General features: G+C 71.6%; 51 protein-coding genes (2 of these 51 cut by a window edge). 9 read left to right on the plus strand and 42 right to left on the minus strand.

The window, feature by feature from the left end; genetic code table 11:
- Positions 1–181: the 5' portion of a translation elongation factor Ts gene (tsf, locus tag OG406_RS12475; protein ID WP_081219673.1), read on the minus strand. 656 nt of this gene lie to the left of the window's left edge; 181 of the gene's 837 nt are visible here — the first part of the coding sequence; its start codon is at positions 179–181; its stop codon lies beyond the left edge, outside the window.
- A gap of 96 nt (positions 182–277) precedes the next feature.
- Complete coding sequence (gene rpsB, locus OG406_RS12480; RefSeq protein WP_164374900.1) at positions 278–1,216, minus strand: 30S ribosomal protein S2; 939 nt, start codon at positions 1,214–1,216, stop codon at positions 278–280.
- 269 nt (positions 1,217–1,485) lie between these two features.
- Between rpsB and OG406_RS12485 the strand changes: the two genes are divergently transcribed.
- Complete coding sequence (locus OG406_RS12485; protein WP_443067077.1) at positions 1,486–2,361, plus strand: peptidoglycan DD-metalloendopeptidase family protein; 876 nt, start codon at positions 1,486–1,488, stop codon at positions 2,359–2,361.
- A 103-nt stretch (positions 2,362–2,464) separates the two neighbouring features.
- On the opposite strand, the gene OG406_RS12490 is transcribed toward OG406_RS12485, so the two are convergent.
- The 18 genes from OG406_RS12490 to proS form a co-directional block, all read right to left on the minus strand.
- Complete coding sequence (locus OG406_RS12490; protein ID WP_081219671.1) at positions 2,465–3,022, minus strand: TetR/AcrR family transcriptional regulator; 558 nt, start codon at positions 3,020–3,022, stop codon at positions 2,465–2,467.
- 141 nt (positions 3,023–3,163) lie between these two features.
- Positions 3,164–4,006: an RNA polymerase sigma factor WhiG gene (gene whiG, locus OG406_RS12495; protein WP_081219670.1), complete on the minus strand. Its 843-nt coding sequence runs from the start codon at positions 4,004–4,006 to the stop codon at positions 3,164–3,166.
- Between the two features lie 270 nt (positions 4,007–4,276).
- A complete protein-coding gene (dprA, locus tag OG406_RS12500) occupies positions 4,277–5,425 on the minus strand; it encodes a DNA-processing protein DprA (protein WP_164374903.1) in 1,149 nt (382 codons plus the stop codon).
- Complete coding sequence (locus OG406_RS12505) at positions 5,422–7,047, minus strand: YifB family Mg chelatase-like AAA ATPase (protein WP_266616927.1); 1,626 nt, start codon at positions 7,045–7,047, stop codon at positions 5,422–5,424. The genes dprA and OG406_RS12505 overlap by 4 nt, the downstream gene beginning before the upstream one ends.
- A 1-nt stretch (position 7,048) precedes the next feature.
- Positions 7,049–7,444, minus strand: a complete 396-nt coding sequence (locus OG406_RS12510; protein WP_329185757.1) for a YraN family protein — start codon at positions 7,442–7,444, stop codon at positions 7,049–7,051.
- Positions 7,445–7,644: 200 nt separating this feature from the next.
- A complete protein-coding gene (locus OG406_RS12515; protein ID WP_003965949.1) occupies positions 7,645–7,953 on the minus strand; it encodes a DUF2469 domain-containing protein in 309 nt (102 codons plus the stop codon).
- A gap of 55 nt (positions 7,954–8,008) precedes the next feature.
- On the minus strand, positions 8,009–8,533 hold the full coding sequence (locus OG406_RS12520; protein WP_266616924.1) for an NUDIX hydrolase: 525 nt from the start codon (positions 8,531–8,533) through the stop codon (positions 8,009–8,011).
- Positions 8,523–9,296 (minus strand): signal peptidase I, encoded by a 774-nt coding sequence (gene lepB, locus OG406_RS12525; RefSeq protein WP_267048647.1) that lies wholly within the window; start codon positions 9,294–9,296, stop codon positions 8,523–8,525. Before lepB (OG406_RS12525) ends, OG406_RS12520 begins: the two co-directional genes overlap by 11 nt.
- A gap of 217 nt (positions 9,297–9,513) precedes the next feature.
- A complete protein-coding gene (gene lepB, locus OG406_RS12530) occupies positions 9,514–10,368 on the minus strand; it encodes a signal peptidase I (RefSeq protein ID WP_164374908.1) in 855 nt (284 codons plus the stop codon).
- Positions 10,325–11,431: a signal peptidase I gene (lepB, locus tag OG406_RS12535; RefSeq protein ID WP_164374909.1), complete on the minus strand. Its 1,107-nt coding sequence runs from the start codon at positions 11,429–11,431 to the stop codon at positions 10,325–10,327. The genes lepB (OG406_RS12530) and lepB (OG406_RS12535) overlap by 44 nt, the downstream gene beginning before the upstream one ends.
- A complete protein-coding gene (lepB, locus tag OG406_RS12540; RefSeq protein WP_266846554.1) occupies positions 11,424–12,140 on the minus strand; it encodes a signal peptidase I in 717 nt (238 codons plus the stop codon). Before lepB (OG406_RS12540) ends, lepB (OG406_RS12535) begins: the two co-directional genes overlap by 8 nt.
- Before the next feature lie 80 nt (positions 12,141–12,220).
- Complete coding sequence (rplS, locus tag OG406_RS12545) at positions 12,221–12,571, minus strand: 50S ribosomal protein L19 (protein ID WP_081219662.1); 351 nt, start codon at positions 12,569–12,571, stop codon at positions 12,221–12,223.
- Positions 12,572–12,702: 131 nt separating this feature from the next.
- The gene (gene trmD, locus OG406_RS12550; protein WP_329185762.1) at positions 12,703–13,524 is read right to left on the minus strand and encodes a tRNA (guanosine(37)-N1)-methyltransferase TrmD; all 822 of its coding nucleotides are present in this window, start codon (positions 13,522–13,524) and stop codon (positions 12,703–12,705) included.
- A complete protein-coding gene (gene rimM / locus OG406_RS12555; RefSeq protein ID WP_164374912.1) occupies positions 13,524–14,117 on the minus strand; it encodes a ribosome maturation factor RimM in 594 nt (197 codons plus the stop codon). The genes trmD and rimM overlap by 1 nt, the downstream gene beginning before the upstream one ends.
- A 118-nt stretch (positions 14,118–14,235) precedes the next feature.
- Complete coding sequence (locus tag OG406_RS12560) at positions 14,236–14,475, minus strand: RNA-binding protein (protein ID WP_003973401.1); 240 nt, start codon at positions 14,473–14,475, stop codon at positions 14,236–14,238.
- 2 nt (positions 14,476–14,477) lie between these two features.
- A complete protein-coding gene (gene rpsP, locus OG406_RS12565; RefSeq protein WP_081219659.1) occupies positions 14,478–14,897 on the minus strand; it encodes a 30S ribosomal protein S16 in 420 nt (139 codons plus the stop codon).
- A gap of 412 nt (positions 14,898–15,309) precedes the next feature.
- The gene (locus OG406_RS12570) at positions 15,310–15,906 is read right to left on the minus strand and encodes a hypothetical protein (protein ID WP_081219658.1); all 597 of its coding nucleotides are present in this window, start codon (positions 15,904–15,906) and stop codon (positions 15,310–15,312) included.
- 251 nt (positions 15,907–16,157) lie between these two features.
- Positions 16,158–17,573: a proline--tRNA ligase gene (proS, locus tag OG406_RS12575; protein WP_329185764.1), complete on the minus strand. Its 1,416-nt coding sequence runs from the start codon at positions 17,571–17,573 to the stop codon at positions 16,158–16,160.
- Positions 17,574–17,772: 199 nt separating this feature from the next.
- Here proS and OG406_RS12580 point away from each other — a divergent pair, with 199 nt between their 5' ends.
- Positions 17,773–18,630 carry an SAM-dependent methyltransferase gene (locus OG406_RS12580; RefSeq protein WP_164374914.1) on the plus strand — a complete coding sequence of 286 codons (858 nt, stop codon included), beginning with the start codon at positions 17,773–17,775 and terminating at the stop codon, positions 18,628–18,630.
- A 21-nt stretch (positions 18,631–18,651) separates the two neighbouring features.
- Here the strand turns inward: OG406_RS12580 and ftsH are convergent, their stop codons facing one another.
- From ftsH to nsdA, 6 genes are all read right to left on the minus strand, one after another.
- Positions 18,652–20,586 (minus strand): ATP-dependent zinc metalloprotease FtsH, encoded by a 1,935-nt coding sequence (ftsH, locus tag OG406_RS12585; protein WP_267048645.1) that lies wholly within the window; start codon positions 20,584–20,586, stop codon positions 18,652–18,654.
- 154 nt (positions 20,587–20,740) lie between these two features.
- The gene (ffh, locus tag OG406_RS12590) at positions 20,741–22,294 is read right to left on the minus strand and encodes a signal recognition particle protein (RefSeq protein WP_081219654.1); all 1,554 of its coding nucleotides are present in this window, start codon (positions 22,292–22,294) and stop codon (positions 20,741–20,743) included.
- Between the two features lie 552 nt (positions 22,295–22,846).
- Positions 22,847–25,303 (minus strand): [protein-PII] uridylyltransferase, encoded by a 2,457-nt coding sequence (locus OG406_RS12595; protein ID WP_327408848.1) that lies wholly within the window; start codon positions 25,301–25,303, stop codon positions 22,847–22,849.
- 55 nt (positions 25,304–25,358) lie between these two features.
- A complete protein-coding gene (locus OG406_RS12600; protein WP_081219652.1) occupies positions 25,359–25,697 on the minus strand; it encodes a P-II family nitrogen regulator in 339 nt (112 codons plus the stop codon).
- Entirely contained in the window at positions 25,694–27,034 is a 1,341-nt protein-coding gene (locus OG406_RS12605; protein ID WP_164374917.1) for an ammonium transporter, read from the minus strand. Before OG406_RS12605 ends, OG406_RS12600 begins: the two co-directional genes overlap by 4 nt.
- A gap of 415 nt (positions 27,035–27,449) precedes the next feature.
- The gene (nsdA, locus tag OG406_RS12610; RefSeq protein WP_266616904.1) at positions 27,450–28,925 is read right to left on the minus strand and encodes a transcriptional repressor NsdA; all 1,476 of its coding nucleotides are present in this window, start codon (positions 28,923–28,925) and stop codon (positions 27,450–27,452) included.
- A 445-nt stretch (positions 28,926–29,370) separates the two neighbouring features.
- Here nsdA and OG406_RS12615 point away from each other — a divergent pair, with 445 nt between their 5' ends.
- Positions 29,371–30,033, plus strand: coding sequence for a bifunctional DNA primase/polymerase (locus OG406_RS12615; RefSeq protein ID WP_329185766.1), 663 nt, complete (start codon positions 29,371–29,373; stop codon positions 30,031–30,033).
- 145 nt (positions 30,034–30,178) lie between these two features.
- Here the strand turns inward: OG406_RS12615 and ftsY are convergent, their stop codons facing one another.
- On the minus strand, positions 30,179–31,381 hold the full coding sequence (gene ftsY / locus OG406_RS12620; protein WP_164374920.1) for a signal recognition particle-docking protein FtsY: 1,203 nt from the start codon (positions 31,379–31,381) through the stop codon (positions 30,179–30,181).
- 203 nt (positions 31,382–31,584) lie between these two features.
- On the opposite strand from ftsY, the gene OG406_RS12625 reads away from it, so the two are divergent.
- The gene (locus tag OG406_RS12625) at positions 31,585–32,553 is read left to right on the plus strand and encodes an LLM class flavin-dependent oxidoreductase (protein WP_164374921.1); all 969 of its coding nucleotides are present in this window, start codon (positions 31,585–31,587) and stop codon (positions 32,551–32,553) included.
- A 131-nt stretch (positions 32,554–32,684) separates the two neighbouring features.
- Here OG406_RS12625 and OG406_RS12630 read toward each other — a convergent pair whose 3' ends face one another.
- The 4 genes from OG406_RS12630 to OG406_RS12645 form a co-directional block, all read right to left on the minus strand.
- Positions 32,685–34,103 carry a sugar porter family MFS transporter gene (locus OG406_RS12630; RefSeq protein ID WP_164374922.1) on the minus strand — a complete coding sequence of 473 codons (1,419 nt, stop codon included), beginning with the start codon at positions 34,101–34,103 and terminating at the stop codon, positions 32,685–32,687.
- Positions 34,104–34,571: 468 nt separating this feature from the next.
- Positions 34,572–38,147 (minus strand): chromosome segregation protein SMC, encoded by a 3,576-nt coding sequence (gene smc / locus OG406_RS12635; RefSeq protein ID WP_267048642.1) that lies wholly within the window; start codon positions 38,145–38,147, stop codon positions 34,572–34,574.
- 224 nt (positions 38,148–38,371) lie between these two features.
- Positions 38,372–38,575: a hypothetical protein gene (locus OG406_RS12640; protein WP_028802434.1), complete on the minus strand. Its 204-nt coding sequence runs from the start codon at positions 38,573–38,575 to the stop codon at positions 38,372–38,374.
- Positions 38,576–38,956: 381 nt separating this feature from the next.
- Entirely contained in the window at positions 38,957–39,238 is a 282-nt protein-coding gene (locus OG406_RS12645) for an acylphosphatase (protein WP_164374924.1), read from the minus strand.
- A 154-nt stretch (positions 39,239–39,392) separates the two neighbouring features.
- Here OG406_RS12645 and OG406_RS12650 point away from each other — a divergent pair, with 154 nt between their 5' ends.
- Entirely contained in the window at positions 39,393–40,355 is a 963-nt protein-coding gene (locus OG406_RS12650) for a CAP domain-containing protein (protein WP_164374925.1), read from the plus strand.
- A gap of 98 nt (positions 40,356–40,453) precedes the next feature.
- Here OG406_RS12650 and OG406_RS12655 read toward each other — a convergent pair whose 3' ends face one another.
- Entirely contained in the window at positions 40,454–41,050 is a 597-nt protein-coding gene (locus tag OG406_RS12655) for a flavodoxin family protein (RefSeq protein ID WP_329185772.1), read from the minus strand.
- Between the two features lie 129 nt (positions 41,051–41,179).
- Here OG406_RS12655 and OG406_RS12660 point away from each other — a divergent pair, with 129 nt between their 5' ends.
- Complete coding sequence (locus tag OG406_RS12660) at positions 41,180–41,614, plus strand: winged helix-turn-helix transcriptional regulator (protein WP_203661532.1); 435 nt, start codon at positions 41,180–41,182, stop codon at positions 41,612–41,614.
- Between the two features lie 28 nt (positions 41,615–41,642).
- Here the strand turns inward: OG406_RS12660 and mutM are convergent, their stop codons facing one another.
- The 8 genes from mutM to recG all read right to left on the minus strand — a co-directional run bounded on the left by mutM (position 41,643) and on the right by recG (position 49,138).
- On the minus strand, positions 41,643–42,509 hold the full coding sequence (gene mutM / locus OG406_RS12665) for a bifunctional DNA-formamidopyrimidine glycosylase/DNA-(apurinic or apyrimidinic site) lyase (protein ID WP_266616892.1): 867 nt from the start codon (positions 42,507–42,509) through the stop codon (positions 41,643–41,645).
- Positions 42,510–42,692: 183 nt separating this feature from the next.
- A complete protein-coding gene (rnc, locus tag OG406_RS12670; protein WP_081219639.1) occupies positions 42,693–43,550 on the minus strand; it encodes a ribonuclease III in 858 nt (285 codons plus the stop codon).
- A gap of 19 nt (positions 43,551–43,569) precedes the next feature.
- Positions 43,570–43,743, minus strand: a complete 174-nt coding sequence (rpmF, locus tag OG406_RS12675) for a 50S ribosomal protein L32 (RefSeq protein WP_006139588.1) — start codon at positions 43,741–43,743, stop codon at positions 43,570–43,572.
- Between the two features lie 2 nt (positions 43,744–43,745).
- Complete coding sequence (locus tag OG406_RS12680) at positions 43,746–44,390, minus strand: YceD family protein (protein WP_164374929.1); 645 nt, start codon at positions 44,388–44,390, stop codon at positions 43,746–43,748.
- Positions 44,391–44,565: 175 nt separating this feature from the next.
- Positions 44,566–45,660, minus strand: a complete 1,095-nt coding sequence (locus OG406_RS12685) for an ATP synthase F0 subunit B (RefSeq protein ID WP_327408857.1) — start codon at positions 45,658–45,660, stop codon at positions 44,566–44,568.
- 99 nt (positions 45,661–45,759) lie between these two features.
- On the minus strand, positions 45,760–46,239 hold the full coding sequence (gene coaD, locus OG406_RS12690) for a pantetheine-phosphate adenylyltransferase (RefSeq protein WP_277625251.1): 480 nt from the start codon (positions 46,237–46,239) through the stop codon (positions 45,760–45,762).
- A gap of 26 nt (positions 46,240–46,265) precedes the next feature.
- Complete coding sequence (rsmD, locus tag OG406_RS12695) at positions 46,266–46,892, minus strand: 16S rRNA (guanine(966)-N(2))-methyltransferase RsmD (RefSeq protein ID WP_329190774.1); 627 nt, start codon at positions 46,890–46,892, stop codon at positions 46,266–46,268.
- Positions 46,893–46,921: 29 nt separating this feature from the next.
- Positions 46,922–49,138 (minus strand): ATP-dependent DNA helicase RecG, encoded by a 2,217-nt coding sequence (gene recG, locus OG406_RS12700; protein WP_164374935.1) that lies wholly within the window; start codon positions 49,136–49,138, stop codon positions 46,922–46,924.
- 162 nt (positions 49,139–49,300) lie between these two features.
- Here recG and OG406_RS12705 point away from each other — a divergent pair, with 162 nt between their 5' ends.
- Both OG406_RS12705 and OG406_RS12710 read left to right on the plus strand, forming a co-directional pair.
- A complete protein-coding gene (locus OG406_RS12705; RefSeq protein ID WP_329185778.1) occupies positions 49,301–51,139 on the plus strand; it encodes an HSP90 family protein in 1,839 nt (612 codons plus the stop codon).
- Entirely contained in the window at positions 51,136–54,183 is a 3,048-nt protein-coding gene (locus OG406_RS12710) for a tetratricopeptide repeat protein (RefSeq protein ID WP_329185780.1), read from the plus strand. Before OG406_RS12705 ends, OG406_RS12710 begins: the two co-directional genes overlap by 4 nt.
- Before the next feature lie 69 nt (positions 54,184–54,252).
- On the opposite strand, the gene OG406_RS12715 is transcribed toward OG406_RS12710, so the two are convergent.
- Positions 54,253–55,188, minus strand: coding sequence for a LysR family transcriptional regulator (locus OG406_RS12715; RefSeq protein WP_329185782.1), 936 nt, complete (start codon positions 55,186–55,188; stop codon positions 54,253–54,255).
- Positions 55,189–55,274: 86 nt separating this feature from the next.
- On the opposite strand from OG406_RS12715, the gene OG406_RS12720 reads away from it, so the two are divergent.
- The gene (locus tag OG406_RS12720) at positions 55,275–56,204 is read left to right on the plus strand and encodes a DMT family transporter (protein WP_329185783.1); all 930 of its coding nucleotides are present in this window, start codon (positions 55,275–55,277) and stop codon (positions 56,202–56,204) included.
- Between the two features lie 27 nt (positions 56,205–56,231).
- Here OG406_RS12720 and OG406_RS12725 read toward each other — a convergent pair whose 3' ends face one another.
- Positions 56,232–57,325: the 3' portion of a DAK2 domain-containing protein gene (locus OG406_RS12725; RefSeq protein ID WP_329185784.1), read on the minus strand. The gene runs 598 nt beyond the window's last position; the window shows 1,094 of its 1,692 coding nt (coding positions 599–1,692); the start codon falls outside the window, past its right edge; the stop codon is at positions 56,232–56,234.

The raw sequence follows: 57,325 nt of genomic DNA on the forward strand, positions 1-57,325 counted from the left end.
CGCCGTTCTCGGCGGAGCGGCCCTCGCGCTTGGCGACGCCCTTCTGGCCCTTGATGCGCAGGGCCTCGACGGCCTTGTCGACGCTGCCGTCGGCCTCGTCCAGTGCCTTCTTGCAGTCCATCATGCCGGCGCCGGTGAGCTCACGGAGCTTCTTGACGTCGGCGGCGGTGTAGTTCGCCATGATTCCTGGAATCTCTCTCGAAGTCTGAAGATCTACGGGACGAACGGCGGGGGCTTTGTGGGCCCCCGCCGTTCACACACCCGAAGGGCTGAGGGGTCAGGCCTGCTCGGCGTCCGCGGCGGGGGCCTCGGCAGCGGGGGCCTCGGCGTCGGCAGCGGGGGCCTCGACAGCCTCGGCCTCGGCGGCGGGGGCGTCGGCCTGCTCGGCGTCGGCGACCTTCTCCGTCTCGGCGGAGGTCTGGACCTCGGGCTCGTCGGCCTTCTTCTCGCCCTCGAGCAGGTCGCGCTCCCACGCGGCCAGCGGCTCGCCGGCGGCCTTGTCACCCTCGGCGGCCTTGCCGGCGCCGGAGCGGGAGATGAGGCCCTCGGCGACGGCGTCGGCGATCACGCGGGTGAGCAGGGTGACGGAGCGGATCGCGTCGTCGTTGCCCGGGATCTTGTAGTCGACCTCGTCGGGGTCACAGTTGGTGTCGAGGATGGCGACGACCGGGATGTTGAGCTTCCGGGCCTCGCCGACCGCGATGTGCTCCTTCTTGGTGTCCACGATCCAGACGGCGCTGGGCACCTTCTGCATCTCGCGGATACCACCGAGGGTCTTCTCCAGCTTGGCCTTCTCGCGCGAGAGCACGAGAAGCTCCTTCTTGGTGAGACCCGAGGCCGCGACGTCGTCGAAGTCGATCTGCTCGAGCTCCTTGAGGCGCTGCAGACGCTTGTAGACGGTCGAGAAGTTGGTGAGCATGCCGCCCAGCCAGCGCTGGTTGACGTAGGGCATGCCGACGCGGGTGGCCTGCTCCGCGATGGCTTCCTGCGCCTGCTTCTTCGTGCCGACGAACATGACCGTGCCGCCGTGGGCGACGGTCTCCTTGACGAACTCGTAGGCGCGGTCGATGTACGACAGCGACTGGAGCAGGTCGATGATGTAGATGCCGTTGCGCTCCGTGAAGATGAAGCGCTTCATCTTCGGGTTCCAACGACGGGTCTGGTGACCGAAGTGGACGCCGCTTTCCAGCAGCTCCCGCATCGTGACGACGGCCATGGCCGTTCTCCTAGGTTTTCTCGGTTGTACCGCGTGTGCCGGACGGCACTCGCTCCTGACGCCCGCGATGCGCCGTGCCACAAAGGACCGAGAGGCGCTGACACCGGTACTGAAGACCAGATGTCGGGGCGTGCGAAGTCGACTCGGTGACCCGAATCGCCACCAGAAGTGTACGGGACCCGAGAGGGGCCGGGTGACGCCGCTGTCCACAACCGGCCGGTACTCCACAGATCCCGGCCATGATCCGCTCGGTGCGGGACGGTTTCCGCATGCGACTGAACCGATGCGTGCGTACCCGGCCGGGTCTTCTCCTCTGCCTGACCCTGACCGTCCTGGGCGCCCTGACCCCCGCCGCCCCGGCGTCGACGCCCGTCCGCGCCCCGGCGACCGGGCCCCTGTCCGTGGCCTTCACCTCCTCGGCGGCCCTGCCCCGCGGAGGCGGGCCCGCACCACCGTTTCAGGCCACCCGCCCGCTCGCCGTCGGCACGCCCCCCTCCGGAGGCGATGGGTCCGCCGGGTCCGGCGACGGGCCCCGTGCCGATCCCGGCCGCCTGCCGGAGGCCGAACCGGCGGACCCGTCCGACGCCGACGCCGGGTTCCCGTCAGGAGGGGGCCCCGGCACCCCGGCGCCCACCGGACCCGCCACGCCTCCCGTGGCCGATCCGGCCGATCCGGCTGTCCCGGCACTCGCCCGCTCCTGGCCGGTAGGGGTCCGTCCCCCGGTCGTACGGGGCTGGGAGCCGCCGGCGACGGCCTACTCGCGGGGCCATCGCGGCGTCGACCTCGGAGCCGTCCCCGGCGCTCCGGTGCGGGCCGTCGCCCCGGGCAGGGTGTCCTTCGCCGGCCGGGTAGCGGGCCGAGGGGTCGTCTCGGTGGAGCTGTCGGGCACCGGGTCCCCTCCGCTGCGCACGACGTACGGGCCGGTGCGGGCGTCGGTGCATCAGGGCGACGAGGTCCTCGCGGGCACGGTGCTCGGGACGGTGGAGGCGACGCGCGACGCGCACTGCGGGCCGACGTCCTGTCTGCACTGGGGCCTGCTCAGAGGCGCGGTCTACCTGAACCCGCTGTCCCTGCTGCCGCCCTGGCTGCTGGGCCTCGGCCCGTCCCGCCTGCTGCCGCTCGACGGACCGCCACCGAAGCACTGACGCCGGGCGAAGACGACACCTGGCGCGGGTCGGTGCGGACACCAGCCGGGTCGTCGAAAGGCTCGGCCGCGGCCGCGAACGGCCCGCAGCGCCATGGCGACGGTCAGCCGCGAACGCCCCGCAGGGCCATCGCGACGGCCGCCTCGGTGATCGCGGTGGGGTCCTCGGCGGCGCCGAGCTCGATGCGGCGCACGGCGGCGTCGACCACACCCTGCAGCAGCATCGCGGCGAGCCGCGGCTCGGCGTGGCCCATGGCGGCCAGCGCTTCGCCGATCATCGTGACCAGCCCGCCGTGCGCGGCCCGGATCTTCTCCCGGGCGCCCGCGTCGAGTTCACTGGCGGAGATGGCGACCACGGCGCGGTGCCGCCGGTCCCCGACCAGGGCGAGCTGCCGGCGCACATACGCCTCGACCTTGCCCTCGGGGCCCTCTGCGGCGGCCATCGCGTCGGAGACCTCGGCGGCCCAGACAGGGAAGTCGACCACGCAGAGTTCTTCCACGACGGCGGCCCGGGAGCGGAAGTACTCGTACACGGAGGACCGCGCGAGGCCCGTGCGCTCGGCGAGAGCAGGGAAGGTCAGCGCCTCCGTCCCGCCCTCGGACAACAGGGAGCGCGCCGCGTCCAGCAGGGCGGCTCGCTGCATCGACCGGTGCTCGGCCACGGAGGCCGCTCGAATCCTTGGCACGTCAACCACTGTACGGACGCTCCGCCGCGTACGGGAGCCACTCCACCCACCCGGCCGTGTGGCAGACGGTCCGGGGGCACGGGAGACAGGCTGCGCCGATCCGGACGAACGGCCTGGTCAGCGCCCGAAACTGGCCAGCTTTGCGCGCAGCTGGAGTACGGATTTGGTGTGGATCTGGCTGACCCGGCTCTCCGTCACGCCGAGTACGTTGCCGATCTCGGCGAGTGTCAGCCCCTCGTAGTAGTAGAGCGTGACGACGGTCTTCTCCCGGTCGGGGAGGGTGTTGATCGCCCGCGCCAGGAGCCTGCGCAGTTCCCGGTCCTCGGCGACCTCGACCGGGTTGTCGGCGGCGGTGTCCTCCAGGGTGTCCATCAGGCTCAGCCGGTCGCCGCCCTCGCCGCCGGCGTGCAGCAGTTCCTCCAGGGCGACCACGTTGGCCAGCGACAACTGGCTGAACACCGCGTGCAGTTCCTCCACCGCGATGCCCAGTTCGGAGGCCACCTCGGTCTCCGAGGGGGTCCGTCTCAGCCGGGCCTCCAGCGTGGCGTAGGCGCGCTCGACGTTGCGCGCCTTCTGCCGGACCGACCGCGGGATCCAGTCGAGGGCGCGCAGTTCGTCGATCATGGCGCCGCGGATCCGGGTGATCGCATACGTCTCGAACTTGATCTCGCGCTCGATGTCGAACTTCTCGATCGCGTCGATCAGCCCGAACACCCCGGACGAGACGAAGTCGGCCTGCTCGACATTGGCCGGCAGGCCCACGCTGACCCGTCCCGCGACGTACTTCACCAGCGGCGAGTAGTGCAGGATCAGCTGCTCGCGCAGCCGCTCGTCACCGGTCGACTTGTACGACCGCCACAGCTCGTCGAGTGTCGAGGGAGCGGGCGGGCGCACGCTGCCGCCGTCGCGGGCGGCTCGCGGGATCGCCGTCCGGTCGGACCCGGAGGTGTGCTGGGGCATTCGTCGCCTTGTGCCGTTCTGCCGTGAACTGGGAGTGCCTGGGTGTCTGTCGGCTTCATACCGAGATGGTGTGCCTGCGTCGGATCCTCGTGAGCGTAGCGTGACTGGACAGTCGCAGTGCGCGAAGGGAGGGCTGTCACCCGGACGCGGAGGGGGTCCGGGAGGCGGCACCCGGCATCTCACCGGTCGCGCTGCGTGACCGTCGGGATCCGCCAACTGCGGTAATCCGCAGGGGCGTCGGCGTTCCCCCGGACGGCCGAACACGCTCGGTCAGCGACCCTCCCGATCATCAGGGACGGAGGTAGACGCCTGGCGTGTCAACTTCCAGCCGTCGCCGTGTCGTTCGACGAATCCAAGTGCTCGGAGTTCGTACAGTCTCCCGACCGCGTCGTCCGTGGTGGTGGCCGCTCCGCGCGCGATCTCGTCGACGGCCGCGGGTCGCCGCGCCGGCAGCGCGGCCAGGACGCGCTGGGCGCCCGGGGGCAGGAGGTCGTGCGGCAGCACGGGTCCGCGCCGGTCCGGGGCCAGCTCGCCCATGTCACCGACCAGTTCGGCGACTTCCGCGGCGTCCGTGACCAGGACCGCTTCTCCGCGCAGCAGTTCGTGCACCCCCGCGGAGAGCGAGCTGGTGGCCGGGCCCGGCACTCCCATGGTGAACCGCCCCAGCCGCTGTGCCGCGCGGGCGGTGACGAGCGCTCCGCTGCGATACGCCGCCTCGACGACCACGGTGCCCCGGGTGAGCGCCGCGATGACGCGGTTCCGGAGGATGAATCTGCTGGGCGTGGGATGGTCGCCGGGCGGCAACTCGCCGATCACGAGCCCCTGTTCCGCGATCCTGGAGATCAACTGGGTATGGCCGCGCGGGTAGGGCCGGTCGACCCCGCAGGCGAGGACGGCGACGGTGGCGCCGCCCGCGCCGAGGGCGCCTCGGTGCGCGGCGCCGTCCACCCCGTACGCCCCGCCGGACACCACGACCCAGCCCCGCTCAGCGAGGCCGGCGCCGAGGGTGGCCGCCATGTGCGCGCCGTACTCGGTGCAGGCCCGGGCGCCGACGACGGCGACCGACCGCAGCGCCCATATCCGCAGGCTGGACAGCCCCCGGACCCACAGCCCGAGGGGCCGTCCGTCCCCCAGGTCGTCCAGTTGCGCCGGCCATTCGGAGTCGCCGGGGCAGACGAACCGCACTCCGGCCTCCCGCGCCCGGCCGAGGTCGCCCTCAGGGTCGGCCCGCTCGGCCCTGGCCCGCAGTCCCGCCCAGCGTGAGTCGGTCATCCCGCGCGGCTGACCCTCGCCACCGGACAGCCACCTCACGGCTTCCCGCGCCCCGACCTCCCGGACCCACCGTCCACAGACCTCGTCGCCGGGTTCGACGACCCGGGAGAGCGTGACGCGGGCCCTGCGCTCGCCGTCGTCCGTCATACCGGTGCGCCGATCGCCATCGGCACCCCGCGCGGAACCCCGGTGCGCAGCTGGAGGGCGAGGGCCACGTCACCGGCGTCGGGGCGGTCGTGTCCCGACAGGTCCGCGACCGTCCAGGCGACGCGGAGCACCCGGTCCAGGCCCCGGGCCGTGAGCAGTCCGCGCTCCAGGCTCCGCTCGGCGTCGTCCATCGCGCCCGGCACCGCCTGCCACCGGCTGCGCAGCTCACGCCCCGGGACCTCGCTGTTGGTGTGCCAGGGCGTCCCGGTGAGACGGGCTGCGGTCCGCTCGCGGGCGGCGCGCACCCGCTCGGCGACGATCCTGGTGGCCTCGCCCTGGGCGCCCCGCGCGGTGAGTTCCGACCGGGTGACGGGCTCCACCTCGACGCGCAGGTCGACCCGGTCGAGCAGGGGTCCGGACAGCCGTGCCTGGTAACGGCGGATGGCCGAGGGCGGGCATTCGCAGAAGTCGTTCGTCACGCTGAAGCGGCCGCAGGGGCACGGGTTGGCGGCCAGCACCATCAGGAACTTCGCGGGAAACCGCACGACGCCGGCGCTGCGCGCGATCACCACGTGTCCCGCTTCCAGCGGCTGGCGCAGGGCGTCGAGGACGAAGCCGCTGAACTCCGGCGCCTCGTCCAGGAAGAGGATTCCGCGATGGGCCAGGGACACCGCGCCGGGTCGCGCGAGGCCTTTGCCGCCGCCGACGAGGGACTGCATGGTCGCGGAGTGGTGCGGCGCGCAGTAGGGGGCGATGTCGACCATCGGTTTGCCGGGCGGGAGCAGGCCGGCCACGGAGTGGATCGCGGTCACCTCCAGGGACTCCTGCCGGGACAGCCGCGGCATGAGGGACGGCATCCGTTCGGCGAGCATCGTCTTGCCCGCCCCGGGCGGACCCTGCAGGAAGACATGGTGCCCTCCGGCCGCCGCCACCTCCATCGCCGTGCGGGCCGACAACTGGCCGACGACGTCGGCGAGATCGTGCCCCTGGTCGTGTTCCGGGACGGCGATGCCGCACAGGCCGGTGGCCTCCCCCGTGCCCGGGACGCGCAGGCCCGCCAGCAGCGGATCGGGGCGGCCCTGCTCGTCGGGGTTCTCCTCGGGCACCGGTTCGTCGGCGAGCACCGCGATCAGCTGGCGCAGGCTGCGGACGCCGAGCACCGAGACCCCGGGGACCAGCGACGCCTCGGCCGCGGCGCACTCGGGGACCACCACCTGCTCGTATCCCGCGTCCGCCGCCGCCAGCACCGCCGGGAGGATCCCGCGGACCGGCCGCACCCTGCCGTCGAGCCCGAGCTCCCCGATCATCACGATGTCGGCGAGCACCCGGGGATCGATCCGCTCGGCGGCTCCCAGCACCGCGCACGCGACGGCGAGGTCGAATCCCGAACCCCCCTTCGGCACGGAGGCCGGGCTGAGCCCCACCGTCAGTTTCTTCTGCGGCCAGGCGGCGCCGGAGTTCACGACCGCGGCCCTGACCCGGTCCCGGCTCTCCGTCAGGCTCTTGTCGGGGAGCCCCACCAGGGTGAACGCCGCGACCCCCGGCTCCAGGTCCGCCTGGACCTCGACGACGACGCCCTCCACGCCCACCAGGGCCACCGAACACGTCCGCGCGAAGCCCATCTCAGGCCACCCCCCGCGCGTGCTCGACCACGGGCGCGCCGCGGTCGGGGAGGACGATGCCGATCAGGTCGATGCGGACTCCACCCGGTGGGGCTCCTCCGTGTTCCTGGAGCCAGCGCTCGGCGAGGCCCCGCAGCCGACCGGCCTTGGCCGGTGTCACGGCCGCCATCGGGTGCTGGAACGTGCCGGCCCTGCGGGTCTTGACCTCGCAGAGGACGAGCGCGTCGCCGTCCCGCGCCACGATGTCGATCTCGCCCGTCCTGCCGGACCGCCAGTTGCGCGCCAGGACCGTCATACCGGCCTCGGTCAGCCGTCGTGCGGCCAGATCCTCGCCGTACCTGCCCAGTGCGTTGCGTGCGTCGTTGTGTGCGTTGTCCCGTGCCTCGGTCGTCTTCATGTCGGCACCACCTCCGGCCTCCACACTGAGGCCGCGCCGCGCGGCTTGTGGATCTTGGTGGACAGCCGCGCGACTGTGGACATGCCCGTCACCCACACGAGTCACTGCGGAGAAACACGAAGGCCGGGAACCCCTCGGTCCCCGGCCTCGCCGGCCCACTGTCCGGCCGGACCTCAGTCGGCCGCCCGGCCGCCTTCGAGTCAGCCGCCCGGCAGCTCCAGATCGCTCTTGTTCAGCTCCTCGATGTTCACGTCCTTGAATGTGAGGACGCGCACCTGCTTCACGAAGCGAGCGGGCCGGTACATGTCCCACACCCAGGCATCCGCCATGGACACCTCGAAAAACACCTCACCCTGGACCGAGTGCACCTGCATCTCGTAGTCGTTGGTGAGGTAGAAGCGCCGTTCGGTCTCGATCACATATTTGAACAGACCGACGACGTCGCGGTACTCCCGATAGAGCTTCAGCTCCATCTCGGTCTCGTACTTCTCGAGGTCCTCGGCGCTCATGGCATGTTCCCCTTCAGCCGTGCGTCCCCCTATTGTGCGCCAGCCCCGGGAACCCCTAGACGATTTCCGTGTCGAGGATCTCGGGCGTGGCCGGGGGACCCTCGTCGAGCACCCTGCGGAGCAGCCCGGCGAGCTTGGTCGGATACACCGTCTCATGTGCCTCGGTCAGTTCCCGGCACGTCCACCAGCGCGCTCCGGCGACGCTGCGCCGTTCCAGGTCGGTCAGTGCGGTGGCCGCCGTGGCCGTCTGGGTCGTACGGGCCAGGAAGTACCACTCGTCCTGGTGCCAGCGCTGCCCGGCGAACGAGAAGGCGCAGATCCGTTGCCACAGCACCGGGCCCAGCTCGACCTCCGTGATACCGGTCTCCTCCAGGAGTTCCCGCAGCGCGGCCTGCTCCCGGGTCTCGTCCCCCTCCAGACCGCCGCCCGGGGTGAACCACCAGTCGTCCGAGGGATCGTCCGGCTCGTGCCCGTGCAGGAGAAGGACACGGTCCTGCGGATCGAGCAGGACGACCCGGGCGACCCTGCGCAGACCGCCCTCGGGCGTCTCCTCGCGGTCGTCCGTCGGCTCAGCGGACACCGGCGGGCTCCGTCTTCGTGCGGGATCGGCCGGCCCGCTTGGCGATGGGCCCGTAGGCGGCGCCGCCCAGCACGAGCACGGCACCGGCGATCACCGCGGCGACGATCGTGCGGAGCGGGCCCGGCTGGGACAGGGCACCGAGGGGCTCGAAACCGCTGGGGCGTTCGAGCATGCCGTTCATGGGCCAGGCGACGGCGTCGACCCGCGCGGACACGGCACCGCGCGCCACGGTGCCGCCGGCGGCGTCCGTCAGATGCGCGGTGGAGTCGAGGGAGCCCTGCCGCTCGTCGCCGAGCAGGAACAGGCGGCCCTTGGGGACCTTCACGGTGGGGAAGTTGGTGATCTCGGCGAGGCTGCCCTCGGGCAGATACGGCTCGTCGATCTGCTTTCCGTTGACGGTCAGCTTGCCCTTGGTGCAGCAGGAGACCGTGTCACCGCCGACGGCGACCACGCGCTTGACCACGGACGCGTTGGTGACCCACGCCTTGTCCTTGAAGACGACGACGTCACCGCGGCGGACGTCGCTTCCGTCGATGCGCTGCGCGAGGACCCGGTCGCCCACGTTGATCGTCGGCGCCATCGAGCTGGTGGGCACCGTGTACGGCAGGTAGACCACCGCTCCCCAGGCGAACCCACCGAGGAACAGCACCAGGCCCAGCGCGACGGCCAGCCCGGACAACCGCTGTCCGACCTTGCTGCCCGCCTGGTCCCTGGCCACGCCACCGCTGCGCGGGGCCGTACGTGTTGCGCTCTCGCCACCCATGGGACCGCACCCTACCCGGGGGTACGGTCCGCGGTCAGCCCATGGTTCGGACAACGATCACGGGCCCGGGCGCCATGTGGAAGACCTGTGCGGATCGGCGGTGCGCGGGGTGTTCACGGGACGCGTGCCGGTCGTCGGTCCCGCCGGAACGGGCAGGGGCCGGTCGCTCCGGATACTCCGGGGCGACCGGCCCCGAAGACCGGGGACGACCAGGTCGTCAGTCGTCCTTGGACGCCTTGCGCCTGCGGCGCACCAGCACGAGCGGCACCGCGCCGACGAGCGCGACGGCGCCGGGCGCCGTGACCGCGGCGGCCGCCTTGGCGTTCAGGCCGGACTGGTCGAAGGTGTCCGGGACCGGAAGGGTGCCCCAGCGGTTGATCGGCCAGGCCTTGACGATGGCACGGCCGACGACGTCGTCCACCGGGACCATGCCGTGGTGCTTGTCGGCCTGGTTGTAGCGGGAGTCCCGCGAGTTCTGGCGGTGGTCGCCCATCACCCAGATCATGCCCTTGGGGACCTTGACCTTGAACTGGCCGCCCTCGTCGTCCTGGCTGCACGGGGTGTTCCCCGCGTAGACGAACGAGGAGTCGTTCAGTGCCTTGCCGTTGACCTTCAGGGGGCCGGTGCCCTTGCACTCGACGGTGTCGCCGCCGACGCCGATGACGCGCTTGATCAGGTCCTTCTCCTCGGCGGACGGCATCAGGCCGATCCAGCTCAGGAAGGTCTGCAGGGCGTTCGGGTCGGCGGTGGGCTCGCCCGCCAGCCAGTTGTCGGGGTCGTGGAAGACGACGACCTCGCCGCGCTCCGGCTCGGAACCGAACCACGGGGTCAGCTTGTCGACCAGGACGCGGTCACCCTGCTGGAGGGTGTTCTGCATCGAGTCCGAGGGGATCGAGAACGCCTGCACCAGGAACGTCTTGATGAGGAGCGCGAGCACCAGGGCGATGCCGATCAGGATCGGCAGCTCCTTCCAGAAGGAGCGCTGCTTTCTGGCGTTCGGGTCCTGCTCGGAACGCCCGGTCGAGGCGTCACCGCCCTCGGAACCACTGCCCGAACCCGACCCGTCCTCCACGCCGGGGGCAGCCGCATCGTCGGGCCGCTCCGGCTGCCCTTCGGGACCATCGTGTCCGGACCGTGCGCCGACCGCCACATCCCCCACATCCACTCCTCACTCCGTGCCGCCGCCCGCGCCGTATTCGGCGCAGGCCCACCACTCCCATAACGAGCGGGAGTTCCGCAGGGCTCGGGAGCGGGATCAATCCGTCTGGATCCGCAGGGGCCACCCTATGCGACAGCGCCGAGGCGGCGGTCGACGCTCCAGGCGCGTCGGCCACGGTCGAAAACGTGCTCGGCTCGCGCAGTCGGGTCCAGTGGCCGATGGGCCATCCGATGATCATGGCCCGGCCCACGATCGACTTCTCGGAGACGGTACCGCTGAACTTGTCGGTCCGGTGGTAACGGGAGTCCGCGGAGTTGCCCCGGTGGTCGCCGAGGACGAACAGGCGCCCCTCGGGCACCTTGACCTCGAAGGCGAAGTCGGACGGCTTGTCGCCCGCGAAGATGTACGGCTCCGTCAGCGGGGTGCCGTTGACCGTCACACGGCCCTGCGCGTCACAGCACTTGACGGTGTCGCCACCGACGCCGACGACCCGCTTGATGAGGTCCTTCTCGTTGTCGGACGGCAGCAGGCCGATGAAGGTCAGCCCCTGCTTGAACTGCTTGACGACCACGGGGTCGTCCTTCTTCTTGGTCTCCTCGGCGGTGAGCCACCCACCGGGGTCCTTGAAGACGACGACGTCACCGCGCGAGGGCTCGGAGCCGAACCACGGGGTGAACTTGTCGACCAGGACACGGTCGCCGATCTGGATCGTGTTCTCCATGGAACCCGACGGGATCACGAAGGCCTGGACGAGAAAGGTCTTGAGGACCAGGGCGATGAGGACGGCGACGCCGACGAGGAGGGGTATCTCCTTGGCCGCGGAGCGCCGTCTGCGCCGCTTGATCTTCCGCGCGAGCTTGCGCCGCTCCACCCTGCTGGGACGGGCGGCTCCTCCGGAGGCCCGCCGGGTGCCGGTCGGCAGCAGGTTCTCCATGGCGCTCGTGGGGGCTCCGCGAGGCCGTCCGCGGTTACCCATGGGCACCGCCGGCGGCGGGCACGCGCGCGTAGGCGTCGGGTCGGCTCAGCCGGGTCCAGTGGCCCGCGGGCCAGGCGATGAAGTCGGCCCGGCCGATCACGTCACCGACGGGGATCATGCCGCCGCCGGGCGAGCCCAGATGGTCGCGGGAGTCGCTGGAGCGGCTGCGGTGGTCACCGAGGACGAAGAGCGATCCGTCGGGCACGCGGACGTCGAAGGGCACGTCCGAGGGGCTGTCGCCCCGGTGGAGAAACGCCGACTCGTCGACCGACCGGTCGTTCACCTCGAGTCTCCCCTCCCTGTCGCAGCAGACCACGTGGTCTCCCCCTACCCCCACAACGCGCTTGACGTAGTCTGCGCTCCCGAAATAACCGGTGCCGTCGAACACGACGACGTCGCCCCGCCGCGGTTCGGAACCGAAACGGTACGCCAACTTATTTACGAGAACGCGGTCCCCGATCCTCAATCCGGACTCCATCGAGCCGCTGGGAATCTGGAACGGCTGCATCACGAAGCGGCTGAGCAGGAGCAGGAAGACGAGGCAGACCAGCACCGTCAGGGTGATCCACCCGCCCGGGAGCCACTCGGCGGCCCGGCCCGCCAACGCGAAACGCGACCGTCCCTCCGGCCGCTCCGTGTCCGAGATCTCCTCGGAGGCGGAAGGGCGGGAGGAGCGGTCGCGCTCCACGTGCTGTGCTTCGGTGTCCATCGGGGCCAGATGCTATCCGGCCTCCATGAGACGCCTTCTTACCGGCTCGGTCGCCGACGCGTCACGTCGACGGCACGGGCTCAGCGGTCGCGCTTCTCCTTGATCTTCGCGGCCTTGCCGCGCAGGTCACGGAGGTAGTACAGCTTGGCGCGACGCACGTCACCACGGGTGACGACCTCGATCTTCTCGACGATCGGGGTGTGCACCGGGAAGGTGCGCTCGACGCCGACGGAGAACGAGACCTTGCGGACCGAGAAGGTCTCCCGGACACCGGCGCCCTGGCGGCGGATGACTACGCCCTTGAACTGCTGCACACGGGAGCGGTTGCCCTCGATGACGCGGACGTGGACGTTGACGGTGTCACCCGGGCGGAACGCCGGGATGTCGGTGCGCAGCGACGCGCTGTCGACGTTGTCGAGCAGGTGAGTCATGTGTGTCTGCTTTCTTCGTCAATGCCACAGGTCATCGACGGGAGAGGATTCCGAGATGATGCTGCCTCGTCGGGACGGGCGTCGTGTCCCCCTGTGGCAGGGGCGCACGCCGGACGACAAAGAGCAGCGGCCTATTCTTCCACGACCTCCGGGCTGCGCCCAAATCGGCCGTCGGGACCCGGCCGCCAGCCCAGGATCGAGAGCATCTCGCGGTCCTTCTTGTCGAAGGTGGACGGGTCGCAGCGCTCGATGAGGTCGGGCCGGTTCGCCGTCGTACGGCGCAGGGCCCCGTCGCGGCGCCAGCGGGCGATCTTCCCGTGGTGACCGCTGACCAGCACGTCGGGGATCTCGCGGCCGCGCCACTCGGGGGGCTTGGTGTACACCGGCCCCTCCAGGAGGTTGGCCATGGCGCCGGGGGCGAAGGAGTCGTCCCGGTGCGACTCGGCGTTGCCGAGCACACCCGGCAGCAGCCGGGCCACGGCCTCGGTGACGACGAGCACGGCCGCCTCCCCGCCGGCGAGCACGTAGTCGCCGATGGAGACCTCGTAGACAGGCATCCGGGTCGCGTACTCGTCGATGACGCGGCGGTCGATGCCCTCGTAGCGCGCGGGCGTGAAGACCAGCCAGGGGCGCTCGGAGAGCTCGACGGCGAGTTCCTGGGTGAAGGGGCGTCCGCTGGGCGTGGGGACGACGAGCACGGGCCCGTGGGAGCCGGTCTCGTAGCCGTCCGCGAGGGCGGAGTCCAGCGCGTCGCCCCACGGCTCGGTCTTCATGACCATGCCGGGGCCGCCGCCGTACGGGGTGTCGTCGACCGTGTTGTGGCGGTCGTACGTCCAGTCCCGGAGGTCGTGCACGTGGACGTTCAACTGCCCACGCGCGCGTGCCTTGCCGACGAGGGAGACGTTCAGGGGCTCCAGGTACTCGGGGAAGATCGTGACGACGTCGAGCCGCATCAGGCGCCCGCCCCCGCGGAGTCCTCGCCGTCGGTGGCGTCACCCTCGTCGTCCTCGGCGTCGCGGGAGGAGACGATCTCCGCGCGGTCGTCGATCAGACCGGGCGGCGGGTCGATGACGGCCCGCTGCTCCTCCAGGTCGATCTCGACGACGATCTCCTCGACGAACGGGATCAGCACCTCGGTGCCGTCCTCCCGCTCGACCACGAACAGGTCCTGCGAGGGCAGGTGCGAGATCTCGGTGATCCGGCCGACCGCGGCACCGTCCGTGGTGAACACGTCCAGATCCATCAGCTGGTGGTCGTAGTACTCCTCCGGGTCCTCCGGAGTCTCGTCCGGGTCGACCTCGGCGATCAGCAGGGTGTTGCGCAGCGCCTCGGCGCCGGTCCGGTCGCGTACGCCGGCGAAGCGCAGCAGGAGACGGCCGCTGTGGACGCGGCCCGTCTCGATGGTCAGCGGTCCGGTGGAGGCCGGATCGGTGAGCAGGACGGCACCGGGTCCGAGCCGGAGCTCCGGCTCGTCGGTGCGGACCTCCACGGTGACCTCGCCCTTGATGCCGTGGGCGCGGCCGACGCGAGCGACTACCAGCTGCACTGTGCTTGATCTCCTGTCGTGTACCGACGGCAATGCCTCGGATGAGGGTGCGCAGACGACTGCGGGCCGGGGACGGCTCGTAAGCCCTCCCCGGCCCGAGCCGGTGCTGCGTGCTACGTCAGCGGACGTGGTCCACGTCGACGAGGTCGACACGGACACCGCGGCCGCCGATGGCACCCACGACGGTTCGCAGGGCGCGCGCGGTGCGGCCGTTGCGGCCGATCACCTTGCCGAGGTCGTCGGGGTGCACCCGAACCTCGAGAACGCGTCCGCGGCGCAGGTTGCGCGAGGCGACCTGCACGTCGTCGGGGTTGTCGACGATGCCCTTCACGAGGTGCTCGAGAGCCTCCTCGAGCATGCTCAGGCCTCGGTCGACTCGGACTCGGCCGGAGCCTCGTCCTTCTTCTCAGCCTTCTTCTTCTGGGTGATGGCCTCACCCTTGCCCGTGTCGTCGCCACCGAGGGCGTCGAACAGCGGGCGCGCGGCCTTCGGCTCGGCCACGAGCAGCGGAGCCGGGGCCGGCAGGCCCTTGAACTTCTGCCAGTCGCCGGTCAGCTTCAGGATGGCGAGGACGGGCTCGGTCGGCTGCGCGCCGACACTCAGCCAGTACTGCGCGCGGTCCGTGTCGACCTCGATGCGCGAGGGGTTCTGGACCGGGTGGTACAGGCCGATCTCCTCGATGGCCCGGCCGTCACGGCGGGTACGGGAGTCGGCGACGACGATGCGGTAGTGAGGCGAACGGATCTTGCCCAGACGCTTCAGCTTGATCTTGACTGCCACGGAAGTGGTGTCTCCTGGTCTTGACGGGGTTGGACACGACGAGATGGCCGCGTGGGGTTGCGGTACCCGAGTGTCCGATGGACGCGTCAGCCGGAGGAGAGAGGGGTCCTGTGCGGCTGTCGAGTACAGCTAGCCATTCTGCCACATCCCGCGGATCCCCCCGACCGAGGGTGAGCCGGCCCACACCTGACGGGCACCCGGCGGTCCCGGATGCCCGTCAGGTGACGCCGGCCCGGGTCGGTCCGGGCGCTTGTCGCCGGTCCGCGGCGGTCGTCGGCTGCTGTCGGGACGGTGTCACCCGCGCGCAGGCGTGCCTCCTGAAATCCCGCACCGTCCTGCGACGGAGCGGGAGGCACGACTGCCCGCAGGCGTGTGCTGCCGGCACCCACGAGATGCCGGTGTCGCACCCGGATCAGCCGGCTGCCGCGCCGACCACCTCCGGAATCCGGAAGGGCTTGCCGCACCCCCCGCACACGATCGGCGCCTGCGCGAGGACCGACGGGACGACGCGGACGTTGCGCCCGCAGTCGCAGACGGCCTTGACGCGGACGCCTCCCCCGGAGGAACCGTGCCGGGCGGCGGGGCCGCGGAACGAGCGGGCGGTGTCGGCGGCGGTGGCGGCCGTGTGGGCCTTCAACGCGCGCTGGAGCCGCTCGATCGTCGGGCGGTAACGGCGCTTGGCCTCGGGGTTGAGCGTGACCAGCGAGAAGCCGCTGCTGGGATGCGGTTCCTCGGGGTGGTCGAGGCCCAACTCCTCGGCGATCGCGAGGAATCTGCGGTTGTGATACCGGCCGGCGCGCGAGGTGTCGCGGACTCCGCGCGCGGCGGCGATGCCGTGGACTGCTTCGTGAAGCAGTCGCTCGAAGGAGAGTTCGTGTCCGCAGGCGGACGACGACTCCCCGATCAGGGACTCTGGCGCGGCAAGATCGGGCAGCTCGGAGTGGTGCCGCTGAATGTCGGCCCACGCCCCTGCCAGCTCTGCGGCGAGAACAGGTGGTGTCGTGCTCACGTAATGACAACGAGCGTGGGTGCCTCTGTGTTCCTATTCCGGGGCATCCCAAATAATTTGCACGTACCCGTCAGTTGCCGCTGATGCGTCCTGACGAGGGCGGGTGCGCTGATCTGCGGAGAAGCATCACAGCTCATACCAAGGCGGTACGTAGGGTCATGTACGCCCCGGCACGTAGAGGGTGTCCGCGTGCCGGGGTGGCTGTGGTCGGCAGATGCGCAAGAGGTGTTTCGGTCGCGCTCGCGGCCGGCTCAGTAGGCGCGGGCGACGACGGCGACGTTACCGGGTGCGTCGTCGGTGTCGGGCACCGACCCGTCCTCGGCGACCAGACACCGTACGGTCACGGCGTGCTCGGCGAGCCTGGCCTCGCCCTCCGTGCCGAGGTCCGCCCACGGGATGCGGGCCCAGCCGCCCGCGACGGCGGCCTCCACGGCCTCCTCGATCGTCGCCACCTCGGACGTGCGCGACTCGCGGCGCTCGCGCGACTGCCTCAGCAGCAGCGCCTGGTCCTCCTCCAGGACACCGGGGAGCAGGCCGGCGAGCGCGTCGACGGCGACGGGTTCCTTGCCCCCGGGGATGCGGCGGGCCAGCATCACGGTGCCGCTCTCCAGGTCACGGGGGCCGACCTCGACGCGTACCGGGACACCCTTGAGCTCCCAGTCGACGGCGCGTCGCCCGAAAGGCGTGTCCGTGCGGTCGTCGACCTGGACGCGCACGCCCGCGGCCTTGAGCCGGTCGCCGATCTCGCGGACCTTGGCCAGAACCGCCTCATCGCCCTTGATCGCGAGGACGACGACCTGGACGGGGGCGAGGCGCGGCGGCACCCGCAACCCGTTGTCGTCGCCGTGCGACATGATCAGGCCACCCACCATGCGGGTCGAGGACCCCCAGGAGGTCTGCCAGACGAGTTCCTGCTTGCCGTCCTTGGACAGGTACTGGGTGTTGAAGGCCTTCGCGAAGTTCTGTCCCAGCTCGTGGCTGGTGCCCATCTGGAGGGCCTTGCCGTCGCCCATCATGCCTTCGAGCGTGAGGGTGTTGATCGCGCCCGCGAACCGTTCGCTCGCCGTCTTGCGGCCGAGGACGACGTCGATGCCGAGGACGTTGGTCATGAAGTCGGCGTACACCTCCTTGTGGATGTACGCGGCGTAGTCCCGGGCGTCCTCGTAGGTGGCGTGGGCGGTGTGGCCCTCCTGCCAGAGGAACTCGGTCGTCCGCAGGAACACCCGCGGGCGCATCTCCCAACGGACCACGTTCGCCCACTGGTTGATCAGCAGCGGCAGGTCGCGGTAGCTCTGCACCCACTTGGAGAAGTACTCGTTGATGATCGTCTCGGACGTCGGGCGGACGACGACCGGCTCCTCCAGCTCCTTGCCGCCGCCGTGCGTGACGACCGCGAGCTCGGGCGCGAAGCCCTCGACGTGCTCCGCCTCCCGGGTCAGGTACGACTGCGGGATGAACAGCGGGAAGTACGCGTTCTGGGCACCCGCCTCCTTGATGCGGGCGTCCATCTCCTGCTGCATCCGCTCCCACAGCCCGTACCCGTACGGCCTGATGACCATGGTGCCGCGGACCGGCCCGTTGTCGGCCAGTTCGGCCTTGTTGATCAGGTCCTGGTACCAGCGCGGGAAGTCGTCCGCCTGGGGCGTGAGAACGGGTGCCTTTGCCATGCGGCGATGGTACGGGTCCACGTTGCCGGGATGTGAATTCTCGTGACGTTCGCGGCCGGGGAGCAAACGGGCCCCCGCAACCCCTGGACGACACGACGAGGGCGGAGTTACCTGACATACGGGGGGAGTGCGGGCCTACTGCGCGGGGGCGAAGGAATCGGGGCCCGGCGGCAACTCTCGGCTGATTGGGGCACTTTCGATGACACCGACACTCGTGCGGCAGCACCTTCCTCACGCGGGCCCACCGCCCCGCACGGACCGTGCTGCACGCGCGCGTGACTGGGCCGAGATCCAGGAGCGGATGCTGGTGCCGCTCTACGAGGCCGTCCACGAACGACTCGAAGTGAGCGGCAGGACACGGCTGCTCGGGCTCGGCTGCGGGGCGGGACTGGCCCTGCTGATGGCACGCTCCCGCGGCGCCGCGGTCACGGGGGTCGACTCCGCGTCACCCGAACGGCTGGCCCTGGCGCGGGAGCGTCTGCTGTCCGGGGACCGGATCGCGCGGGCGCACACCGGGACCCGGCTGGTGGCCGGTCCGCCCGGCGACGCGGCCGTCGAGGGAGGTCCGCCGTACAGCCTGGTGACCTCCTTCGAGCCGATCGGCTGTGTGGCCGGCGACTCCGAGGGGCTCGCCTCACTGCTCTCCGCGGCGGCGCCGCTGGCCGGGCGCGGGACACCCGTGGTGCTCGTCGGGTGGGGACCGCCGGAACGGTGCAGCACCTCGGCCGTGCTGCGGGTGGCCCGCAAGCTCGCCGATCCGCTGCGCACCGCGCCCGGCTGGCGGGCCGCGCGGCGGGACGACCTGGAGGACGTCGCCCAGCGGGCCGGGCTACGGCCCGACGGCTCGGGCCGGGTGGCGTGCCCGTTCGGGTACGCGGACGTCGACAGTGCCGTGCGGGGACTGCTGTCCACGGGGCTGTTCGACGCGGCGGTCGACGCGACCGACCAGGCCCAGGTCGACAAGGAGGTCGCGGAGGCTCTGCATCCGTATCTGCGCGGGGACGGGACGGTCTGGATGCCGAACGTGTTCCGGTACCTGATCGCGCGGACGGTCTGAGCGGCCGCGGGCCGGTCCCCGTCAGGCGTCCTTCGCCATCCGGGGTACGCCGGCGATCCGGTAGGCCTCCGCCTCGTCCAGCGTCTCGTTCGCGAGGAGCGCCTCGGCCAGGGCGTCCAGTTGCCCCCGGTGTTCGCGGAGTTTGCCGCAGGCCTCCTCGTAGCACTCGTCGACGATACGGCGCATCTCGTGGTCGATGGAGTCGAGGGTGCTCGGTGCGGCCGCGAGGCCGTAGGCCTGCTGGGCGTCGTCGGGCAGTGCGGACATCCGGCCGACGCGTTCGCTCATGCCCCAGCGCGCGACCATGCCGCGGGCGAGCCTGGTCACCTGTTCGAGGTCGTTCTCCGAGCCGGTGGTGATGACGTCGTACACGACGTGCTCGGCGGCCATGCCGCCGAGGGCGCCGATGATCCGGCCGCGCAGGTACTCCTCGGTGTACGAGTAACGGTCCGCGTCCGGGGTCGAGAGGGTGACGCCGAGGGCCCGGCCGCGCGGGACGATGGTGATCTTGCGGACCGGGTCGGCGCCCGGGTGCAGCATGCCGAGCAGGGCGTGGCCGCTCTCGTGGTACGCGGTGCGGCGGCGTTCGTCGTAGGGCATGACGAGCGGGCGTTCGGCACCGAGCTGGACCTTTTCGAGCGCTTCGGAGAGGTCGCCCTGGGTCACCTGGTCCTGCTCGTGCTTGACGGCGAGGAGGGCCGCCTCGTTGGCGAGGTTGGCGAGATCGGCGCCGGTCATGCCCGGGGTCGTCCGGGCGACCTGCTCCAGGTCCACGTCGGGGGCCAGCGGGATCTCGCGGGTGTGGATCTCCAGGATCGCCGCCCTGCCGTCGCGGTCGGGCGGCGAGACGCTGACGACCCGGTCGAAGCGGCCGGGGCGGGTGAGGGCGGGGTCCAGGATGTCCGCGCGGTTGGTGGCGGCGATGACGATGACGCCCTCCGAGCCGCTGAAGCCGTCCATCTCGGTGAGGATCTGGTTGAGGGTCTGCTCGCGCTCGTCGTGACCGCCCATCCCGGAGCCGCCCGCGCGGGACCGTCCGATGGTGTCGATCTCGTCGATGAAGATGATGGACGGGGCCACCTTGCGGGCCTCGGCGAACAGTTCCCGGACGCGCGAGGCGCCGACGCCGACGATCATCTCGATGAACTCGGAAGCGGACGCCGAGAAGAACGGGACGCCCGCCTCCCCGGCGACGGCGCGCGCGAGCAGGGTCTTTCCCGTGCCGGGCGGGCCCGCGAGGAGCACACCGCGCGGCATCTTGGCACCCATCCTCCGGTAGGCGTCGGGGTTCTTGAGGAAGTCCACGACGTCGTTGAGCTCACCCGCGACCTCGTCGATCCCGGCCACGTCGGCGAACGTCGTGCGTTTGCCACCGGGCACCAGTTCGACCGGCTTCGGGGGTGCCTTGCGGCCGAGCATGCCGCCGGCGCCGCCCATCCCGGAGCTGAGCCGCCGGGCGATGAAGATCCACAGGACGACGAGCAGCAGCATCGGGGCGAGCGAGATCAGCACGTTGGAGAGCAGGCTGCGCTGCTGGACCACGGGCGAGGCGGTCACCGTGACGTCGTGCCGCTCCAGGTTCTCCCAGAGCTTGTCGTCCGCGAAGACCGGGCGCTGCGTCTTGAACTTCGTGTACTTCCCGTCGCCGTCGGGCTTGTCCTGGGACTTCTTGAGCTGCCCCTGGATCGCGTCGCCCTTGGAGTAGATCTTGGTGACGTTGCCGTCGCCCACCTGCTTGCTGAACTCGGTGTACGAGATCGTCGGCTCGTCGCCCTCGTTGAAGAAGGACAGCACCAGGTTGGCGATCAGGAACACGACGAGAGCGGCCAGGGCGAGGCTCCACCAGCCGCCGGGCATCTTCCGTCTGCCGGAGGGCGGCGGTGTCGGCTCGGGCGGCGTGCCCTCGGTACGCCACGGCTTCTCAGGTGCCTTGCGCGGCGGAACGGGGTTGCTCATATCCGGACGTTACGACACAAGACGAACGGCGGCACCCGCGCTCGTACCGCCGGAACACCGCTGCGCGGGGCCTCCGGGTACGCCGCTGGGGGCGCCCCTCGGAGAGGGACGCCCCCAGGGGGTGTCGTGCGAGCGGGTCCGCGCGGGGCGGACGTCAGCCCATGAACTTCTTGAACTCGTCCGGCAGCTCGAAGTCCTCCTGGGCACCCTGCTGCGGGAGGCCGAAGGCATTGCCCCCCTGGGCGCCGGCCTCGCGGCGGGCGGCCTCCTCTTCCTCCTGCAGCTTGCGCTTCATCGGGTTGCCGGAGCGCTGCTTGCCCTTGGCCTGCTTCTGCTTCTTCTTGGTGCGGCCGGGGCCGCCACCCATGCCCGGCATCCCCGGCATGCCCGGCATACCGCCGCCCTGGGCCATGCGGGACATCATCTTGCGGGCCTCGAAGAACCGCTCGACCAGGCCCTTGACCGCGCTGACCTCGACACCGGAACCCTTGGCGATACGGGCGCGGCGCGAGCCGTTGATGATCGTCGGCTCCTGGCGCTCGGCCGGGGTCATCGACTTGATGATGGCGGCCGTGCGGTCGACGTCGCGCTCGTCGAGGTTGTTGATCTGGTCCTTGATCTGGCCCATGCCGGGGAGCATGCCGAGCAGCTTGCTGATGCTGCCCATCTTCCGGACCTGCTCCATCTGGGCCAGGAAGTCGTCCAGGGTGAAGTCCTGGCCCTTCTTGGACGCCAGCTTGGAGGCCATCTTCTCGGCCTCTTCTTGGCTGAACGTCTTCTCCGCCTGCTCGATCAGGGTGAGCAGGTCACCCATGTCGAGGATGCGGGAGGCCATCCGGTCCGGGTGGAAGGCGTCGAAGTCGTCGAGCTTCTCGCCGTTCGACGCGAACATGATCGGCTTGCCGGTGACCGAGGCGATCGACAGGGCCGCACCACCGCGGGCGTCACCGTCGAGCTTGGAGAGCACCACGCCGTCGAAGCCGACGCCGTCACGGAAGGACTCGGCGGTGTTGACCGCGTCCTGGCCGATCATCGCGTCGACGACGAAGAGGATCTCGTCGGGGCTGACGGCGTCGCGGATGTCCGCGGCCTGCTGCATCAGCTCCTGGTCGATGCCGAGACGACCGGCGGTGTCCACGATCACGATGTCGTGGACCTTGGTCTTCGCGAACTCCATGGAGTCCTTGGCGACCTTGACCGGGTCGCCCACGCCGTTGCCCGGCTCGGGGGCGTACACGGCGACGCCCGCGCGCTCGGCGACCACGCTGAGCTGGTTCACCGCGTTCGGGCGCTGGAGGTCTGCGGCGACGAGGAGCGGGGAGTGCCCCTGGTCCTTGAGCCACTTGCCGAGCTTTCCGGCGAGGGTGGTCTTACCGGCGCCCTGGAGACCCGCGAGCATGATCACGGTGGGCGGGTTCTTGGCGAACCGCAGGCGGCGGGTCTCGCCGCCCAGGATCGTGACGAGCTCGTCGTTCACGATCTTCAGGACCTGCTGGGCCGGGTTCAGCGCCTTGGAGACCTCGGCACCGAGCGCGCGCTCCTTGACGTTCTTGATGAAGGTCCGCACGACCGGGAGGGCCACGTCGGCTTCGAGGAGCGCGATACGGATCTCGCGTGCGGTGGCGTCGATGTCGGCTTCGGACAGTCGGCCCTTGCCCCGCAGGTTCTTGAACGTCGCTGAGAGGCGATCGGAGAGAGTATCGAACACGGCGCTCGTCGGTCCTCAGGGGTCGGGGGCGAAGGGAATCGCCCTCCAGGGTATCTGGCCGCGTGCGGTGGGGTCTCCACCGCGTTCATACGAGAGACCTACGGCACCTCGTACCGGGGGTACGCGGCGGCCGGACGGCACCTCGTAACGGAGCTACGAGGGCGGGGTCCCCGTCACCCCCCACCGGGGATGCGGGACATCCGGCGGGCACGGCGCGGCACCCTGCCGCCGCTCGCACAGGTCGGTCGGAACCCGGGGGCCCCGCCCCTCGTACCCCGGGTGTACGGGACACCCGGCGCCTCACCGGAGCGACGCTCGGCCCCCGGCGCCGGGCGGGGGCGGCACTCTGTACCGGGGTGTGCCGGATCTCGGCGCCCGGCGCCCGGCGAGACCAGTGCCCGGCGGTCGGGCGTGGCAGCGCCGGTGCCCGGAGCCCGGGCGAACGGCGCGGCGGAACGCAGGACCACCCCTCCTCCGGTCCCCCGGACCGGGTGCACAACCGGGGACCGGTCGCCGGCGAGAACCCCAGCCGACGGAGGGCGGCCCGTCCGCTCACTCCCGCAGCGCCTCCTCCAGGGCGCGCGCCACCGACACCGCCTCCTCCGACGGCAGGGGCGCGCCCTGGGTACCGGTCACGTAGAAGGCGTCCACGGCGTTCGCGCCGAGCGTGGAGACGTGCATGCTCCGCACCCGGACGTGCGCCTTCTCCAGGGCCCGCCCGATGCGGTGCAGGAGCCCGGGGGCGTCGTGGGCGCGGACCTCGATGACGGTCGCGTGCCGTGAGGCGGCGGGGGCGACCGTCACGCGCGCGGGCGGGGCGACCGTGCCGCGGCGGCGCGGGTAGGCGGCGTCGCGCTCGGCGAGCCGCCCGGCGATGTCGAGGGAGCCGTCCAGGGCGCGGACGAGGTCGGCGCGCAGCCGGGCGGCCTGCGGCAGGGAGCCGTACTCGGCGGCGACCCGCCAGTTGAGCAGCAGGACCGATCCCGCGACCTCGTCGGGCAGGTCCAGGGCGCGCAGTTCGGCGGTGCGCACGGTCAGCCGGTGCATGGCGAGGACGCCGGCGACCGCAGGGAGCACGCCGGGCTGGTCGGGGACGGCGATGAGCAGCTCGACGCCGAGCGGCTCGGGGTCGTCCGGCACGCCCTCGGTCTCGGGGTCGACCGGCTCGGTCTGGGCGCGCAGCGCGAGGACGGGTCCGCCGGTGCGGAAGGCCTCGATCGCGAGCCGTTCCTGTTCGGCCGTGGGCGCTGCGGCCTCGGGCTCCTCGGGGGCGTCACCGGCGAGCACGGCCGCGACCCGCTTGACCAGGTCGGCGACGAGGGAACCGCGCCAGGAGGACCACGCGGCGGGGCCGGTGGCCAGCGCGTCCGACTCGGTGAGCGCGTGGAGCAGTTCGAGGGTGCCCTGGGATCCGACGGCCTCGGCGACCGAGCGGACGGTGGCGGGGTCCTCCAGGTCACGACGGGTCGCGGTGTCGATCAGCAGCAGGTGGTGGCGTACGAGGGTGGCGAGCACGGCGACGTCCGCGCGGTCGAAGCCGATGCGGGTGGCCACGTCTCGGGCGATGATCTCGCCGGCCACGGAGTGGTCGCCGGGCCAGCCCTTGCCGATGTCGTGCAGCAGGGCGGCCACGAGGAGCAGGTCGGGGCGGCCGACGCGGCGGGTCAGTTCGGAGGCGCGGACGGCGGTCTCGATGAGGTGGCGGTCGACGGTCCAGATGTGGACGGCGTTGCGCTGGGGCCGGCAGCGGACCCGCTCCCAGTCGGGCAGCAGCCGGGTGATCAGGCCTTCGGCCTCCAGCGCCTCCCAGACCTCGACGGTCGGGCGGCCCGAGCCGAGCAGGGTGACGAGCTGCTCGCGCGCCTCGGCGGGCCAGGGCGAGGGCAGCGGGCGCGCCGCGGCTGCCATGCGCCGGACGGCGTGCAGGGACAGCGGGAGACCGGCCTGGGCGGCAGCGGCGGCGGCACGCAGGGGAAGGACCGGGTCGCGCTCGGGCCGGGCGGCCCGTGCGAGCACGACCTCGCCGTCCATCTCGACCACGCCCTCGGCGAGCGGTGAGCGTTCGGCGGCGGGCTTGGGGCCGCCGCCCAGCATGGCGCGCAGCCGGGGCCGCACGGCACGGGACCGCAGCACGCGCCCCACCTCGCGCCAGGTGACGTCACTGGCGTACGAGACGACGCGGGCGGCCTCGTACACCTGGCGGAGCAGGGTGTCGGCGTCGAGGAGGCCGAGCTCGGCGGCCACCTGGTCCTGCTCCTGGAGGGCGAGGCGGTCGGTGGCGCGGCCGGTGGTGAGGTGCAGGGCGTCCCGGACGTCGAGGAGCCGGCGGCGGGCTTCGGAGAGTCCCTCGCGGGGCGCGTCGGCGAGCCAGGAGGCGGCGACGGCGCGCAGCGCGGTGGCGTCGCGGAGTCCGCCGCGCGCTTCCTTGAGGTCCGGTTCGAGGAGGTACTGCAGCTCGCCCTGGCGTTCGGCGCGCTCGGCGCACAGTTCCTGGAGCTCGGGGAGGCGCTTGGGTGCCTGGTTGCGCCAGTCGGCGAGGATCGCCGTGCGCAGTCCGGCGGTGAGGCCGAGGTCTCCGGCGAGGTGGCGGGCGTCGAGGAGGCCGAGCTGGACCTTGAGGTCCTCGCCCGCGGTCTTGCGGGCCTCGGCCGGGGTGCGGACGGAGTGGTCGAGGGCGAGGCCGAGGTCCCAGACGGGGTACCAGATGCGGTCGGCGAGGGCGGCGACCCCGCCGGAGTCCCCGCCGTCGTGCAGGAGCAGCAGGTCGAGGTCGCTGCGCGGGGAGAGCTCGCCGCGGCCGTAGCCGCCGACGGCGACGAGGGAGACCCCGCGCATGCCCTCGGCCCCGGCGGTGAACAGGCCGGTCAGCCAGTCGTCCGTGAGTTCGGCGAGGGCCGCACGGCGCGGCGGCCCGGACCGCGCCCCCTCCTGGAGGAGACGCAGCCGGGCCGCCGCGTAGCCGCTGGGTCCCGAGTCCTCTGCTTCCGTACGTGTGTCGGTACTCGTCACCCAGCGACTCCTGTCTTTCTTCTTCCTTCGTGCAGGCCGGTCGGAGTGCGACCGGTCAGAGCGCGTCCGGGCCGCGCTCCCCGGTCCGGACCCGGACCGCCGACTCGACCGGAACGGACCAGACCTTGCCGTCACCGATCTTGCCGGTGCGGGCCGCCTTCACCACGACGTCGATGAGCTGTTCGGCGTCGTCGTCCTCGGCCAGCACCTCGATACGGATCTTGGGCACGAGGTCCACGGTGTACTCGGCACCGCGGTAGACCTCGGTGTGTCCCCGCTGCCGACCGTAGCCGCTCGCTTCGGTGACCGTCAGTCCGTGAACCCCGAAGGCCTGCAGGGCCTCCTTGATCTCGTCGAGCCGGTGAGGCTTCACGACGGCGGTGATGAGCTTCATGCGTCCACCTTCTTGGCGTCCGTGTCGGCCGTGGCCGGCGCGGAGGTCCGGGCAGCGGAGCCGCCGCCGGCACCGCTGAAGTCGTATGCGGTCTCGGCGTGCTCGGCCTGGTCGATGCCGGTGATCTCCTCGTCCTCGGTGACCCGCATACCGATGGTCTTGTCGATGAGGAAGGCGAGGATGGCGGAGGCGACGAGGGAGTAGCCGAGGACGGCGAAGACGCCGGCGCACTGCTTCCAGAACTGGGTGAGCCCGCCGCCGTAGAAGAGACCCTCGACCGTGGACTGGCCGTGGCCGCTGGCGAAGAAGCCGATGAGCAGGGAGCCGATGACACCGCCGACGAGGTGGACGCCGACGACGTCGAGCGAGTCGTCGTAGCCGAACCGGTACTTCAGGCCCACGGCCATGGCGCACAGGACACCGGCGATGGCGCCGACCGCGATGGCGCCGAGCGGGGAGACCGCACCGCCGGACGGGGTGATGGCGACCAGACCGGCGACCGCGCCGGAGGCGGCGCCCAGCGTGGTGAACGCGCCGTGCCGGATCTTCTCGTAGATGAGCCAGGCGAGCATGGCGGCGGCGGTGGCGACCTGCGTGTTGACGAACATCAGCGCGCCGACGCCGTCGTCGTTGCCGAGCCAGGAGCCGGCGTTGAACCCGAACCAGCCGAACCACAGCAGGCCGGAGCCGAGCATCACCAGCGGGAGGCTGTGCGGGCGCATCGGGTCCTTCTTGAACCCGACGCGCTTGCCGATGACGAGGATCACGCCGAGCGCCGCGGCACCCGCGTTGATGTGGACCGCCGTACCACCGGCGAAGTCGATCACGCCGAGGTCGAAGGCCCAGCCGCCGGTGCCCCAGACCCAGTGGGCGACCGGGAAGTACACGACCGTCGCCCACAGGGCGATGAACAGGGACCACGCGGTGAACTTGACGCGGTCGGCGAGCGCGCCGCTTATCAGCGCGGGCGTGATGATCGCGAACATGAGCTGGAAGACCATGAAGACGAAGACCGGGATGGTGTAGCCCGGCCACAGCTCCGTCAGGCCGATGTTGCTGAGGCCGACCCAGTCGGAGGTCCAGCCGATGAACGACCCCTTGTCCGTGCCGAAGGCGAGGGAGAAGCCGTACAGCACCCACAGGATGGTGACGATCCCCATGCTGATGAAGCTCATCATCAGCATGTTGAGGGTGCTCTTGACGCGGACCATGCCTCCGTAGAAGAAGGCGAGGCCGGGCGTCATGATCAGCACCAGGGCGGAACAGATGAGCATGAACCCTGTGTTGGCTGCAGACAGCTTTGGCGCCTCTGCGGCAAGGGTGATGGCTGGTGCCATCGGCGTCTCCTCGTCGTTGGTACGGCCCCGTGCGGGCGAAGCCTGAGTGGGCGTGAGGGGTGGGCCGGTTATGCGCCATGAGATTGGCGCAGCGCGGTTTCCGTCGACGGCCCTCGATGTTTCGCACCAGTGACGAAGGCACTCCGCGTGTTACGCGTTCATGAACTGCCGGATTGTGTTCGCGTCGATCGTTATCGTGACGCAATCTTCGGCGGTGGCGGTCGCGACCCGCTGTGGAGGCGCCCACGGGGCTCCCGGCGGGGTCCGCGGGACGGTGCGCCGGACGGGCCGGGCGGAACGCGGGACCGGCCACGGCGGGCCGTCCGATGACCTGGCATGGGGGAGCCGAGTCGGGCGTTTCGGGACGGCCGGCCATGGCCGGGGCACGGGGTGGGGCCGCCTCGGCGGCCCGGGGTCAGACCGCCTCTGCGGTCTCGGGCAGGTCGACGGCCAGCTGGGCGGTGAGGTCGATGACCTCGGCCAGCTCCCCGAAGTCACGGACCGCGGTGTCGACCGTCTTTCGGATACGAGTGTTGACGCGCTCGGAGCGGACCTTCTTGCCGATCCTGAGGGCTTCCAGCGCCAGCTCCGCACTCCGCTCGGGCTCCCGCTGGAGCAGGTGCACGGTGGCCATGCCGATGAGGTTGAGTGCGTACGAACGCTGGTGCTCGGGGTCCTTGCCGAAACGGTCGACCGCCTCCTGCATCAGCGGCTCGGCCATGGAGGCGTACGTGGGGCTGCGGCCCGCGACGTAGGCGAGGTCACGGTAGGAGTGCGAGTTCTCGCCGTACAGCTCGGCCTTGGAGAAGAAGCGGATCCAGTCGGGATCCGGGTCGTCCCACTCGTGCACGTCGGAGAAGGTGTCCTCGGCCATCCGCACGGCCCGCTTGCACTTGCCGGGCTGGCCCATGTTGGCGTACGCGCGGGCCTCCATCGCATACAGCATCGACTGGGTGCGCGGGCTCGCGCAGTCGCGGCTGCCGTACTGCGCGAGGTGGATCAGCTCCAACGCGTCGTCGGGCCGCCCCAGATGGATCATCTGGCGGCTCATGCTGGAGAGGATGTACGAGCCGAGGGGCTTGTCGCCCGCTTCCTTCGAGGCGTGCAGGGCGAGCACGAAGTACTTCTGGGCGGTGGGCTGGAGGCCCACGTCGTAGCTCATCCAGCCCGCCAGTTCGGCGAGTTCGGCGGCGACCTTGAACAGGCGCTTGGTGGTGGCGGCGGGCTGCGGCTCCTGCAACAGGTCCGTCACCTCGTGGAGCTGGCCGACGACGGCCTTGCGGCGCAGGCCGCCGCCGCACTGGGCGTCCCACTGACGGAACATCACCGTGGTGGACTCCAGGAGGTCCAGCTCCGGCTTGGAGAGCCGGCCGCCGCGACGGGCCGAGGCCGGCGGCTCGGGCTCCTCCTGCTGGGCCAGCGACGTGGGCACGAGCCAGCGCTGCATGGGCTCGATCAGGGCCGGACCGGCGGCGAGGGCGAGCGAGCTGCCGAGGAAGCCACGGCGCGCCAGCATCAGGTCGCTGCGCGAGTATTCGCTGATCTGCGCGACGGTCTGCGGGCCCGTCCAGGGCAGGTCGACCCCCGACACGGACGGCGCCTGGTGGGCGGCGCGCAGACCGAGGTCCTCGACGGCGACGACACAGCCGAACCGCTCGGAGAACAGCTCGGACAGGATGCGCGGGATCGGCTCGCGCGGGTTCTCCCCGTCCAGCCAGCGGCGCACCCGCGAGGTGTCCGTGGAGATGTGATTGGCACCCAACTGGCGTGCCCGGCGGTTCACTTGACGCGCCAGCTCACCCTTGGACCAGCCACTGCGCACGAACCACGAGCCGAGCAGCTCGTTGGGGCGCTTCTCAGCGTTCGTCCCGCCTCCGCCGTTGCCGCCCACTGGAACGCCCCCATCCCTGAACCAACTTGTCGCCGCTGTGCGCCAAGCCCTATCAGAATGCCGGTAAATACGGCCGCCCGTCCGCCAGTTCTCACCCTTCGAACGGGAAGCCGACTTGCCCTTGGCATACCCACGAGTGCGACGTCCCCAGGTCTCGTGCACACAAAGTAATCCTACGATCACCCCTCCAGCCATGGCGATCCGTGAAACGCCACCATTCGCCACCCCTTCGAATGAACTCTGTGCGCGCTGATCGCGATTCACTTGACACAGCATCACCGGGGATGGGCGGAACGGTGTACGCCGGGGCGCACGCAGTCGATCGCACCACCCGGTGCGCAACAGAGCGCCGCCTGGACCCCGCGGCAGCGGGCAGCTGGAAGCAGAGCGTGACAGTCCGGCTCCGTCACGTAACCACTGGTGCGTCGGACCCGTTGGAGGGGGCATGGGCTTCACGATCGGCAGCAGTCGGACGATGCGCGACATCCGGACCGGGACACGACGCCGCGGCCGCTCGTCGGAGTGCACCGCCGTCGCCGAGTACACCGGACTGTGGGGCTGGGACGTGGTCCCGGGCGCCCGGGCCGCGGCGGGCGCGTGCTCGTGCGGCAGGACCGACTGCACGGCGCCCGGAGCGCACCCCCTGGACTTCGCTCCGACGATCCGGGCCGGCGCCACGCTCGACGAGGCGACCGGCACCTGGACCGGGTTCCCGGGCGCCGCGGTGATGCTCCCGGTCGGCCGCGCGTTCGACGTGATCGAGGTGGCGGAGGCCGCCGGGCGCCGCGCGCTCGTCCGCCTGGAGCGGATGGGTCTCCCGCTCGGCCCGGTCGCGGCCACGCCGGACGGCCGCGCCCACTTCTTCGTCTCCCCCGGCTCCGCCGCCGAACTCCCCCGCCTGCTGTACCGGATGGGCTGGGACGACGCCTCCCTCGACCTGCACGGCCTCGGTCGTGGCACGTTCGTCACCGCCCCGCCCTCCGACCGGGCCGGTCTCGGCCCGGTCCGCTGGCTGCGCGCCCCCGCGCTCGACTCGGCGACGAACCCGCCCCAGGCCCGCCTGCTGCTGGGCACGCTGGCCTACGTGGCGCACCGGTCGCGGGTCTGAACGACCCGGGACCGCCCTCTCACCCCGCCCCCTGCCGCACGGCGAACGGCGACGACAGCACCACCCGTACGACGAAGCGCCCGTCCCCCGAGTACGTCTCGGGAGGCGGGCGCTTCTTCGGGCACCTACGCGTTCGCGCGGGTGGTCACTCTCCGATAAGGGCGTCAACGAACGCCTCCGGCTCGAACGGCGCCAGGTCGTCCGCGCCCTCGCCGAGCCCCACCAGCTTCACGGGCACGCCCAGCTCACGCTGGACCGCGATGACGATGCCGCCCTTCGCCGTGCCGTCGAGCTTGGTCAGCACGATGCCGGTGATGTCGACGACCTCGGCGAACACGCGCGCCTGGATGAGACCGTTCTGCCCGGTGGTGGCGTCGAGGACGAGGAGCACCTCGTCGAGCGGGGCGTGCTTCTCGACGACGCGCTTGACCTTGCCCAGCTCGTCCATCAGACCGGTCTTGGTGTGCAGCCGGCCCGCGGTGTCGATGAGGACGACGTCCGCGCCCTCCTCGATGCCCTCCTTGACCGCGTCGAACGCGATCGAGGCGGGGTCGCCGCCCTCGGGGCCGCGCACGGTGCGGGCGCCGACGCGCTCGCCCCACGTCTGGAGCTGATCGGCGGCGGCGGCACGGAAGGTGTCGGCGGCCCCCAGCACGACGTTCTTGCCGTCGGCGACGAGTACGCGCGCGAGCTTGCCGGTGGTGGTGGTCTTGCCGGTGCCGTTGACACCGACGACCATCACGATGCCGGGGGTGTCCAGGTTCGAGTCGGTCTTGACCTCGCGGTCGAACTCCGGGACGAGCAGCTGGAGCAGCTCCTCGCGCAGCAGGCCGCGCAGTTCGTCCGGGGTGCGCGTGCCGAGCACCTTGACGCGCTCGCGCAGCCGGTCGACCAGTTCCTGGGTGGGCTGCACGCCGACGTCGGCGGTCAGCAGCGTGTCCTCGATCTCCTCCCAGGTGTCCTCGTCGAGGTGCTCGCGCGAGAGCAGCGTGAGCAGCCCCTTGCCGAGCGCGTTCTGCGAGCGGGAGAGCCGGCCGCGCAGGCGCACCAGGCGGCCGGCGGTGGGTTCCGGGATCTCGATCGCGGGGGCGGTCGGAGGCTCCTCCACGACGACCGGCGCATCGGCCGAGCGGTCGGGGAGATCCACTTCCTCTATCGTGCGGCGCGACTCGTCGCGCGGCGTCTCGGCCTCGTCGCCGACGTGCGGTTCGGCCGGCGGGGCGGTGATGTCGGGGGCGGACGGGGGCGGCGGGGGCAGCTGCTTGCGCTTGCGGCTGCCGACGACGAGCCCACCGAGCGCGCCGATCACGACCACGGCGATGACTACAGCAAGGATGACGGTTTCCATAACGTCCCCCAGTATCAGCCATCGCCCGCGCGGGAGGGATTTTCCCCCGCGCAGAGGAACTCTTGTAGTTTCGTACGAGGATCGGGGGCGGGGTGGCGGACGGGAGCCGCACCTCGCCCGTGCCGGATTCCGGGTTCCGCCGCTATGGCCACCTGACGCACCGTCAGCTACCGTCCCCCACCACACACGAAGGGGGGCTCCCCATGCCCGTAACGGTCGTGCGCTTCAATCTCGTCGAACCCGGCGCCACCCCCGCCTCGCTGAGTGCCCGCTACAAGGCGGCCGTCGAGATGGCCCGGTACGCCGACGACCGCGGGATCACCACGGTGCAGACGGAGGAGCATCACGGTGTCGCCAACAACTGGCTGCCCTCGCCGTTCGCGTTCGCGGGCGCCGTCTTCGGGGCGACCCGGAACGTCGCGGTCACGGTGTCCGCGGTCATCGGTCCGCTGCACGACCCGCTGCGTCTGGCCGAGGACATCGCCGTGCTGGACCTGCTCAGCGGCGGCCGTCTGGTGACCGTGGCCGGCATCGGCTACCGGCCCGAGGAGTACGCGCTCTTCGACGTCGACTGGAAGCAGCGCGGCAGGCTCCAGGACGAGCTGCTGGAGACGGTGCTCAAGGCGTGGACCGGCGAGGAGTTCCGTTACCGGGGCCGGACGGTACGGGTCACCCCGCGCCCGTTCTCGGATCCGCATCCGCTGCTGCTCGTCGGGGGCTCCTCCCGGGCGGCGGCCCGGCGCGCCGCCCGGCTCGGGCTGCCGTTCTTCCCGAGCGCGCACCTGCCCGAGCTGGAGGCGTACTACAAGGAGCGGCTCGTCGAGTACGGCACCGAGGGCTGGACGATGATGCCCGCCGCCGAGACGCCGCTGCTGCACATCGCCGAGGACCCGGACCGCGCCTGGGCCGAGTACGGCACGCACTTCCTGCACGAGGCACGGACGTACGCCTCCTGGCAGTCCGGTGAGATCCGTTCGGCGGTGAAGTCGGCGGCCACGACGGTCGGGGAGCTGCGCGCCGAGGGCGTCTACCGCGTCCTGACGCCCGAGCAGTGCGTGGCGCTGGGCCTCGACAACCTCGTCCTGCACCCGCTGGCCGGCGGGATGCCGCTGGACGAGGGCTGGCGCAGTCTCCAGCTGTTCTGCGAAAACGTAGTGCCCCGGCTCGACTGACCTTTCGGTCCGAACCGGGGCGGTACGTCTCTCACGAGTACGGGGAGAGGGGCAGCGGGGACTTGGCCCTTCTCCCCGAGCTTCGGGGAGCCACCGGGGCCCGCGCTGGGCCGCCGGTGACGCGGATGGGGCTAGCCCATCTCCTCCAGGGTCTTGCCCTTCGTCTCCTTGACGAACTTGAGCACGAAGGGGATGGAGAGCACGGCGAACACCGTGTAGATGATGTAGGTCCCCGAGAGGTTCCAGTCGGCCAGCGACGGGAAGCTCGCGGTGATGGCCCAGTTGGCGATCCACTGCGCGGAGGCGGCGACACCGAGGGCGGCGGCGCGGATCCGGTTCGGGAACATCTCGCCGAGGAAGACCCAGACCACGACACCCCAGGAGAGGGCGAAGAAGAGGACGAAGACGTGGGCGGCGATCAGGGCGACCCAGCCCTGGGTGGCGGGCAGTTTTCCGTCGACCAGGTCGTAGGAGAAGGCCCAGGCCTCCAGGCCGAGACCGATCGCCATACCCACCGAGCCGATGAGGGCGAGCGGCTTACGGCCGATGCGGTCCACGAAGATCATGGCGATCACGGTGCCGACGATGTTGATGATCGACGTCGTGAACGAGTAGAAGAACGAGTCCGTCGGGTCGACGCCGACCGACTGCCACAGCGTCGCGGAGTAGTAGAACGCGATGTTGATGCCGACGAACTGCTGGAAGACCGAGAGGCCGATACCGACCCAGACGATCGGCTTGAAGAAGACGGTGCCGCCGAGCAGGTCCTTGAAGCTCGACTTGTGCTCGCGCTTCATCGCGTGCTCGATCTCGGCGACGCGGGCGTCCAGGTCGACGTGGTCGCCCTCGACCTCCTTGAGCACCTCGCGGGCCCGGTCCTTGCGGCCGACCTCGAGCAGGAAGCGCGGGGACTCGGGGATGGCGAAGGAGAGCAGGCCGTAGAGGACCGCCGGGATGACCATGACGCCGAGCATGACCTGCCAGGCTTCCAGACCCATCAGCTTGCCGCGCTGGTCGCCGTCGGCGGCCTGCAGGATGCCGTAGTTGACGAGCTGCGAGATCGCGATGCCGACGACGATCGCGGCCTGCTGGAAGGAACCGAGCCGGCCGCGGTACGCCGCCGGGGAGACCTCGGCGATGTAGGCGGGGCCGATGACGGAGGCCATGCCGATGGCGAATCCGCCGATGATGCGCCAGAAGGCGAGGTCCCACAGCGCGAAGGGCAGAGCCGAGCCGACGGCGCTGATGGTGAACAGGACCGCGGAGATCTGCATGCAGCGGATGCGGCCGATGCGGTCGGCGATGCGGCCGGCGGTCGCGGCGCCGATGGCACAGCCGATCAGCGCGATGGCGATGACCTGGGCCAGGGCCGCGGAGCCGATGTCGTAACGGCTTCGGATGGCCTCGACGGTGCCGTTGATGACGGCGCTGTCGTACCCGAACAGGAAACCGCCCATCGCGGCGGCGGCCGCGATGAAGATGACGTGCCCGAGATGTTCGGGATGAGCCGACTTGGCTGCCGGTGGGGGTGCCTGCTCTGCGCTGGTCACGTAAAACTCCTCGGGCCACCGGCCTCGCTGCCGGGGGTGGGGGGCGAAACCCTTCGATGGTGGTATCAGTGGCGCACACCTTCACGCCGCCCACCACCTGAAGGTAAAAGCAACGTTGCAGAGACTATGCCTTCAAGTTTCGAAGTCAATACTCGGGATGCTGTGAATCTGTGCGCTCAAACAGGTGCCGCTGTGTTCAAGACTTGAACAGTTGACCCTCGTACGGCTCAACACAAGGCCTTCTGCCCCCGAAGCCTCGGCAGTAACTCCGTGAGTGGTACACGAATGTGACACTCGGAACACACGCGACGGCGAGCGGTGCGGGCACGGGGGCTCGGCCGGTCCACGGGTGCCCTCTGGACCGGCGACGGCCGCTCGGCGAAAGCGGGTCCCGGTACGCCGACCGGGTGGACGGACGTCCCTCCGGGCCCCGGCGACGGGTTTTCGGGCACCCCACGGGCGGGGGCGTCAGCGCAGCCGCTGGCTGATGACCTTCGAGACTCCGTCGCCCTGCATGGAGACGCCGTACAGCGCGTCGGCGACCTCCATCGTGCGCTTCTGGTGCGTGATCACGATCAGCTGCGAGGCCTCCTGCAGCTCCTGCATGATCCGGATCAGCCGCTGGAGGTTGGTGTCGTCGAGCGCCGCCTCGACCTCGTCCATCACGTAGAACGGGCTGGGACGCGCCTTGAAGATCGACACGAGCAGCGCCACGGCGGTCAGCGACCGTTCGCCGCCGGAGAGCAGGCTGAGCCGCTTGACCTTCTTGCCCGGCGGGCGGGCCTCGACGTCGACGCCCGTGGTGAGCATGTTGTCGGGGTCGGTCAGGATGAGCCGGCCGTCACCGCCGGGGAACAGCCGGCTGAAGACCCCTTCGAACTCCCGAGCGGTGTCGCGATACGCCTCGGTGAACACCTGCTCGACCCGCTCGTCGACCTCCTTGATCACCTGGAGGAGGTCGGCGCGCGTCTTCTTGAGGTCCTCCAGCTGCTCGCTGAGGAACTTGTGGCGCTCCTCCAGCGCGGCGAACTCCTCCAGGGCGAGCGGGTTGACCTTGCCGAGCTGCTGGTACGCCCGCTCGGCCGACTTGAGCCGCTTCTCCTGCTCGGCACGGTGGAACCGCCGGGGCTGGTTGCGCGGGTGCTCCGGGTCCTCGGGCAGCTCCTCGCCCTCGGCGGGCAGGGACGGCGGTACGGGCTGGTCGGGGCCGTAGTCCGCGACGAGTCCCGCCGGCTCGACGCCGAGCTCGTCCAGCGCCTTGGCCTCCAGCTGCTCCACGCGCATCCGCTTCTCGGCGCCCAGCACCTCCCCGCGGTGGACCGAGTCGGTGAGCTTGTCCAGCTCCGCCTTGAGGTCGCGGCCCTGGCTCCGCGCGGCACCGAGCTCCTGCTCGCGGAGGGCCTTGGCGGTGTCGGCGGCGGTGCGCTCCTCGTCGGCGCGGCCGAGCGAGACCTCGACGTGGGCGAGCAGCTGCCGCGCTCCCGAGGCCACGGCCTGCGCGACGGCCGCCTCGTGGCGCAGCCGCGCCCGGCGCTGCTCGGCACGCGCGCGTGCCTCGCGTTCGGCGCGGGCTGCCCGGTCGAGCGAGTCGGCCCGTCCGGCGAGGCCCTTGACCCGCTCCTCGTGGGTCCGCACCTGAAGCCTGGCTTCCATCTCGGTCTGCCGGGCGTTGGCGCCGTCCGCGGCGAGCCGGTCGCGTGCCGAGGTGTCGGGTTCCTCCTCGACGGGCATCTCCTCGGCCACGGCGAGCCGTTCGGCCAGTTCCTCCGCCTCCTCCAGGGCCCGGTCGAGGGCGTCCTGCGCGCGGGCGGCGGCCGCGGTGCTCCGCTCGGCCTCGCCCGCGGCGCCGCGCGCCTGCCCGGCCAGCCGGCCGAGCTGCTGCGCGACCGTCGACTTCTCCCGCTCGGCGGCCCGCCTCCGCTCCCCCACCTCTTCGACGAGGGCCGCGCGTTCGGTGCGCAGCTCGGTGGCGATCTGCTGTGCCTCGGTCAGCTCCTCGCAGCGCACGGCCAGCTCCTCCAGCTCGGCCGCCGCCTCGTCCACGGAGGCCTGCACCTCGAGAAGGCTGGGCGCGCCGGCGGACCCGCCGTGCGCGAAGTGCGCCCCGAGCAGGTCGCCCTCGGCGGTCACGGCGGTGAGTCCGGGCCGCGCGTAGACCAGGTCCTCGGCGTCCTCCAGGGTCCCGACGACGACGATCCCGTGCAGCAGCCGCCGCACGGCGGGCATCAGCTCGGCGGGCCCTCGCACGAGGTCGGTCGCCCACCGGCCTCCTTCGCCCGGGCTCTGCTCCGGTCCCCCGCCCCCGTGCGGCCGGTCGTCCTCGGGTGCTCCGGCGAGCAGGAGGGAGGCCCGGCCCGCGTCCTGTTTGCGCAGCAGGCGGATGGCCTCGGCGGCCGAGGCGGGCGTGCTGACGGCGATGGCGTCGGCGGCCGCGCCGAACGCGGCGGCGAGCGCGACCTCGAAACCGGGGGTGACCGACAGCAGTTCGGCGGCGGGGCCCAGCAGTCCGGTCAGCCGGTCGCGGGCGCCGAGCAGCGCTCCCGTGCCGTCCTTGCGCCGGAGCCCCAGCGCGAGTGCCTCGCGGCGGGCCTGGGTCGCGGCCCGTCGGCGTTCCGCCGCGGTGACCGCCTCGCGGGCGGCGCTCAGGCCGGCCTCGGCGTCGGCCAGCGCCCGTTTCGCCGCCTCGTGCTGGTCGGTGAGGTCGGCGTCGCCCGCGTCGAGACCCTCCACCTCGGCCTTCAGCTGCTCGTACTCCTCCTGGGCGGCGAACGCGCGCTCCTGGGCCTCGTCGCGTGCGGCGGCGAGCCGGTCGATCTCGGCCTGGGCGGACGCGGCCCGTGAACGGGCGGCGTTGACCTGACCGTTGAGGCGGGCGAGGCCCTCCCTGCGGTCGGCGATGGCCCGGGCCACGTCCTTGAGGCGGCGCTCTTCGACGGTGAGCGCGCGTTCCAGCTCCGCGCGGTGGGCGACCGTGTCCTCCAGAGCCCGTTCCGCCGCCTCCAGGGCGGCTTCGAGCTCGGCCTCCTGTTCACGGATCCGGGCGGCCTCGCGCTCCATGTCCTCGGGGTCGCGTCCACGCCGTTCCTCGGCCGGCACGGACGTGGCGCTCTTCACGCGCGCGTCGGCCAGCGAGATCGTCCCGCGCACCCGCTCGGCGAGCTGGGAGAGTTCGTACCAGCTCTGCTGGGCGCGCTGGAGGCGTGGGGTCAGCTGCCGGACCTCGTCCTCCAGGAGGGCCTCGCGCTGGAGCGCCTTCTTCAGCTCGGCCTCGGCGGACTCCTTGCGTTCCTTGAGAGCGGCCTCGTCGGCGATCTCGGACTGGAGCGCCCCGCGCAGCCGGACGAGGTCGTCGGCGAGCAGCCGCAGCCGGGCGTCGCGCAGGTCGGCCTGGATGACGGCGGCGCGACGGGCCACGGCGGCCTGCCGGCCGAGCGGCTTGAGCTGGCGGCGCAGCTCGTCCGTGAGGTCCTGGACGCGGGCCATGTTCGCCTTCATCGCGTCCAGTTTCCGCAGCGCCTTCTCCTTGCGCTTGCGGTGCTTGAGGACGCCGGCCGCCTCCTCGATGAAGGCCCGGCGGCCCATCGGGTCCGCGTGCAGGACCGAGTCGAGCTGGCCCTGGCCGACGATGACGTGCATCTCGCGGCCGATGCCGGAGTCGGACAGCAGTTCCTGGATGTCCAGCAGCCGGCAGGTGTCGCCGTTGATCTGGTACTCGCTGCCGCCGTTGCGGAACATGATCCGCGTGATGGTGACCTCGGCGTACTCGATGGGCAGGGCGCCGTCGGAGTTGTCGATGGTGAGGGAGACCTCGGCCCGGCCGAGCGGCGGACGCCCGGTGGTGCCGGCGAAGATGACGTCCTCCATCTTGCCGCCGCGCAGCGACTTGGCACCCTGCTCGCCCATGACCCAGCTGAGCGCGTCCACGACGTTGGACTTGCCCGAGCCGTTGGGGCCCACGACACAGGTGATGCCCGGCTCGAACCGCAGCGTGGTCGCCGAGGCGAACGATTTGAACCCGCGGAGGGTCAGGGCCTTGAGGTGCACGCCGCCGGACTCTACCTTTCGGTCCCGGTCTCACTCCATGAACGCGCGGTTTCACCCGTGAATGTGCAGGGCACACCACACGTTGAAGAGAGGGGACGGGGGTCCACGGGGGCGCGGGGGAAAAGAAAGAAGGGACGCCGAAGAGGCGTCCCTTGCAAATCTGACAACTCAGCGGTTGATTCGGGCTGGCCGACCACTGCTGTCGTCGTGGTGCGGTGCAGCGATCAGGTGAGCGCAGGCTCCGCCTGGGGTACGTCGATGCTCTCGAGAAGCGAGTCGTGAGAAGCGGCAGCCGCGAGCGCGTCGTTCTCGGCCTGAATCCGTACGAGCTCGGATTCGAGGTCCTGTACGCGCTGCTGGAGCCGTCGCATCTCGGCAATGAGTCGCGGGTCGGAACCGCCGACGTAACCGAGAAGCGCCTTTGCCATGATGGATGGTCCTCCACACTGAGTGACCGACCGGGAAGCGGTGTGGGTCGTGAGGGAATCGCACCCGCGTGCTTGACACTGCTGATGTCCTGCTGCCGTTCCACATGCCAAACAGCTAAGGTGCGCGGGGCTTTCAGAGTCTCACCAAAAAGTTTGACGGTCAACACGATCACGCCCCGTATCGGGGGGCAACCCGCTGTCGCGCGGCTCTGGACCGGCGGCGCTGCGACTCCTGCGGGACCCTCAGGGCGTGGAGATCATCGTTACCCCGCGAGCCTGCCACTTCGCGGCCTTCTTGGCAACCACCAGGCCGTTTCCGCTTCGGGCAGGTGCCCGGGGCATGTACGGAGTGCTTCCGGGAGGCCCTCGCGGGTCACATCGTCAGCGGATCGCGAACCCGTCGTAGATCCCCCGGGGCGTGTCCCAGATCTCAGTGACGCCGTCCACCCGGCCGGGCGTGTCGTCGCCCTGGAGCCAGTCGAGCAGTCTCTGACAGCCGGCGCGAGGGCCCTCCGCGACGACCTGGACGCGTCCGTCCTCCAAATTGAGAGCAAAACCACTCAGCCCGCCGATCTCCAGGGCCCGGGCACGCGTGAACCAGCGGAAACCCACACCTTGGACGCGCCCGCGTACCCAGACGACCAGCCGTACAACCTCGTTCATGGGTGCACGCTAACCGGACAATGTCTCTCTGAGCACTTCCTCCCCTTGCGCCATGGGGTACCGTCCCCACCCAATGAGTCTCATAGGAAACTCACTCTTTCGGGTGAGGTTCATATGAGGATCGCCTGACGCAAGATCGAGGAAGGCCCAAGAGATGGGACGCCACCGACGCCACGACGCCGGCCGCGCCGCCACCGGCCGCGCCACCGACCAGCACGGGGCCGACACGCAGAACTACGGTCCGGAGAACCTGTACGGCTACGCGGCCGTCGCCGATCTCCCGTCCACGTCGTCCGCCCGCTCGCACCGCAAGAAGAAGGGTGCGACCGCGGTACGCACCGGTCTGCTCGGTGTCTCGGCGGCTGTGGCCCTGGGTACCGCGGCTGTCGCGGCGGGCGTGATGCCCGGCGCCGACAACTACGCGCTCGGTGGCGGCGGCGGCAACTCCGACAAGGTGCAGGCCGTCGGCTCGCCCTCCGGTCTGGAGACCCAGCAGGGCGGCACCTCGGGCAGTGCGGAGGCCCACGACGACGACACGGCGACGAGCCGTGACGCCGATCGCGCGGCCACCCCCTCGGCCGCCCCTTCCTCGTCGTCCCCGTCGGCCGCGCCGACGAAGACGCCCTCGAAGAAGCCGAGCGCCGAGCCGACCGAGGAGTCGAAGACCCCCGAGGCCCCGAAGCCCTCCAAGACCGCGACGAAGGCACCGGTGGCCAAGGCCCCGGTGACCGTCTCCGCGGAGACGGCGGCCGAGGCCGAGGTGCTGAAGCTCGTCAACGACGAGCGCTCCAAGGTGGGCTGCAGCCCGGTGTCCGCGAACAGCGCGCTGTCGGACCTGGCGCAGTCGTTCAGCGAGGACATGGCGGCACGCGACTTCTTCGACCACACCGACCCGAGCGGCCTCAGCCCCTGGGACCGTGCGGCGAAGGCCGGCATCACCGGCCTCGGCGGCGAGAACATAGCCCGCGGCCAGACCACGGCCGAAGCGGTCATGGAGGCCTGGATGAACAGCCCCGGCCACCGCGCGAACATACTGAACTGCGACTTCAAGACCCTCGGCGTCGGAGCCCACTTCGGCTCGGGCGGCCCGTGGTGGACGCAGGACTTCGGCTACTGAGCCGACCCCGCACGACCGACCCCGCTCACTCCGGCCCCGCCCGCTCACCGTCACGCGGCTGAGCCCCGTCGGGAACGCTCCGCCGCGCGCCGCCCCGCCTACGCGACCGGCACCGCCGCCGCGCGGCCCAGGGTGAAGATACGGGCCGTCTCGGTGATGCGGCGGCCCAGGTGTTCGGCGGTGGCGACGTCGGAGGGGTGGACCGCGTCGGGGCCCTCGTCGACGTTGGTGGCCGCGGCGGCGCCCGCGAAGACGCCGAGGCGGTTGAGGTCGTGCTCGGAGCCGGCGCTGTTGTTCCAGCCCGGGTGCAGACCGAGGTTGACCCAGTTCATGCCGTGCTGGGCGGCGAGGATCTGGAAGAACTGCAGGGTGTGCAGCTTGTCGCCGCTCTTGGAGCCGGAGTTGGTGAACCCGGCGGCCAGCTTGTCCTTCCAGTCCTGTCCGAACCAGCGCTTCGAGGACGCCTCCGCGAAGACGTGGAAGGCGCCCGACGCGGTGCCCATGTACGTCGGCGACCCGAAGACCACGGCGTCCGAGGCGTCGAGCTGCTCCCACTGCGCGTCGGTGATCGCGTCGACCTGGATGAGGTGGACCTCGGCACCGGCTTCGAGAGCACCCGTGCGCACGGCCTCCGCGAGGACCGCGGTGTGGCCGTAGCCGGAGTGGTAGGCGATGGAGACAACAGGGGTCGTCACAGCAGGACTCCTCAGAGGGCGAGAACGGCAGCAGCGCAGGGGCTGCTCACCGGCGATACCGAAAGGAAAGCACTAACCAGAAGTTAGTGCAACCTTCCGGGAAGCGCTGTGTCTGCGTATGCTGCTCGTATGGAATCCGTCGCCCCCGTGTCCGAGCGTCCCGACCGCGACGAGGGCGCCGCCTGCCCCGACGGCGAGGACCTCGCGTACAACGTGTTCGCGCGCAGCTGCCCGTCCCGGGGCACGCTGGAGCACGTCACCGGCCGCTGGGGCTCGCTCACACTGGGCGCCCTGCACGACGGCACGTTCCGCTTCAACGAACTGCGGCGCCGGATCGACGGCGTCAGCGAGAAGATGCTCTCCCAGACCCTGCACGCGCTGGAACGCGACGGGCTGGTGCACCGGGACGCGCAGCCCACGAACCCGCCCCGCGTCGACTACAGCCTCACGCCGCTCGGCCGTCAGGTCGCCGAGCGCCTGATCGGCCTCATCACGTTCGTGGAGGGCAGCATGGACGAGGTCCTGGAGTCCCGCGGGCGCTACGACACGACGCGCGGGGCATGACCGCCGCCGAGTCCGGAGGGCGCGACGACTAGAGGTCGGCGCCCGGCCGCGGTGCGCGCTGGCAGCGTGGGCAGAAATAGCTGGAGCGGTTCATCCAGGCCCGCCGCCGCATCGGCGTCCCGCAGCGACGGCACGGCTCGCCCTCGCGCCCGTACGCGTCGAGCGAGCGGTCGAAGTAGCCCGACTCACCGTTCACGTTGACGTAGAGGCTGTCGAAGCTCGTGCCGCCGGCGGCGAGGGCGTCGTTCATGACGTCGCGGATGTGGCCGAGGAGTTCGGCCGTGCGCGGCCGGGTCATGGTCCCCGTCGGACGCTCGTAGTGCAGCTTGGAACGCCAGAGCGCCTCGTCCGCGTAGATGTTGCCGACGCCGCTGATCAGCGACTGGTCGAGCAGGGCGCGCTTGATCGTCGTGCGGCGGGCCCGCAGGGCGACGTGGAACGCGGCGTCGTCGAACAGCGGGTCCAGCGGATCGCGGGCGATGTGCGCGATGACGTCGGGCAGTCCGTCGGCGGTGTTCTCGTGCAGCGAGAGGCCCCCGAAGGTCCGCTGGTCGACGAAGCGCAGCTCGGTGCCGAGGGCGTCGTCGAAGCGGAAGCGGATCCGCAGGTGCTTCTCCTCCACGGCCTCCTGCGGCTGCACGAGGAGCTGACCGCTCATCCCGAGATGCGCGAGCACGGAGAACGGCGAATCGTCGAGCGGCAGCCACAGGTACTTGCCGCGCCGCATCGCCTCACCGATCCGCTGCCCCTCCAGCGACTTCGCGAAGCCGTCCGGCCCCGCCAAGTGCCGCCGCACGGCCCGCGGATGACGCACCTCGACGGACTTCACGACCCGCCCGGACACCCAGCGCTCCAAGCCCCGGCGCACGACTTCGACCTCGGGCAACTCGGGCACGGGACTCCTCCGGAGGACGGACTGGGGGTGATGCCGGAAGGGTACATCGCACGCGGCGGGCACTGCCGACGAGGCGTCGAGCCCGCTCCCCCCGGCCCCGCGACACGCACCGGACCCCGCCGCGGCGCTGGTGCGCTGCGACGGGGTCCGGTGGTGCGGTGGTGCGGTGCTTCTTGTGAAGGATCAGGCCGTGGCCGTGTCGGTGGTCGGCGTCGAGGGGGTGTCGGCGGTCCCCTCGGCTTCCTTGGCCGCCAGCTGAGCGGCATGAGCCGCCTGCTCCGCGGCCTGGGCCGACTTCGCGCGTTCGTCCGCGGCGGAACGGATCGCACGCCACGCGGACTCCGCGGCCTGCTGCTCCGCCTCCTTCTTGCTGCGGCCGGTGCCGGTGCCGTACGAGACGCCTCCGACGCGGGCGGCAGCAGTAAAGGTCTTCTCGTGGTCGGGACCGGTCTCCGAGACCAGGTACTCGGGAACACCGAGCCCCTCGGTCGCGGTGAGCTCCTGGAGACTGGTCTTCCAGTCCAGGCCGGCACCGAGGTTCGAGGACTTCTCGATCAGCGGATCGAAGAGCCGGTGGACGAGTTCGCCCGCCGCTTCCAGACCCTGGTCGAGATAGACAGCGCCGATCACCGCTTCAAGGGTGTCGGCGAGGATGGACGCCTTGTCCCGGCCTCCCGTGCCTTCCTCACCCCGGCCGAGCCGGATGAAGAGGCCGAGTTCGAGGCCGCGGCCCACTTCCGCCAGCGCACGAGAATTGACCACCGCGGCCCGCAACTTGGCCAGTTGGCCCTCGGGCAGGTCGGGGTGGGTGCGGTACAGCGTGTCCGTGACCACGAGCCCCAGCACGGAGTCCCCGAGGAACTCCAGGCGCTCGTTGGTCGGCAGACCGCCGTTCTCGTACGCGTAGGAACGGTGGGTCAGCGCACGCACCAGAAGGGCGGACTCGAGCTTGTAGCCGAGCCGCCCTTCCAGAAGCGTGTGGGACGAGGCTGTGTTGTCCGCCTTTTTCTTGGCGTTTGAGTCCGCCTTGGCGTCAGACATCAGACCTCTCACCAGCCGCTCAGACCTCGAGGACCTGGCGCTTGTTATAGGTGCCGCAAGCCGGGCACGCGATGTGCTGCAGCTTGGGCTCGTGGCAGCGCTCGCACGCAACCAGGGTGGGGACCGCAGCCTTCCACTGCGACCGGCGGTGGCGCGTGTTGCTGCGCGACATCTTCCGCTTCGGAACAGCCACGGCTACTTCTCCTGCTTCTCGTCGACGCCAGGTTCGGCGCCGCTCAACTCGTCCTTCTCGCCATCTTCGAGTGAACCGGCGAGTCCCTGCAGTGCCGCCCAACGGATGTCGACGGCGTCATGGTGGTGTTCCGGGTCGTCCGCGAGCCGGGCTCCGCATTCGGAGCACAGGCCCGGGCAGTCGTCCTGGCACACCGGCTGCATCGGCAGTGCGAGCACCACCGCATCACGCAGCACGGGTTCGAGGTCGAACAGTCCGTCCTCGAGGAAGAGCGTGTCCTCGTCGTCCTCGGCGTCGTCGGCCGGCTCCGCCTTGGGGCGGCCCCGGTCATCGGCGTCAGGGTACGAGAACATCTCCTGGAAGTCCGCTGTGAGCACCTGCTCGAGCGGCTCCAGACACCTTACGCACTCCCCCTTGGCCGATGCACGGGCGGTGCCTGTGACAAGCACCCCTTCCATGACCGACTCCAGGCGGAGGTCGAGCTCCACCGGGGCGCCTTCCGGCACTCCGATGACACCCTGGATCCCCAGATCCACGGGGGCGTCGATCGTGCGGTTCAGGCGCTGCAGCGCGCCAGGACGCCGCCCCAGCTCGTGTGTGTCGAACACAAGAGGGTTGCGGTGGTCGAGGCGGGCGTTCAGAGCCATTCCTGCTTTCGATCTTCGAACTCATGGGGACGCCGCCCCTGGTGTTCCGTGGGCAGCGTTGATCGCGGACGTACACGCGACCGAAGAGCCAGGATACTGGACCTTTCGCTCACGGCCCAATCCGGTCCGGGCGCCCCGCTCCGCACCCCGGCGCGCACCCCCGGCGGCCCGGCCGTCAGTGGCCGCCGCGCCCCTGTTCGTAGGCCCTGAGCTGCTCGGCGCTGATCATGCCGGTGTCGAAGAGACTGGTCTCGTCGAGCGCCTGCGCCTGCTGTTCCTGGACCTGCCCCTGCCCCTGCTGCTGGACGTACGCCTGCTGCTGGTTCTGGTCGTAGGCGGCCTGCTGGTCGTACCCCTGCTGCGGGTAGGCCGCGTACGGGTCGGCCTGCTGGTAGCCGTACGGGTCCTGCTGCTGGGCGTACTGCTGCTGATAGCCGTACGGGTCCTGCTGCTGGTGCTGGTAGGCGTACGCCTCCTGCTGCTGGCCGTACGTCGACTGCTGGGCGGGCACCTCGGGGCTCTGGTCGGGCTGCTCCGGGGCCTCGGCCAGATCGGCGAGGCCGGCCAGGTAGTCGGAGTCGCTGGTGTGCAGGCCCGGCGTCCCGTCCTCGCCGAAGGGGGTCAGGTCGCCGAGGTCGTCGCTGGCGATCCGGCCGTGCAGCTTCTGCCGGCCGCGGCCGACGGCCTCCAGCGTCTTGGCGAGGACGGCCTCGAAGGCGCCGAGCTTGATGTCGACGTATTCGTCGGCGTTGCGGCGCAGGGTCTCCGGGTCGTGGCTGCGCTCGGGGGCGTCCTCGTCCTCGTAGCCCTGCTCGTCGACGCCCGGGCCGGTACCGAGGAGCTTCTCGCGGCCGCGGCCGACCGAGCCGAGAGTCTTGGTGAGGACGACCTCGAAGTTGGCGAGCTTGGAGTCGACGTAGTCGTCGGCCTCGGCGCGGATCTCCTCGGCCTCCTGACGGGACTCGGCGAGGATCCGGTCCGCCTCGTTCTGCGAGCGGCGGGCGACCTCGGTGTCGGAGATCAGGGAGCCGCGCTCGGCGTGCGCGGTCTCGATGATCCGCTCGGCCTCCTGACGGGCCTGCTCCACCATCTGCTCGCGGCCGCCGATCAGCTCCTGCGCCTGGGCGAGGGAGCCGGGCAGCGCCTGGCGCACCTCTTCGAGCATCGAGAGCAGGTCGGCGCGGTTGACCACGCACGAGGCCGACATGGGCATGGACCGGGCGCTGCCGACCGCAGCCACGATCTCATCGAGCTTCTTCTGCACGTCCACCGTGTGCTCGCCACTCTCTACAGCTGTGATGGAGACGGACGGGTCGACTGTACGACCACTGCCGCCCCGCCCGACACCGGGTGACGCACTGTCAGGCGCTCAGTGCTTGCCCAGCCGCTCCGTGAGCTGCTCCAGAACCAGTGGCGGCACCAGGTGGCTGATGTCGCCGCCCCACTGCGCGACCTCCTTGACCAGCGAGGAGGACAGGAAGCTGTACGTGGGGCTGGTGGGGATGAAAAGGGTCTCGACTCCCGAGAGGCCGTTGTTCATCTGGGCCATCTGGAGTTCGTAGTCGAAGTCGCTGACCGCGCGCAGGCCCTTCACGATGGCCGGGATGTCGCGCTGCTTGCAGTAGTCGACGAGGAGGCCGTGGTAGGCCTCGACCTGGACATTGCCGAACTCGGCCGTGACCTCGCGGATCAGCTCGATCCGCTCGTCGACCGTGAACAGGCCCTTCTTCGACTGGTTGATCATCACCACGACATGTACGACGTCGTACAGCGGGGAGGCGCGGGCGATGATGTCGAGGTGTCCGTTGGTGATGGGGTCGAATGACCCCGGACAGACGGCGCGGCGCAACAGTGGTCCCTCGCTCTCCGGTCCGGTCATCGTGCGTCTTCGCACGTAGAGGCGGCGCGACCGTACCAAAACGTGCCCTCGCCGTATCGACGGGCCCTGACGGCTTCGAAACCGTCCGGCCACACGAATTCGCCGCCTCTGGTGCTGCGCTCCACGGTGACGAGCGCATCCCCGGTGAGCCAGCCCCCCGTCCGGAGTGTGAGCAGGATCTCGCGAAGATCGTCGTCCGAGACGGCGTACGGAGGGTCGAGGAAGACCAGGTCGTACGGGACGGCGGGCGGCGCCGTGCGGATGATCTGTTCCGCTTTGCCCGCTCTGACCTCGGCGCCCGGCAGGCCCAGGGTCGTCACGTTCTCGCGGATGATCCGGGCCGCGCGGGCGTCCGCCTCGACGAGGAGGGTGTGCGCGGCGCCGCGGCTGAGCGCCTCCAGGCCGACGGCGCCCGACCCCGCGTACAGGTCGAGGACGCGCTCGCCGTCCAGCGGGCCGCCGAGCAGGGACTGCCAGGTGGAGAAGAGGCCCTCGCGCGCCCGGTCGGAGGTGGGGCGGGTGCCGGTGCCCGGCGGGACGGCCAGACGGCGTCCGCCGGCCCGGCCGGCGATCACGCGGGTCATGAGGGTCCTTTGCGCTGGGGGTGTGTCGGTCGCTCCCAGTCTCTCAGCCGACGGCCGGTCACCGCGGCTCAGCCCTTGTCCAGGTACTGCTCGCGCTCCTCGTCGAGCAGGGCGTCCAGGGCGGTGCGCAGCCCGGGCAGGCCGGTCAGCTCGGGATCCGCGGCGACGACCGCGGTGGCCTCCTCGCGGGCCTCCGCGATGATCTCCTCGTCCTCGATGACGGCGAGCATGCGCAGGGAGGAGCGGACGCCGGACTGGGCCTGGCCGAGGACGTCGCCCTCGCGGCGCTGTTCGAGGTCGATGCGGGAGAGTTCGAAGCCGTCCAGCGTGGAGGCCACCGCGGTCAGCCGCTGGCGGGCCGGGCTCGCCTCGGGCATCTCGGAGACCAGCAGGCACAGCCCGGCCGCCGAGCCGCGGCCGACGCGGCCCCGCAGCTGGTGGAGTTGGGAGACGCCGAAGCGGTCGGCGTCCATGATCACCATGGCGGTGGCGTTCGGAACGTTCACCCCGACCTCGATGACCGTCGTCGCGACCAGGACGTCCGTCTCGCCGGCGGCGAAGCGGCGCATCACGGCGTCCTTGTCGTCGGGGTGCATCCTGCCGTGCAGGACCTCGATCCGGAGCCCCTGGAGGGGGCCCTTGGCGAGCTGGGCGGCGACGTCCAGGACGGCCAGCGGCGGACGCTTCTCCGCGTCGTCCTCGGGCGAGGCCTTCTTCCTGCCCTTCTTCGGGTCGTCGTCCTCGTCGCCGATGCGGGGGCAGACGACGTAGGCCTGGTGGCCGTTCTCCACTTCCTCGCGCACGCGCTCCCACGCGCGGGCGAGGAAGTGCGGCTTGTCGGCGGCGGGGACGACATGGCTGGCGATCGGGGATCGGCCGGCGGGCAGCTGGTCGAGGACGGAGGTCTCCAGGTCGCCGAAGACCGTCATCGCGACCGTGCGCGGGATGGGGGTGGCGGTCATGACCAGCAGGTGCGGGGGCTGCTTGCCCTTGCCGCGCAGGGCGTCGCGCTGCTCGACGCCGAAGCGGTGCTGTTCGTCGACCACGACGAGGCCCAGGTCGTGGAACTGGACCTTGTCCTCGATCAGCGCGTGCGTGCCGATGACGAGTCCCGCCTCGCCGGTGACCAGGTCCAGCAGCGCCTGCCGACGGCCCGCCGTCCCCATGGAACCGGTGAGCAGCACGACCTTCGTCGAGTGCTCGGCCCCGCCCAGCATGCCGCCCTCGGCCAGCTCCCCCATCATCTCGGTGATCGACCGGTGATGCTGCTGCGCCAGCACCTCGGTGGGCGCGAGCATCGCGGCCTGCCCTCCGGCGTCGACGACGGCGAGCATGGCGCGCAGGGCCACCATCGTCTTCCCGCTTCCGACCTCTCCCTGGAGCAGTCGGTGCATCGGGTGTTCGGTGGCGAGGCCGTCGAAGATCTCCTTGGAGACCTTCTGCTGGCCCTCGGTGAGGGTGAAGGGGAGCTTGGCGTCGAAGGCGGTGAGCAGGCCGTCCGGGGCGGGGACGCGGGCCACGGCCGGGAGTTGGGCGTCGGCGTGCCGGCGGCGGGCGAGGGCGACCTGGAGGACGAAGGCCTCGTCCCACTTGAGGCGGGCGCGGGCGTCCTCGACGTCCGCCTTGGTGTGCGGGCGGTGGATCTTGAGGAGCGCCTCGGGGAGGGTCACCAGGCCGCGGCCGTCCCGCAGGGAGTCCGGGAGGGGGTCGACGGCCTCCTGGGCGCTCGGGAGGACGGTCTGCACGGACTTGGCGATCTTCCAGGACTCCAGCTTGGCGGTCGCCGGGTAGATCGGGATGAGGGCGCCGGCCCAGCTGTCGACGCTCTCCACGGCCTCGTCGCCGTCCCCGGTCAGCAGTTCGTACGCCGGGTGGGCGAGCTGGAGGCGGCGGTTGAAGACGGAGACCTTGCCGGAGAACATCGCGCGGGTGCCGGGCAGCAGCTCCTTGTGGGGCTTGTGCACGCCGTGTCCGAAGAAGACCAGTTGGAGGCGGCCGCTGCCGTCCGTGATGGTGACCTCCAGGCGCTGGCCCTTGCCGCGGGGCGCCTTGGAGGAGGCGAAGGTGTGCAGGCGCGCGTCGGCGACCTGGGCGACCACGGTCACGTGCTCGTCCAACGGCAGGTCGGCGAGGTGGGTGAGCTGTCCCCGCTCCTCGTATCTGCGCGGGTAGTGGTGCAGCAGATCGCCGACGGTGTGCAGGCCGAGGTGCTCGGCCATCACCTTCGCGGTGGCGGCACCGAGCGCCTTCTTCAGTGGTTCATCGAGCACGGGCACGAGATCCATTGCACACCACACCACTGACATTGCCGTATACGTCCTGGAAATCCGCTGGTCAGACGGCTGGTTCCGCGCCTAGGATGACGCGCTCCGGCCCTTTCGCGGTCACCGTCCCCCGGGACCGCCCGACCCCGCGCCGTCGCACGTCCCCCCACCGGCGCAGCGACGATGGACTCCCAGACCTCACAGCCTTCTCCGGCCTCCCCGTCTCCTCACACGTTCCAGGTGGACCTGCGCGGTCTGGTCGACCTGCTCTCCCATCACCTGTACTCCAGTCCCAAGGTCTATCTGCGCGAACTGCTGCAGAACGCCGTCGACGCGATCACCGCGCGGCGCGCCGAGCAGCCGGACGCGCCCGCGACGGTGCGGTTGCACGCCGAGGACGGCACGCTGCACGTGGAGGACTCGGGCATCGGGCTCACGGAGTCCGACGTGCACAGTCTGCTCGCGACGATCGGCCGCAGTTCCAAGCGCGACGACGGCCTGGAGTCGGCCCGTTCGGACTTCCTCGGCCAGTTCGGGATCGGGCTGCTGGCCTGCTTCGTCGTGGCCGAGCGCATCCGGGTGGTCAGCCGCAGCGCGCGGACGCCCGACGCGGCGCCGGTCGAGTGGACGGCGGCCGACGACGGTTCGTACACCGTGCGCACCCTGCCGCACTCGGCTCGCCCCGAACCGGGCACCACCGTGCACCTGGTGGCGCGCGCGGGGGCCGGCGAGTGGCTGAGCGCCGAGCGCGTCAGGTCGCTGGCACGGGACTTCGGGGCGCTGCTGCCGTACGACGTGCGGGTGGGCGACGAGCCGATCGCGGACCTTCCGGCGCCCTGGGACCGCTCCTATCCGAGCCCGGCCACGCGGCGGGTGGCACTGGCCCGGCACTGTCACGACCTGTTCGGGTTCACTCCGCTGGACTCGATCGACCTGGACGTGCCGCTCGCCGGGATCCGGGGTGTCGCCTATGTGCTGCCGTCCGCGGTCAGCCCGGCCCAGCGGGCGAGTCACCGGGTGCACCTGAAGGGCATGCTGCTCACCGAGCGGGCCGAACAGCTGCTGCCCGACTGGGCGTTCTTCGTGCGCTGCGTCCTCGACACCGACAGCCTGCGGCCCACCGCGTCGCGCGAGTCGCTGTACGAGGACGAGACGCTCGCGGCCGTACGGGAGGCGTTGGGCGAGCGCATCCGGTCCTGGCTGACGGGGCTCGCGGCGGGCGATCCGGAGCGGCTGGCCGCGTTCCTCTCGGTGCATCACCTGGGGGTGAAGTCGCTGGCGCGGCACGATCCGGAGATGCTGCGCACGATGCTGCCGTGGCTGCCCTTCGAGACGACCGACGGACGGCTGTCGCTGGAGGAGTTCGCGCAGCGGCACCCGGTGGTGCACTTCACGCGGACGGTGGAGGAGTACCGGCAGGTCGCGCCGATCGCCTCCGCGCAGGGCGTCGGGGTCGTCAACGGCGGCTACACGTACGACAGCGAGCTGGTCGAGGCGCTGCCGTCGGTGCGTCCGGGCACGGTCGTCTCGGAGCTGGACGCGGACACCGTGACCGCGCACCTGGACGGGGTGGACCCGGCCGAGGAGCTGGCGCTCGCGCCGTTCCTGGCGGCGGCGCGGGCCCGGCTCGACCCGCTGGGCTGCGACGTCGTCCTGCGGGCCTTCCATCCGCTGTCGGTGCCCGCGCTGCACCTGGACGACCGTGCGGCCCGGCACGAGCAGGCCCGCGCGGACGCCGAGGAGCAGGCCGACGACCTGTGGGCGGGCATCCTGGGCTCGCTGCGCGGCAGCGCCCCGCGCGCGCGGCTGGTCCTCAACCACCTCAACCCGTTGATCCGGCGCATCAGTTCGCTCGACGAGCCGGACCTGATCGGCACGGCCACGGAGTCGCTCTACGGGCAGGCCCTGCTGATGGCGCAGCGCCCGTTGCGTCCGGCGGACTCCGCGCTCCTGAACCGTGCGTTCATCGGTCTCCTGGAGTGGGCCACGCACACCGACCCCGGAAAGGACGACCGGCGATGAACCCGGCCATGGACTTCGACACGCTGCGCCGGGCGATGGCGGACAACTACGGGCAGCCGGAGGGGCCGGCCCGCAACGCGCGCGCGGAGCAGCTGCTCGTGGAGGCCGAGAAGCTGGGCATCCCGCTCGCGGTGATCGAGGCGCTCGGACACCAGCTGAAGGTCTACAACTACAGCTCGGAGAAGGGCAAGATGTTCGTGCCCTTCGCGCGCCTGCTGCGCATGTGGGACGAGCGTCCCGAGGACTTCGACGAGTACGAGATCCACTCCCTGCACTGGGTCTTCAAGTGGATGTCGGCGGGCATGCTCGACCAGCCGCACGTCCCGCTCGCCTCCATAGAGAAGTGGCTCGGCGAGATGGAGCACCGCTACCGGCTCGCCGGCCATTCCGAACGGGCGGTGCGCAGTGCCGAGTTCAGTGTCGCCGCGCACCTGGGCGACCTGGCGCGGGCCGAGCGGGCGTACGGCGCCTGGCTCGCCGCGGACCGCGACACCATGGCCGACTGCCACGCGTGCGAGCTGCACGGGCAGGGGTGGTGGCGGTCGGTGCGGGGCTCCGACGGGGAGGCGCTGGAGTTGTGGGCGCCGGTGCTGGAGGGCGAGTACAGCTGTGCCCACGAGCCGCACACGGTGCTCGCGTCGTCGCTGTTGCCGCTGCTGCGTCTCGGGCGGGTCGAGGAGGCGCGCGCCCACCATCTGCGCGGCTTCCGGCTGGTGCGGGCCATGGAGAGCATGCGGGGCGCGTACGCGGACCATGTGGAGTTCTGTGCCGTCACCGGCAACGAGGCGCGCGCGCTGGAGCTCCTCGCGGAGCGTCCTGCCTACTTCACGGACTCCGGGGACCCGCGCAGCAAGCTGGAGTTCATGGCGGTGGTGGCGCTCCTGATGGACCGCCTGACCGCTCTGGGGCTCGGGGAGCAGACGGTTCCCGGGCCCGTCGGGCGGGTGTGGACGGCGGCGGAACTCGCCGTGCACGCGCGCGGGGAGGCGCTCGCGCTGGCCGGGCGTTTCGACGCGCGCAACGGCACGTCGTACGTGAGCGAGCGGGCCCGGGCGCGGATGGACCGGCCGGCGCTCGTCGACCGGCTGCCGCTGGGCGTTCGGTCCGTGCGCTCCGCCCGCGCCGGTCGGCAGGCGCCGATCGTGGCCCCCGCTCCCCCGCAGGCCGCCCAGGAGGCCGCGGCGCGGGGCGGGAGCACGGCGGCCGGCCTGGACGCGCTGCTCGCGGAGGCCCGGGGGCTGACCGCGCGCCGCAGTCCCGACGCCGTGGAGGCGTGGGCGGCGGTCTCGCGCGCCGCCGAGGGGCACGAGCTGGACGTCCACGACCGTGCGGCGATCGCCGATCACGCGGCGATGGGCCGGGGCCCGCAGGGCATCGGCCTGTTCCTGGAGGCGGCCGACCTGTACGCGGAGGCGGGTGACCCGGGCGAGGCGCTGGCGGCGCGTTCCCGTGCCGCGTACGTCCGGGCGCTGACCGGGGATACCGAGGAGGCCCTGGCCACCGGCGCCGAACTGCGCGAGCAGGTCCTCGCGCTCTTCGGGGAGGGCGGCACCGGGGTGGCGCAGACGGCGTCGGTGCTGGTGGGCCGGGCGCGGACGCTGATGCACCGGGTGGACGAGGCGGAGTCGGCACAGGAGAGCGCCCCGCCCGGCGGTCCGGGTCCGCGGGACGACGTCCTGGCCGTCGCGGAGGCTGCCGCACGCGAGCTGCTGGCACTGGTGGAGCCGCACGGCGCCGACGACGTGGCCGTGGCCTCGCGCGGCGCGGAGGCCCACGCGATGCTCGGGGAGCTGGCGGCACGCGCCGGGGACGGGGAGGCGGCCGTCGCGTCGCTCACCCTGGCCGTCGACGGATTCGTGGCGGCGGGGCTGCCGTGGTTCGCGGTCGAGTACGACTCCCGGCTCGCCGGGATCGCCCTGCACCTGGGCGATCCGGAGTTGGCGGAGCGGTCGACGCGGGCGGCCCTGGAGCACGGCGGGTCCCACCTGGAGCCGGCCGGGCAGGCCCAGCTGCAGCTGCGGCTGGCGGAGATCCTGGCGGCGCGGGGGCAGGTGGGCCCCGCCGCGGAGCACGCCCTGGAGGCGGCGCACTGGGCCGACGAGGCGGGCGAGGCGGGCACCCTCGGCGCCTGGGCGCGTCACCAGCTCGGCGGGTTCCTGCTCCGTCAGGGACGGTGGGCGGAGGCGGCCGAGATCCTGGAGTCGGCGCTGCCCGATCTGACCGGCGAGATGCACGGCGACGGCGCGATCGTGCAGACGCGCTGGTGGCTCGGCGACTGTCTGACCGAGCTGGGCGAGCACCGCGGGGCGGCCGAGCACTGGCTGCGGGCCGCGGACATCGCCCGGCACTGGCCCGAGCAGCGGGACCACGCGATGCTCGCCCATCTCGCCGCCGAGGCCCTCGGGCACGCCGGGCTGACCGTGGAGGCGGACCGGGCCTACGCCCGGGCCGGCGACCTGTGGCGCGAGCTGGGCAACGTGGACGGACTGGTCCGGTCGCTCCGGGCGCGCGCGTGGGCAGCGGCACGGACCGACGAGAACCTCGACGGGGCACGGGCGTTGATGGAGGCGGCACTGCGGGAGTGCGCGTCGGCGGTGGAGGGCCCGGCGGAGGCTGTCGGCCCGTCGGGGACCGCGCCCGGTGCCGGAGCGGACGACGAGGCGGTGGAGGCCGAGGACGCGCGACGCCGGATGGTCGCCGAACTCGGCCACACGCACCGGCAGTTCGGGGACCTGGTCGCCCGTTCGGTGCCGGACGACGCGGAAGAGGCCGCCGCGCGGGTCGCGTTCGAGGAGTCCCTCGGGCATCTCGACCGCGCTGTCGCGGTGTTCGCCTCCCTCGGGGACGACGTGCTCGACGCCCGTACCGGTGCCGAACTCGCCGCCGGCCGGCTGGAGGCGGACCTGGGCCGGCCCGAGTCCGCGGTGGCCCGCGCCCGTGCGGTGCTCGACGCCTGCTCCCGCCTGGACGGGGACATCGCCGAGGCCCGCCGCGCGGAGGCAGAACGGCTGCGGGAACTCATGGAGAGGCCGCAGAAGGCCTGAGCCGGTCGCGGCGGTGTGCCGGTTCCTCTCGGCTCCGGCACGCCTCGTCCCGGACCGGGGCCGGAACCCTCAGGTACGCCCGCCCACGGGCCGCGTCGCCTGCCCGGTGTCCCCCTCGCGGATCGTCTCCGCCGCCTCGCGGAGTTCGGCGAGGACCCTGCGGACCGCCTTGCGCGCCGCGCGCTCGGGGCGGTGCAGGACGTCGATGCGGCGCACGGCGTGGACGCCGGCGAGCGGGCGCAGGACCAGGGCGGGATGCGGGCGGGTGGTCCAGCGGGGCATCAGGGCGATCCCGCCGCCCGCGGCGACCGTCTCCGCGACGACCGCGAACTCGTTGATGCGGTGCACGATGTCGAGCCGCCGGTTCGCGGCGGTCGCGATGGCCTCGACGGTGGCCATCAGCGGGAAACCGTCGTGCACGGTGATCCAGGGGCGGTCCGCGACGTCCTCCGGGGTGAGGTGCTCCCGGCGGGCCAGGGGGTCGTCGGCCGGGAGGGCGACGTCGAGCGGTTCGCGCAGCAGGGTCGTCGCGGTGACCGTGCGCGGCCAGGGCGGCGCCTGGCCGAGGTGGTGGGCGAGGACCAGGTCGTAGTCGCGCGTGAGCCGGGGGAACTGGTCCTGGGCGACGTCCTCGTCGGCGAGCGAGAGGCGCGGCGCCTCCGGTGTCCGGCCGCGCAGCAGGACCGGGAAGAAGGTGGAGGCGGCGCTGTGGAAGGCCGCCAGCGACACCTGGCCGGCCGGTTCGTCGACGAAGTCGTCGACGGTGTGCCGGGCCCGGGCGAGAGCGGTCTCGACCTCGATCGCCGCGCCGGCCAGCGCGCGCCCCGCGTCCGTGAGCACCAGCCGCCGTCCGTCCCGTTCGGTGAGCGGGACCGGCATCGCGCGTTGCAGCAGGCGCAGGTGCTGGGAGATCGCGGAGGGGGTCATCAGCAGCGCCTCGGCGACGGCGGTGACACTGCCCAGCTCCCCGAGTTCCCGCAGGATCCGCAGTTGCCTCTCGTTCATCCGGGCATCGTAGGTGTAGTGCTTCTTCAAGGTCCTTGAAGAAGGTGACTCTGTGCTTCAGCGTCACGGTGCGGGAGCGTGGGGGCGTGTCCCGAGTCCGCAGCACCGACGCGGTGCTCCTCCTTGTCGCCGCCGTCTGGGGTTCCAGCTATCTGGCCGCGAAGACCGCCACGTCCGCGCTCCCCGTCCTGCTCGTCCTGTTCGCGCGGTACGGCATCTCGGCCGCCGCCTGTCTCCTCGTCGTCGCCCTCGGGAAGGGCGCGGGCCGCTGCACACGGGACGAGCTGCGGCTCGGGTCGGTGCTGGGGGTCACGCAGGCCGCGATCCTGGTCCTGGAGACGTACGGTGTCGCCCACACCAGCGCGGCGAACGCGGGCCTGATCATCAGTCTCACGGTGGTGCTCACCCCCCTCCTCGACCGTTCGGCGGGTGCGGCGGGACTGCCCCCTCGCTACTTCGCCGCGACCGGCGTGTGCCTCTTGGCCGTCGGGCTCCTGGTGTCGGGCAACGGCTTCCACGAGCCGCGCTCCGGCGACCTGTTGATGCTCGCGGCCGCGCTGGTCCGTGCCGCTCACGTGGCCCTCGTGGGGCGCCTCACCGCCCGCCGGCCGGTAAGGCCCTTGCAGATCACGGCCGTTCAGACGGTCGTCGGCACGGCTCTGTTCCTGGTTCCGGTGGCGGGCAGCCTGCCAAGACTCGGCGAGGTCGGTGCCGCCGGCTGGGGGCAACTGCTCTATCTCGCCCTGTTCTGCAGTGTGTTCGCGTTCCTCGCGCAGACCTGGGCGGTGCAGCGCAGCTCCGCGAGCCGCGCCAGCCTGCTGCTGGGCACGGAGCCGGTGTGGGCCGTGGCCGTCGGCATCGGGCTGGGCGGCGAACACCTCACCGTGCTCACCGCTCTCGGTGCCGTGCTGATGGTCGCCGGAACCTACTGGGGGCAGGCCGTCGAACGCTCCTTCAGAGCCTCGACGCCCTCGGAGGTTCCCCGCCCGAGGTCGACGGACCCGACGGTCGCGTGACCGGCCCGGCAGGGGTCCCGCCGCCGGTCACTCGACCCCGATGAGCAGCAGCGCGCCCTGCCGGCCGCCCCGGTACACGACGGTGTCCACGGCCAGGTAGGCCTCCCGCACCCGGGCTTCGAGGCGGGTGGCGACGGCGTCGGGGGTCTCGTCGCCGAGGACCAGGGTGACCATCTCGCCGCCGGCGGCGAGCATGCGGTCGAGGACGGTCTCCGCCGTGGTCGTGACGTCGGCGCCGATGACGGCGACGTCGCCGTCGATGAGGCCGAGGACGTCCCCGGCCTGGCAGATCCCGGCCATGGTCCAGGACTGCCGTTCGGCGAAGGCGACTTCGGCGTAGCGGGTGGCGCCGGCGGCCGAGGTCATGGCGACGACGTCCTCGTCGAAGCGGCGTTCCGGCTCGTGCACGGCGAGCGCCGCGATGCCCTGCACGGCGGAGCGGGTGGGGATGAGCGCGACCCGGACACCTTCGGTGCGGGCCTGTTCGGCGGCGGCCGCGGCGGTGTGGCGCAGGTCGGCGTCGTTGGGCAGCAGCACGACCTCGAGCGCGTGGGCCCGGCGTACGGCCTGGACGAGTTCACCGCTGGCGGGCGGCTCCCCGGGCCGGGCCAGCACGGTGGTCGCCCCGGCCTCCGCGTACAGCCCGGCCAGGCCCTCTCCGGGTACGACGGCCACGACGGCGCGCTGTGCCCGTTCCCGGGGCGGCCGTGCCGCTCCCCCGGCGTGGACGTCTCCGAGCCCGAAGTGGGTGATGCGGATGCGGTGCGGGCGCCCCGCCTCGACGCCCGCCTCGACGGCGGCACCGGCGTCGTCGACGTGCACATGGACGTTCCACAGGCCGTCGCCGCCGACCACCACGAGGGAGTCGCCGAGTCCGTCGAGCCGCTCGCGCAGCCGGTCCACGGCGGCGTCGTCCGCCTCCAGGAGATAGATCACCTCGAAGGCGGGACCGCTCTCCCCGGCCGCTCCGTCGCCGCAGGTCCCGGCCTCGGCGCCGTCCGGTCCCTCCGGTGTTCCGTCGGTCTGCGCGGGGAGGGCCGCGGAGCCGGGCGTCTGCCGCGGCGCCTCGCCCGTGAACGTCTGCACCAGCGCCGACAGGACCGCCACCAGACCTCGTCCGC

The sequence above is a fragment of the Streptomyces sp. NBC_01428 genome (assembly GCF_036231965.1).
Classification (GTDB): domain Bacteria; phylum Actinomycetota; class Actinomycetes; order Streptomycetales; family Streptomycetaceae; genus Streptomyces.

What these genes read in the sequence shown, in the direction of transcription:
- rpsB (WP_164374900.1), bottom strand. Translation starts at nt 1,216, where the DNA reads ATGGCCGTCGTCACGATGCGGGAGCTGCTGGAAAGCGGCGTCCACTTC.
- OG406_RS12485 (WP_443067077.1), top strand. Translation starts at nt 1,486, where the DNA reads ATGCGACTGAACCGATGCGTGCGTACCCGGCCGGGTCTTCTCCTCTGC.
- whiG (WP_081219670.1), bottom strand. Translation starts at nt 4,006, where the DNA reads ATGCCCCAGCACACCTCCGGGTCCGACCGGACGGCGATCCCGCGAGCC.
- dprA (WP_164374903.1), bottom strand. Translation starts at nt 5,425, where the DNA reads ATGACGGACGACGGCGAGCGCAGGGCCCGCGTCACGCTCTCCCGGGTC.
- OG406_RS12505 (WP_266616927.1), bottom strand. Translation starts at nt 7,047, where the DNA reads ATGGGCTTCGCGCGGACGTGTTCGGTGGCCCTGGTGGGCGTGGAGGGC.
- OG406_RS12510 (WP_329185757.1), bottom strand. Translation starts at nt 7,444, where the DNA reads ATGAAGACGACCGAGGCACGGGACAACGCACACAACGACGCACGCAAC.
- OG406_RS12515 (WP_003965949.1), bottom strand. Translation starts at nt 7,953, where the DNA reads ATGAGCGCCGAGGACCTCGAGAAGTACGAGACCGAGATGGAGCTGAAG.
- lepB (WP_267048647.1), bottom strand. Translation starts at nt 9,296, where the DNA reads ATGGGTGGCGAGAGCGCAACACGTACGGCCCCGCGCAGCGGTGGCGTG.
- lepB (WP_164374909.1), bottom strand. Translation starts at nt 11,431, where the DNA reads ATGGGTAACCGCGGACGGCCTCGCGGAGCCCCCACGAGCGCCATGGAG.
- lepB (WP_266846554.1), bottom strand. Translation starts at nt 12,140, where the DNA reads ATGGACACCGAAGCACAGCACGTGGAGCGCGACCGCTCCTCCCGCCCT.
- rplS (WP_081219662.1), bottom strand. Translation starts at nt 12,571, where the DNA reads ATGACTCACCTGCTCGACAACGTCGACAGCGCGTCGCTGCGCACCGAC.
- trmD (WP_329185762.1), bottom strand. Translation starts at nt 13,524, where the DNA reads ATGCGGCTCGACGTCGTCACGATCTTCCCCGAGTACCTGGAGCCCCTG.
- OG406_RS12560 (WP_003973401.1), bottom strand. Translation starts at nt 14,475, where the DNA reads ATGCTCGAGGAGGCTCTCGAGCACCTCGTGAAGGGCATCGTCGACAAC.
- proS (WP_329185764.1), bottom strand. Translation starts at nt 17,573, where the DNA reads ATGGCAAAGGCACCCGTTCTCACGCCCCAGGCGGACGACTTCCCGCGC.
- OG406_RS12580 (WP_164374914.1), top strand. Translation starts at nt 17,773, where the DNA reads ATGACACCGACACTCGTGCGGCAGCACCTTCCTCACGCGGGCCCACCG.
- ftsH (WP_267048645.1), bottom strand. Translation starts at nt 20,586, where the DNA reads ATGAGCAACCCCGTTCCGCCGCGCAAGGCACCTGAGAAGCCGTGGCGT.
- OG406_RS12600 (WP_081219652.1), bottom strand. Translation starts at nt 25,697, where the DNA reads ATGAAGCTCATCACCGCCGTCGTGAAGCCTCACCGGCTCGACGAGATC.
- OG406_RS12605 (WP_164374917.1), bottom strand. Translation starts at nt 27,034, where the DNA reads ATGGCACCAGCCATCACCCTTGCCGCAGAGGCGCCAAAGCTGTCTGCA.
- OG406_RS12615 (WP_329185766.1), top strand. Translation starts at nt 29,371, where the DNA reads ATGGGCTTCACGATCGGCAGCAGTCGGACGATGCGCGACATCCGGACC.
- ftsY (WP_164374920.1), bottom strand. Translation starts at nt 31,381, where the DNA reads ATGGAAACCGTCATCCTTGCTGTAGTCATCGCCGTGGTCGTGATCGGC.
- OG406_RS12625 (WP_164374921.1), top strand. Translation starts at nt 31,585, where the DNA reads ATGCCCGTAACGGTCGTGCGCTTCAATCTCGTCGAACCCGGCGCCACC.
- OG406_RS12640 (WP_028802434.1), bottom strand. Translation starts at nt 38,575, where the DNA reads ATGGCAAAGGCGCTTCTCGGTTACGTCGGCGGTTCCGACCCGCGACTC.
- OG406_RS12645 (WP_164374924.1), bottom strand. Translation starts at nt 39,238, where the DNA reads ATGAACGAGGTTGTACGGCTGGTCGTCTGGGTACGCGGGCGCGTCCAA.
- OG406_RS12650 (WP_164374925.1), top strand. Translation starts at nt 39,393, where the DNA reads ATGGGACGCCACCGACGCCACGACGCCGGCCGCGCCGCCACCGGCCGC.
- OG406_RS12660 (WP_203661532.1), top strand. Translation starts at nt 41,180, where the DNA reads ATGGAATCCGTCGCCCCCGTGTCCGAGCGTCCCGACCGCGACGAGGGC.
- rnc (WP_081219639.1), bottom strand. Translation starts at nt 43,550, where the DNA reads ATGTCTGACGCCAAGGCGGACTCAAACGCCAAGAAAAAGGCGGACAAC.
- OG406_RS12680 (WP_164374929.1), bottom strand. Translation starts at nt 44,390, where the DNA reads ATGGCTCTGAACGCCCGCCTCGACCACCGCAACCCTCTTGTGTTCGAC.
- recG (WP_164374935.1), bottom strand. Translation starts at nt 49,138, where the DNA reads ATGGATCTCGTGCCCGTGCTCGATGAACCACTGAAGAAGGCGCTCGGT.
- OG406_RS12705 (WP_329185778.1), top strand. Translation starts at nt 49,301, where the DNA reads ATGGACTCCCAGACCTCACAGCCTTCTCCGGCCTCCCCGTCTCCTCAC.
- OG406_RS12710 (WP_329185780.1), top strand. Translation starts at nt 51,136, where the DNA reads ATGAACCCGGCCATGGACTTCGACACGCTGCGCCGGGCGATGGCGGAC.
- OG406_RS12715 (WP_329185782.1), bottom strand. Translation starts at nt 55,188, where the DNA reads ATGAACGAGAGGCAACTGCGGATCCTGCGGGAACTCGGGGAGCTGGGC.